Source organism: Desulfosarcina cetonica JCM 12296 (genome assembly GCF_001311845.1).
Classification (GTDB): Bacteria; Desulfobacterota; Desulfobacteria; order Desulfobacterales; family Desulfosarcinaceae; genus Desulfosarcina; species Desulfosarcina cetonica.
Genome location: NZ_BBCC01000014.1, coordinates 1 through 57,671 on the forward strand (window position 1 = coordinate 1; position 57,671 = coordinate 57,671).

Annotated in this window: 54 protein-coding genes and 7 pseudogenes (1 of these 61 running past the window's edge); 46 read left to right on the forward strand and 15 right to left on the reverse strand. The window is 53.0% G+C overall.

All coding sequences use genetic code 11. The annotated features are described in order from the left end of the window. From JCM12296_RS43535 to JCM12296_RS43560, 7 genes and pseudogenes are all read right to left on the reverse strand, one after another. A pseudogene (locus JCM12296_RS43535) lies at positions 1-275 on the reverse strand (acetyl-CoA decarbonylase/synthase complex subunit delta); the annotation flags it as partial. Continuing rightward, a complete protein-coding gene (locus tag JCM12296_RS43540) occupies positions 176-397 on the reverse strand; it encodes a hypothetical protein (protein WP_246804001.1) in 222 nt (73 codons plus the stop codon). The gene JCM12296_RS43540 and the pseudogene JCM12296_RS43535, both read right to left, overlap by 100 nt. After that, on the reverse strand, positions 304-909 hold the full coding sequence (locus JCM12296_RS43545) for a pterin-binding domain-containing protein (RefSeq protein ID WP_246804002.1): 606 nt from the start codon (positions 907-909) through the stop codon (positions 304-306). The genes JCM12296_RS43540 and JCM12296_RS43545 overlap by 94 nt, the downstream gene beginning before the upstream one ends. A 674-nt stretch (positions 910-1,583) precedes the next feature. Then, entirely contained in the window at positions 1,584-3,551 is a 1,968-nt protein-coding gene (locus JCM12296_RS05015; RefSeq protein WP_054690639.1) for an ASKHA domain-containing protein, read from the reverse strand. Positions 3,552-3,662: 111 nt separating this feature from the next. Then, on the reverse strand, positions 3,663-4,259 hold the full coding sequence (locus JCM12296_RS43550; protein WP_246804003.1) for a GNAT family N-acetyltransferase: 597 nt from the start codon (positions 4,257-4,259) through the stop codon (positions 3,663-3,665). Positions 4,260-4,292: 33 nt separating this feature from the next. Beyond that, entirely contained in the window at positions 4,293-4,763 is a 471-nt protein-coding gene (locus JCM12296_RS43555) for an acetyl-CoA hydrolase/transferase C-terminal domain-containing protein (protein ID WP_246804004.1), read from the reverse strand. After that, positions 4,760-5,536 (reverse strand): hypothetical protein, encoded by a 777-nt coding sequence (locus tag JCM12296_RS43560; protein ID WP_246804005.1) that lies wholly within the window; start codon positions 5,534-5,536, stop codon positions 4,760-4,762. Before JCM12296_RS43560 ends, JCM12296_RS43555 begins: the two co-directional genes overlap by 4 nt. 326 nt (positions 5,537-5,862) lie before the next feature. Between JCM12296_RS43560 and JCM12296_RS05025 the strand changes: the two genes are divergently transcribed. The 5 genes and pseudogenes from JCM12296_RS05025 to JCM12296_RS43570 all read left to right on the forward strand — a co-directional run. Beyond that, positions 5,863-6,396: a TRAP transporter small permease subunit gene (locus JCM12296_RS05025; protein ID WP_054690642.1), complete on the forward strand. Its 534-nt coding sequence runs from the start codon at positions 5,863-5,865 to the stop codon at positions 6,394-6,396. Continuing rightward, positions 6,396-7,721, forward strand: a complete 1,326-nt coding sequence (locus JCM12296_RS05030; protein ID WP_054690643.1) for a TRAP transporter large permease — start codon at positions 6,396-6,398, stop codon at positions 7,719-7,721. Before JCM12296_RS05025 ends, JCM12296_RS05030 begins: the two co-directional genes overlap by 1 nt. A 63-nt stretch (positions 7,722-7,784) precedes the next feature. Continuing rightward, the gene (locus JCM12296_RS05035) at positions 7,785-8,930 is read left to right on the forward strand and encodes a TRAP transporter substrate-binding protein (RefSeq protein ID WP_054690645.1); all 1,146 of its coding nucleotides are present in this window, start codon (positions 7,785-7,787) and stop codon (positions 8,928-8,930) included. Positions 8,931-9,105: 175 nt separating this feature from the next. Beyond that, positions 9,106-10,779: an SNF2-related protein gene (locus JCM12296_RS43565; RefSeq protein WP_281491928.1), complete on the forward strand. Its 1,674-nt coding sequence runs from the start codon at positions 9,106-9,108 to the stop codon at positions 10,777-10,779. Further along, positions 10,683-11,863 (forward strand): annotated as a pseudogene (locus JCM12296_RS43570) (hypothetical protein); the annotation flags it as partial. The gene JCM12296_RS43565 and the pseudogene JCM12296_RS43570, both read left to right, overlap by 97 nt. A 20-nt stretch (positions 11,864-11,883) precedes the next feature. On the opposite strand, the gene JCM12296_RS05055 reads toward JCM12296_RS43570, so the two are convergent. Together JCM12296_RS05055 and JCM12296_RS05060 are read right to left on the reverse strand one after the other, a co-directional pair. Continuing rightward, positions 11,884-12,222: a hypothetical protein gene (locus JCM12296_RS05055; RefSeq protein WP_054690653.1), complete on the reverse strand. Its 339-nt coding sequence runs from the start codon at positions 12,220-12,222 to the stop codon at positions 11,884-11,886. Beyond that, a complete protein-coding gene (locus JCM12296_RS05060; protein WP_054690655.1) occupies positions 12,219-12,455 on the reverse strand; it encodes a hypothetical protein in 237 nt (78 codons plus the stop codon). The genes JCM12296_RS05055 and JCM12296_RS05060 overlap by 4 nt, the downstream gene beginning before the upstream one ends. A gap of 614 nt (positions 12,456-13,069) precedes the next feature. Between JCM12296_RS05060 and JCM12296_RS05065 the strand changes: the two genes are divergently transcribed. Next, positions 13,070-16,954 carry a PAS domain S-box protein gene (locus tag JCM12296_RS05065; protein WP_157067386.1) on the forward strand — a complete coding sequence of 1,295 codons (3,885 nt, stop codon included), beginning with the start codon at positions 13,070-13,072 and terminating at the stop codon, positions 16,952-16,954. Positions 16,955-17,008: 54 nt separating this feature from the next. On the opposite strand, the gene JCM12296_RS05070 is transcribed toward JCM12296_RS05065, so the two are convergent. The 5 genes and pseudogenes from JCM12296_RS05070 to JCM12296_RS05095 form a co-directional block, all read right to left on the reverse strand. Further along, a complete protein-coding gene (locus JCM12296_RS05070; RefSeq protein WP_054690658.1) occupies positions 17,009-17,386 on the reverse strand; it encodes a response regulator transcription factor in 378 nt (125 codons plus the stop codon). 5 nt (positions 17,387-17,391) lie between these two features. Then, positions 17,392-17,930 (reverse strand): annotated as a pseudogene (locus JCM12296_RS50185) (hypothetical protein). 412 nt (positions 17,931-18,342) lie between these two features. Then, positions 18,343-19,257 carry an NAD(P)/FAD-dependent oxidoreductase gene (locus tag JCM12296_RS05085; protein ID WP_246804006.1) on the reverse strand — a complete coding sequence of 305 codons (915 nt, stop codon included), beginning with the start codon at positions 19,255-19,257 and terminating at the stop codon, positions 18,343-18,345. Then, the gene (locus tag JCM12296_RS05090) at positions 19,254-19,640 is read right to left on the reverse strand and encodes a VOC family protein (protein ID WP_054690664.1); all 387 of its coding nucleotides are present in this window, start codon (positions 19,638-19,640) and stop codon (positions 19,254-19,256) included. The genes JCM12296_RS05085 and JCM12296_RS05090 overlap by 4 nt, the downstream gene beginning before the upstream one ends. Before the next feature lie 3 nt (positions 19,641-19,643). Then, positions 19,644-19,979 (reverse strand): cupin domain-containing protein, encoded by a 336-nt coding sequence (locus JCM12296_RS05095; RefSeq protein ID WP_054690666.1) that lies wholly within the window; start codon positions 19,977-19,979, stop codon positions 19,644-19,646. Between the two features lie 246 nt (positions 19,980-20,225). Between JCM12296_RS05095 and JCM12296_RS50190 the strand changes: the two genes are divergently transcribed. The 6 genes from JCM12296_RS50190 (at position 20,226) to JCM12296_RS05120 (ending at position 24,705) form a co-directional block, all read left to right on the forward strand. After that, a complete protein-coding gene (locus JCM12296_RS50190) occupies positions 20,226-20,723 on the forward strand; it encodes a beta-propeller fold lactonase family protein (protein ID WP_172683774.1) in 498 nt (165 codons plus the stop codon). A 253-nt stretch (positions 20,724-20,976) separates the two neighbouring features. Then, complete coding sequence (locus tag JCM12296_RS05105) at positions 20,977-21,462, forward strand: TVP38/TMEM64 family protein (protein ID WP_174897329.1); 486 nt, start codon at positions 20,977-20,979, stop codon at positions 21,460-21,462. Positions 21,463-21,472: 10 nt separating this feature from the next. Continuing rightward, the gene (locus JCM12296_RS05110; protein WP_083455851.1) at positions 21,473-23,455 is read left to right on the forward strand and encodes an FAD-containing oxidoreductase; all 1,983 of its coding nucleotides are present in this window, start codon (positions 21,473-21,475) and stop codon (positions 23,453-23,455) included. A gap of 118 nt (positions 23,456-23,573) precedes the next feature. After that, positions 23,574-23,771, forward strand: a complete 198-nt coding sequence (locus tag JCM12296_RS05115) for a hypothetical protein (RefSeq protein WP_157067387.1) — start codon at positions 23,574-23,576, stop codon at positions 23,769-23,771. A gap of 224 nt (positions 23,772-23,995) precedes the next feature. After that, positions 23,996-24,124 (forward strand): class I SAM-dependent methyltransferase, encoded by a 129-nt coding sequence (locus JCM12296_RS50195; RefSeq protein ID WP_083455852.1) that lies wholly within the window; start codon positions 23,996-23,998, stop codon positions 24,122-24,124. Positions 24,125-24,282: 158 nt separating this feature from the next. After that, on the forward strand, positions 24,283-24,705 hold the full coding sequence (locus tag JCM12296_RS05120) for a hypothetical protein (protein WP_054690671.1): 423 nt from the start codon (positions 24,283-24,285) through the stop codon (positions 24,703-24,705). Positions 24,706-25,042: 337 nt separating this feature from the next. Here the strand turns inward: JCM12296_RS05120 and JCM12296_RS05125 are convergent, their stop codons facing one another. Beyond that, positions 25,043-25,324: a hypothetical protein gene (locus JCM12296_RS05125; RefSeq protein ID WP_157067389.1), complete on the reverse strand. Its 282-nt coding sequence runs from the start codon at positions 25,322-25,324 to the stop codon at positions 25,043-25,045. Here JCM12296_RS05125 and hrpA point away from each other — a divergent pair. The 34 genes and pseudogenes from hrpA to JCM12296_RS05265 all read left to right on the forward strand — a co-directional run. Beyond that, positions 25,318-28,209 (forward strand): ATP-dependent RNA helicase HrpA, encoded by a 2,892-nt coding sequence (gene hrpA, locus JCM12296_RS05130; protein ID WP_083455854.1) that lies wholly within the window; start codon positions 25,318-25,320, stop codon positions 28,207-28,209. The two genes, JCM12296_RS05125 and hrpA, sit on opposite strands and share 7 nt — an antisense overlap. Beyond that, complete coding sequence (locus JCM12296_RS47060) at positions 28,169-29,041, forward strand: DUF3418 domain-containing protein (RefSeq protein WP_281491929.1); 873 nt, start codon at positions 28,169-28,171, stop codon at positions 29,039-29,041. The genes hrpA and JCM12296_RS47060 overlap by 41 nt, the downstream gene beginning before the upstream one ends. 509 nt (positions 29,042-29,550) lie before the next feature. Further along, the gene (locus JCM12296_RS05140; RefSeq protein ID WP_054690679.1) at positions 29,551-30,867 is read left to right on the forward strand and encodes a radical SAM protein; all 1,317 of its coding nucleotides are present in this window, start codon (positions 29,551-29,553) and stop codon (positions 30,865-30,867) included. A 74-nt stretch (positions 30,868-30,941) separates the two neighbouring features. Further along, positions 30,942-32,362 (forward strand): annotated as a pseudogene (locus JCM12296_RS05145) (hydantoinase/oxoprolinase family protein); the annotation flags it as partial. A 39-nt stretch (positions 32,363-32,401) separates the two neighbouring features. Beyond that, a complete protein-coding gene (locus tag JCM12296_RS41375) occupies positions 32,402-33,058 on the forward strand; it encodes a hydantoinase/oxoprolinase family protein (protein ID WP_218187973.1) in 657 nt (218 codons plus the stop codon). A gap of 11 nt (positions 33,059-33,069) precedes the next feature. Then, on the forward strand, positions 33,070-34,821 hold the full coding sequence (locus JCM12296_RS05150) for a hydantoinase B/oxoprolinase family protein (RefSeq protein ID WP_054690680.1): 1,752 nt from the start codon (positions 33,070-33,072) through the stop codon (positions 34,819-34,821). Between the two features lie 128 nt (positions 34,822-34,949). Continuing rightward, the gene (locus JCM12296_RS41380; RefSeq protein WP_218187974.1) at positions 34,950-35,513 is read left to right on the forward strand and encodes a xanthine dehydrogenase family protein molybdopterin-binding subunit; all 564 of its coding nucleotides are present in this window, start codon (positions 34,950-34,952) and stop codon (positions 35,511-35,513) included. Beyond that, on the forward strand, positions 35,510-36,334 hold the full coding sequence (locus tag JCM12296_RS47065) for a xanthine dehydrogenase family protein molybdopterin-binding subunit (RefSeq protein ID WP_218187975.1): 825 nt from the start codon (positions 35,510-35,512) through the stop codon (positions 36,332-36,334). The genes JCM12296_RS41380 and JCM12296_RS47065 overlap by 4 nt, the downstream gene beginning before the upstream one ends. Next, positions 36,277-36,516: a molybdopterin cofactor-binding domain-containing protein gene (locus JCM12296_RS47070; RefSeq protein ID WP_218187976.1), complete on the forward strand. Its 240-nt coding sequence runs from the start codon at positions 36,277-36,279 to the stop codon at positions 36,514-36,516. The genes JCM12296_RS47065 and JCM12296_RS47070 overlap by 58 nt, the downstream gene beginning before the upstream one ends. A gap of 2 nt (positions 36,517-36,518) precedes the next feature. After that, positions 36,519-37,226, forward strand: coding sequence for a xanthine dehydrogenase family protein molybdopterin-binding subunit (locus JCM12296_RS47075; protein ID WP_218187977.1), 708 nt, complete (start codon positions 36,519-36,521; stop codon positions 37,224-37,226). Beyond that, positions 37,223-38,167 (forward strand): FAD binding domain-containing protein, encoded by a 945-nt coding sequence (locus JCM12296_RS05160; protein WP_054690682.1) that lies wholly within the window; start codon positions 37,223-37,225, stop codon positions 38,165-38,167. The genes JCM12296_RS47075 and JCM12296_RS05160 overlap by 4 nt, the downstream gene beginning before the upstream one ends. Continuing rightward, positions 38,167-38,629, forward strand: a pseudogene (locus tag JCM12296_RS05165) ((2Fe-2S)-binding protein). Before JCM12296_RS05160 ends, JCM12296_RS05165 begins: the two are co-directional and overlap by 1 nt. Continuing rightward, positions 38,626-38,913: a ubiquitin family protein gene (locus JCM12296_RS05170; RefSeq protein ID WP_054690684.1), complete on the forward strand. Its 288-nt coding sequence runs from the start codon at positions 38,626-38,628 to the stop codon at positions 38,911-38,913. Before JCM12296_RS05165 ends, JCM12296_RS05170 begins: the two are co-directional and overlap by 4 nt. 15 nt (positions 38,914-38,928) lie before the next feature. Then, entirely contained in the window at positions 38,929-39,348 is a 420-nt protein-coding gene (locus JCM12296_RS05175; protein WP_054690686.1) for a VOC family protein, read from the forward strand. A gap of 36 nt (positions 39,349-39,384) precedes the next feature. Then, entirely contained in the window at positions 39,385-39,969 is a 585-nt protein-coding gene (locus tag JCM12296_RS05180; protein ID WP_054690687.1) for a hypothetical protein, read from the forward strand. Between the two features lie 613 nt (positions 39,970-40,582). Then, positions 40,583-41,071, forward strand: coding sequence for a sodium:solute symporter family transporter (locus JCM12296_RS47080; protein ID WP_172683775.1), 489 nt, complete (start codon positions 40,583-40,585; stop codon positions 41,069-41,071). Then, the gene (locus JCM12296_RS05195) at positions 41,056-42,099 is read left to right on the forward strand and encodes a sodium:solute symporter family transporter (protein WP_054690695.1); all 1,044 of its coding nucleotides are present in this window, start codon (positions 41,056-41,058) and stop codon (positions 42,097-42,099) included. Before JCM12296_RS47080 ends, JCM12296_RS05195 begins: the two co-directional genes overlap by 16 nt. Positions 42,100-42,121: 22 nt before the next feature. Then, complete coding sequence (locus JCM12296_RS05200; RefSeq protein WP_054690697.1) at positions 42,122-43,270, forward strand: saccharopine dehydrogenase family protein; 1,149 nt, start codon at positions 42,122-42,124, stop codon at positions 43,268-43,270. Positions 43,271-43,284: 14 nt separating this feature from the next. Then, positions 43,285-44,538 carry an aspartate aminotransferase family protein gene (locus tag JCM12296_RS05205; RefSeq protein ID WP_054690729.1) on the forward strand — a complete coding sequence of 418 codons (1,254 nt, stop codon included), beginning with the start codon at positions 43,285-43,287 and terminating at the stop codon, positions 44,536-44,538. A 31-nt stretch (positions 44,539-44,569) separates the two neighbouring features. After that, the gene (locus tag JCM12296_RS05210; RefSeq protein ID WP_054690699.1) at positions 44,570-45,373 is read left to right on the forward strand and encodes an aspartate/glutamate racemase family protein; all 804 of its coding nucleotides are present in this window, start codon (positions 44,570-44,572) and stop codon (positions 45,371-45,373) included. Between the two features lie 162 nt (positions 45,374-45,535). Beyond that, positions 45,536-46,432 (forward strand): SphA family protein, encoded by an 897-nt coding sequence (locus JCM12296_RS05215; RefSeq protein WP_054690701.1) that lies wholly within the window; start codon positions 45,536-45,538, stop codon positions 46,430-46,432. 242 nt (positions 46,433-46,674) lie between these two features. Then, positions 46,675-47,556 (forward strand): FAD binding domain-containing protein, encoded by an 882-nt coding sequence (locus JCM12296_RS05220; protein ID WP_054690702.1) that lies wholly within the window; start codon positions 46,675-46,677, stop codon positions 47,554-47,556. A 20-nt stretch (positions 47,557-47,576) separates the two neighbouring features. Then, positions 47,577-48,053 (forward strand): (2Fe-2S)-binding protein, encoded by a 477-nt coding sequence (locus tag JCM12296_RS05225; RefSeq protein ID WP_054690705.1) that lies wholly within the window; start codon positions 47,577-47,579, stop codon positions 48,051-48,053. Position 48,054: 1 nt separating this feature from the next. Beyond that, positions 48,055-48,627, forward strand: coding sequence for a hypothetical protein (locus JCM12296_RS05230; RefSeq protein ID WP_054690707.1), 573 nt, complete (start codon positions 48,055-48,057; stop codon positions 48,625-48,627). Further along, positions 48,512-50,347: a xanthine dehydrogenase family protein molybdopterin-binding subunit gene (locus tag JCM12296_RS05235; RefSeq protein ID WP_083455859.1), complete on the forward strand. Its 1,836-nt coding sequence runs from the start codon at positions 48,512-48,514 to the stop codon at positions 50,345-50,347. The genes JCM12296_RS05230 and JCM12296_RS05235 overlap by 116 nt, the downstream gene beginning before the upstream one ends. A gap of 156 nt (positions 50,348-50,503) precedes the next feature. Continuing rightward, positions 50,504-50,797 (forward strand): XdhC family protein, encoded by a 294-nt coding sequence (locus tag JCM12296_RS50200; RefSeq protein ID WP_054690711.1) that lies wholly within the window; start codon positions 50,504-50,506, stop codon positions 50,795-50,797. After that, the gene (locus JCM12296_RS37870; protein ID WP_172683772.1) at positions 50,733-51,104 is read left to right on the forward strand and encodes a hypothetical protein; all 372 of its coding nucleotides are present in this window, start codon (positions 50,733-50,735) and stop codon (positions 51,102-51,104) included. Before JCM12296_RS50200 ends, JCM12296_RS37870 begins: the two co-directional genes overlap by 65 nt. Positions 51,105-51,154: 50 nt before the next feature. Further along, positions 51,155-51,594 (forward strand): annotated as a pseudogene (locus JCM12296_RS05245) (XdhC family protein). 240 nt (positions 51,595-51,834) lie between these two features. Continuing rightward, the gene (locus JCM12296_RS05250; protein ID WP_054690715.1) at positions 51,835-53,382 is read left to right on the forward strand and encodes a class I adenylate-forming enzyme family protein; all 1,548 of its coding nucleotides are present in this window, start codon (positions 51,835-51,837) and stop codon (positions 53,380-53,382) included. Between the two features lie 28 nt (positions 53,383-53,410). Then, positions 53,411-54,052: pseudogene (locus JCM12296_RS43585) on the forward strand (acyl-CoA dehydrogenase family protein); the annotation flags it as partial. Positions 54,053-54,189: 137 nt separating this feature from the next. Continuing rightward, positions 54,190-54,558 carry an acyl-CoA dehydrogenase family protein gene (locus JCM12296_RS41400; protein ID WP_246804009.1) on the forward strand — a complete coding sequence of 123 codons (369 nt, stop codon included), beginning with the start codon at positions 54,190-54,192 and terminating at the stop codon, positions 54,556-54,558. A gap of 76 nt (positions 54,559-54,634) precedes the next feature. After that, positions 54,635-54,790 carry a VOC family protein gene (locus JCM12296_RS50205; protein WP_422698560.1) on the forward strand — a complete coding sequence of 52 codons (156 nt, stop codon included), beginning with the start codon at positions 54,635-54,637 and terminating at the stop codon, positions 54,788-54,790. Between the two features lie 273 nt (positions 54,791-55,063). Next, the gene (locus JCM12296_RS05260) at positions 55,064-57,061 is read left to right on the forward strand and encodes a PAS domain S-box protein (protein WP_054690717.1); all 1,998 of its coding nucleotides are present in this window, start codon (positions 55,064-55,066) and stop codon (positions 57,059-57,061) included. After that, positions 57,051-57,671: the 5' portion of a two-component system sensor histidine kinase NtrB gene (locus tag JCM12296_RS05265; protein WP_172683776.1), read on the forward strand. It continues 48 nt past the right edge of the window; the window shows 621 of its 669 coding nt (coding positions 1-621); its start codon is at positions 57,051-57,053; the stop codon falls past the right edge of the window. Before JCM12296_RS05260 ends, JCM12296_RS05265 begins: the two co-directional genes overlap by 11 nt.

A 57,671-nucleotide genomic window follows, 5' to 3' on the forward strand; every position in this document is an offset into this window, starting at 1 on the left:
ATGGTCAGATCCGGTGCCGGGGCCAGGGCGGCCAGATCCACGGAAACGCCTTCGAGACGTTTGGCGATGGGCGCGAGATCGGCAAGGCTGCCGCCGTCCATGGTGATATCGATGAAGGACTTGACCAGTCGGACGGCCTCGGGGTGGCGCATGATCAGGATGTCCGATCCGGCCATCAGGTAGGTGACGGCACCCACGGCTTCCATGAGAATGCCGCGTTTTTCCGGATCACCCAGCGTGGGCGCTTCTTCACGGTCTGCTTGGCTTCCTTGCACTTCCAAATTTCGTTGGCCAGGTTGTTGATCATGGGCATCTGCAGCTTGTCGTCACCCTGGGCCATGGCGGCCATTCTGAGACGTTCCATAACCGAGTAAGAGTACTCCAGACCATAACCCAAACCACCGGTGGTGGGGTCGATGACCACGCGATCCATGGCATGCCCAGGTTTTCAAGGAGAATGTTGACCTGCTTGGCCAAGTTGACGTCGATGGGAGAAGAGCTGATGATGGCATGGCCGTAGCCCATGCAGGCGGCGCCGATACCCTTGTGGTTTTTGTCTTCCACCGGGCCCAGGGTCAGCTGGACATCCTGGCAGTCCTCGGCGATTTTCTTGAAGACGGCTTCGTCCTTGGCAGGGTTGGCCACGCCCCACACGACCAGGGGAACGTCGATGGCGGACAACACTTTTTTCACCGTGGCGGAAGCATCTTCCGGGCTGGCATCCGTGCCGTTGGGATCGGTGCTTTTCAACTGCAGCACAATCAGTTCGGCGCCGTATTCGGAGACGCATTTTTTGGCCCAGGCGGCTGGATCGGAAACCACGTCTTTGAACGGCTCCAATGCGGCGGCCGGCCACTCTTCGGGTGCCATGTCCCAGATTTCCATGGCAATTTTCGGTTTGTAGGGCATCTCCCCTTCAAACTGATAGAACGGGTAGCAGGTTTCGCCTCCGACGTAATGGCTTTGTCGCCCTTACCAATGGAGATCGCCTTGATTGCTCCTGCGTAGGATTCCTTGTAGAATTCGAGACTCAAAGTTACCTCCTTATCAGCTACCGGTTAATGATTGCGGTTTACTAAAATGTTACGGTGATCCGTTGTTGTTTCACGGCCGCTGTGCAGAAACAGAAATACGGCCAGCATCTGATGCGCTCAGCCCCCCTTTCATAAAGTATTTTTTTGTATATGCGTAATCTACGACGGTAGATAGGATGCCGGGGAAGGATGTGGGCGGGTACGGGAATCGGCTGAAGTCAAGACAACGGTTGTCAGATTTTGTCTTCAAGTAACGCCTCATCGGCAATACGATCCTCTGGTGTGCAAATAAGGATTTATTTGCCTGTCGGATGAACAGCTTGTTTAACTACTTAAGTTAAGCGCCGTCTTGGCCAAGACGGCGCGCCGCTTCCCGAAGGCGGTAGAACCAGGCGATATTCTTATCTGTTGAAGGGTTTATTTGTCAATAGAGGAGTGTGATAAAATCCGAATTTCCGACTAGATGAAATTCAGCCTTCGGTGGTCCGCGGAAGGCACCGAAGGCTGAATTCTTTTTGGGATATGGCTAACAATGCCAGATCAGGACGTTTATGCCGTTTGGGGGGGGCCGAGGGCGCTTCGTCGGGCGGCCAGCCGTTCCTTTAATCGCGGAAACTGGTTCAGGTCGGTGTGCGGCAGGAACAGAGCGGCGACATAATTGTCCATGAACGACATGGTTTCGGAGAGCTCAAAACTGGTCATGCTCCGGGTGACCTCCACCACGTCCCGGCGGATGCGGTTGGTCAGGCTGCTCATCTTGGCGCCCAAAAGGGAGCTGTTGCCGATGAAAATGACCTTCTCGGGATCGATTTCGGGCAAAAGGCCGATGGTCATGGCCTTCTCCAGATCCACATAGCTGCCGAAGCCGCCGGCCAGGATAATCCGGTCGAGATCCTGCATGCTCATGCCCACCTCGGCCAACAGGGTCATGCAACCGCTGAAGATGGCGCCCTTGGCGCGGATCAGGTTTTCGATATCGATTTCGGTCAGGGCGATGTCCCGGTCGATTTGGGTCTCCGCGGCCCAGGCGAGCACGTATTCCCATACGCCGTTGTCCTCACGCAGGCGCTGGGTGGGCAGATCACGGTTGAATTTGCCCAGGTTGTTGATCAGCCCCAATTCGAACATCACGGCGGTCATGATGATCAGCCCCGATCCGCAGATGCCCTTGGGCCGCACGCTGCCGATGGTCATGAGCATCGGTTCCCAGGTAATCGGATCCAGGGAGAAGTCCTCGATGGCGCCCTTGGCCGCCCGCATGCCGAACTTGATGCCGCCGCCTTCGAAGGCCGGCCCGGCGCTGCAGGCCGCACAGGCCAGCCAATCCTTGTTACCGATGACGATTTCGGCGTTGGTACCGATATCCATGAAAAGGGTCAGGCGTTCGTCCAGATACAATCCCGACCCCATGACCCCGGCGACGATATCGCCGCCCACGTAGCTGGAAACGGCCGGGTAGACCAGGGCGGTGACGTGGTCGTCCAGTGCCAGGCCGATGTCCACCGCCCGGATGGGTGGATAGAGCGTGGAGGCCGGTACGTAGGGCGAGCGACGGATGTAACGGGGATTGACCTTGAGCAAGAGCTGGGTCATGGTGGTGTTGCCGGCCAGGGTGATGGCGGCGATATCCTCGGGATCGACCTTGGCCTGGCGGATGATTTTTTTGATGATGGTGTTGATGGTCTCGGCCACGACCTGCTGCAGCCGTTCCAGGCCGCCCTCTTTCTCGGCATACACGATCCGGCTGATCACGTCCTCGCCGTAACTGATCTGGGCGTTGAAGTCGCCGTGCTCGGCCAGCACGGCACCGCTCTTCAGGTCGATCAGCTGGCCGTAGATCGTGGTCGTGCCAATATCCATGGCGATGGCATAGTTGCGCTCGCTGGTGTCGCCGGCCTGGACATTGATGATCTCGGTCTTGCCGCTTTCGAACACCGGGCGGGCCAGCGTGGCCGTGACCCGGAAACGGTCCTTGCGCAGCACGTCGGGCAGCTTGCGAATCACGGGCAGGCTGACCGTCAGGCGGTGTTCGTCGTGGTGCAATTTCAGATGGCTGACCAGACGGGTCACATCGGGCAGATGGTCCTGGTTGTCCGGTTCGGGCAACTCGATGTAGACCTTCTCCATCGGTGGCAGGAAAAGACCGGCCTCCTTCAGGTCGTTCAGGTCTTTCTGCTGGATCCGCGCCGTGCGCCGCGGAACGTAGCTTTGACGCAGGACGCTGCTGTCGATGGCCGATTCCACCGGTACGCGGACGGTTACATCACCGGTCACCATTGACCGGCAGGCCAACCGGTAGCCCTTTTCGCGGTCAGCCGGGCTTATTTGCTCACTAAGGCCGCCTTCCACTGCACCGGCTTCAATAATCACCCGGCACTTGCCGCAGACGCCCTCACCGCCACAGGAGGCATTGATATGAATGCCGGCATCCATGGCGGCACGAATCAGGGTTTCACCGTCGTTGACCGTAATTTCTCGGTTATGGGGTAGAAATGTGATGCGATGGGTTGTGGTCATGAATCATTCCCCTTTCTGGATGGGCACCATATGTATAATTATGAAGTGAGACATGCGATGGCCGCCGGTGAAGGATTCAGTTCCCCAGGTCGCTCATGGTGCCGCTTTGATTCAGGTTAGCGGATCATCGAATCGGCAAGACAGCATGAGCATGTCGTCTTCTATCGTTGTCGTGACATTCGCCGGCAGCGTTTTGAATAAACTGATCATGGCCTGGTTTTCGGGGATGGTGTACGCCGTGAATCCAAGGATTCGATTGTCTCGGGCACCCTCGAAAAGCTTTTGCATCAAGCGTCCACCCAGTCCCTTGCGCTTCCACGGGCCGCTCACGGAGAAGGCCACCCGGGCCATGTTGGTTTCCGGATCCAGCAGGTACTCGCCGATGCCCACCACCCGACCGAAGCCGACATCGCCGGCGAGGGCGAGGATGGTGAGATTTTTGATATAATCCGCCTGGGATGCCTTTCCCACGTCATCGTGGACGAAACTGGTCTTCTCATGAAAAAAGCGCAGAAGGATATCGTTTTTGTCCAGCTCGTAAAAATGCTCCTGAATTTGTCGTTCGTCAACCGGTTTGGCCGGGCGAATGGTAACGGTTTCGCCGTCGATCGTCAGGGTCTCCTCCAAACGGAGCGGATAGACGCCGTGCAGGCTGCCCACCAGGGTGTGATCACCGCCGATCAGGTTGAGCTTTTTGGCCTGGAACATCAATTCATCGAAAATCGGGATGGGCGATGCTGATCATGGCGATGGCCCGTTCCTGGAGCTCTTGCCGAACAGATTGACGATGCCGAATTCACTCGCCACATAGTGGACGTCACCACGCGGAACCACCACCACCGTATTCTTCAGGATGGGAACAATGCGACTCTTTTTGCCGCCCAGGGCGGTGGCGGGAATGCCGATAATGCTTCTGCCGCCCTCGGATTGGGCGGCGCCGCGGATGAAATCGAGCATGCCGGTGACGCAGGACAGTTTGTTGAACGGCATGGCGTCGGCCGCCACCTGACCGGTCAGGTCCACGGCCATGCCCACGCAAAGGGCGGTCATGTTGTTGTGCGCGGCGATAGTCGATGGCGAGTTAACGTATTCCGACGGGTGAAATTCAATGGCCGGATTGTCGTTGATGAATTCATAGAGGTTGGCCGAACCGATGGCGCCGCTGGCCACGACCTTGCCGTTGTTGAGCCCCTTGTACTGGTTGGTGATCACCCGCGGGCAAACAGTTGCATGATTTCATCGGTGACGATCTGGGTGTGAATGCCCAGATCGTTTTTCTCGGAAAGGCTGGCCAAGATGGCTTGCAGGGCCGCGTCCGAACTGATGTGCAAAGTGGCGCCATCCCTGATGAATCGTGCGGCAAAGCGCGTAATGGCGCCTGCTGCCTCGGATGCGGCCACGTCCGGCAGGGCCAGGATGGGTTCCTCCTGCTCCACCACCAGATCCACATCATTGACATGGATGAAGCTGCGGCCCAGCACCCGGGGCATTTGCGGGTTGACCTGGACGATGACCAGGTCGGCCGAGTGAGCGGCGGCCAGGGTGATGTCCACCGATACGCCCAAGCTCATCCAGCCGAAATCATCCGGTGGGGTGGCCTGGATCAGAGCGACATGCAGGGGCAAGCGGCGGGTCTTGAATAGCCGCGGAACGGAAAACAGGTTGAGCGGTGTGATGAACCGGGCTTTTTCGGCCAGGTGCTTCGATTTCGCCGACCCCAGGTAGAACGAGCGGATGTTGAGTCGCTGGCCGCGGCTGTGCGCGGCGATGGCGCTGAGCGGCGTGGTTTCCATGGACATGAGGCGCACGATTTCAAGGTCGGTGAACCGGTCGGCCATTTGTGCCAAAGTTCTCACCAGGTGTTGGGGCTCGCCGCTGGAAGAACCAATGAAAACACGCTGGCCAGGCCGGATATGTCCGATCGCCGTTTCGGCCGTGCAACACTTTTCGATATAACTGTCCGCCCAGTATGTGCTGTCTGCCATGTCTGATCCCTCCGATAAGGGGATGGAGCGCCTGCCGTCGATGCTCCTTATTATATATAGAGAACAATCGTTTTTAATTGGGTCTATATTCATATCCCGTCGACCCGCCTTTGGCAATAGGGGATGGATGGTGAATAGCGTTCATTTTTTCTTGATGTTGACAATGTCCACCACCTATTGTAACAATTTGAACGATTTAGTGAAAAATTCCGGCAGTGCTCAACCGGTGGGCAGCTTCGGGCGCAGCATGACATGCACGATCCTTGGTGATCTCTAAAAAAAATCGCGTTTCGATACACCCGTCCGTCAACCTTCAGGCGGTGTTCATGGTCAAACTCTTGAAAGCGGTGAGCGGTTTCATCGACCATGCCAACGAAATCATCGGACGCGGGGTTTCCTGGGTGACCCTGTTGCTGGTGGTGGTGGTGTTTGTTGATGTGATCATGCGGTACCTGTTCAAAGCCAGTTTCGTCTTCACCCAGGAATTGGAATGGCATCTGTTTGCCTTTATCTTTCTGATCGGTGCCGGTTACACCTTGCTCCACGACGGGCATGTACGGGTGGATATCATCTACCAACGCCTCGACACCAAGGGGCGGGCCTGGGTCAACTTCATCGGGGTGATTTTTTTTCTGATCCCGGGTTGCTTGATGGTGATCGGCACCTCCTGGAAATTCGTCGGCAATTCCTTTTCCATGCTCGAAGGGTCTCCCGATCCGGGTGGCATTCCCTACCGCTTCATCATCAAGGGCACCATGACCGTGGGCTATGTCCTTTTGCTTCTGCAGGGGATTTCCATGGGCATTCATGCCCTGCTGCAAATCCTGGGCGTCGAAACGGTTGAGGAGGAGACGCGCTGATGGAGTTTCTGCCCGCGTGGATGTTCCTGGCGCTGACGATTCTGCTCATGGCCGGCTTCCCGGTCACCTTCACCCTGATGGGAACCGCCCTTTGTTTCGGCCTGATCGGTTTCGGCTGGTCCTTTTTCGATCTTCTGCCGCTGCGCATCTGGGGGGTGATGACCAATGTCACCCTGATTGCCGTGCCCCTTTTTGTCTTCATGGGCGTGATGTTGGAACGTTCCGGACTGGCCGAGGAACTGCTCGACACCATGGGCCTGCTTTTCGGCCGTGTCCGCGGCGGCCTGGCCATCAGTGTCGTCGTGGTCGGCGCGCTCTTGGGGGCTTCCACCGGCATCGTCGGCGCCACGGTGGTGACCATGGGCCTTTTGGCCGTACCCACGATGCTCCGGCGTGGCTACCAGAAGGAGCTGGCCACCGGTACCGTATCCGCCTCCGGAACCCTGGGGCAGATCATTCCGCCCAGCATCGTCCTCGTCCTCATCGGCGATATCGTCGGTGTCTCCGTGGGCGACCTCTTCATGGGGGCGGTATTGCCCGGCCTGTTGCTGGTCGGCTTGTTCATCGCCTACATTTTCATTATCGCCTGGCTGAAACCCGAATGGGCTCCGGCCATTCCCCGGGCTGAACTGGCGGCCATCACCGGCCGCGAGCTCTTGCGGCGTGTGGGCAGAGCCTTGTTTCCGCCGTTGTTTCTCATGATTGCCGTGTTGGGCTCCATTTTTGCGGGCATCGCTTCACCGACGGAAGCGGCCGCCGTCGGCGCTGTCGGTGCCATCGCGCTCACCGTGGCCAACCGTAAATTTTCCATGGCGATTCTGCATGAGGTGATGCAGACCACCCTGCGGCTCACCTGCATGGTGTTCATCATCCTGTGCGGCGCGGCAGCCTTCGGCCTGGTTTTCCGAGGCCTGGGTGGCGATGGGTTGGTGCGGCATTTTTTGGGCGCTTTGGCGCATCAATACAGCCACAACATGGTGCTGGCGATCGTCATGGGGTTGATTTTTGTCATCGGTTTTTTCCTCGATTTTATCGAAATTACGTTCATTCACGTTCCCGTGCTGGCACCGATCATGATCGAATTCGGCTTCGACCCGGTCTGGTTTTGCATTCTCATCGCGGTCAACCTGCAGACCTCGTTCATGACGCCGCCTTTCGGGTTTTCGCTTTTCTACCTGAAGGCGGTGACGCCGCCGGAAATCGCTACCGGGCATATCTACCGGGGCATTATTCCCTTCGTGCTGGTGCAGGTCATCGGTCTGATCATCGTGGTCCTGTTCCCCCGACTGGCCACCTGGCTGCCGAAAGTGGTGTTTGGCCCCTGAGCGTTCATGTGCCGTTCTGTTTCAAGCTTTCCATCCATTTCCCCACAAAAGGAGGCATCAGCGATGAAAAGAAGAGAATTCCTGAAAACGGCCGGAATCGGCGCGGCAACGGCTGCAGCGGCCACGGCGGGCTTGGTGGCCTGCTCCAAGAAGGAAGAAGACGCGAAAATGTCGCAGGCCCCGGCCGTCGTAACCAAAAAGACCTACGCGTGGCGCATGGTGACGACCTGGCCGCCGAAACTGCCGGTGCTTCAGGACGGCTGCGAGCGCCTGGCCAAACGCATCGACGAACTGTCCGACGGCCGCATCAAGATCCAGGTGTTCGCCGCCGGTGAACTCGTCCCGGCCCTGGAGAGTTTCCAGGCGGTTTCCGACGGCACTGTCGAGGTGGGTAGCGGCGCCGCCTATTACTGGGCCGGCAAGGAACCGGCCACCCAGTGGTTTGCCGCCGTCCCGTTCGGCCTCAACGGCCAGGGCATGAGTGCCTGGTTTCACGGCGGCGACGGATTGAAATTATGGGAAGAGACCTATGCGCCCTTCAACCTGATTCCTCGCCCCGGCGGCTCCACGGGCGTGCAGATGGGCGGCTGGTTCAACAAGCGGATCAACACCATCGACGACTACAAGGGCCTCAAGATGAGAATTCCGGGCCTGGGCGGCAAGGTGGTGGCCAAGGCCGGCGGAACCGTGGTCCTCCTGCCCGGCGGTGAGATTTTTACCTCCCTGGAGCGCGGCGTGATCGATGCCACCGAATGGGTCGGCCCCCTGCATGACCTGCGTTTGGGGCTCTATCAAGCGGCCAAATACTACTACTACCCCGGATGGCACGAACCAGGGACCTATCTGGAGTACTTCTTCAATAAGAAGGCCTATGAGAGCCTGCCCACGGACCTGCAGCAGATTATCGACGCGGCCTGTGTGGAGACCGAGCATTGGGTGCTGGCCCAATTCGAGGCCCGGAACGGCCAGGCCCTGCAGACCCTGATCAACGAGAAAAAGGTCGAGCTGGTACAGTTTCCCGACCCGGTCCTTGCCGACCTGCGCGTCCTGGCCGATGAAGTCGTGGCCGAGGAGGCCTCCAAGACCCCCATCGCCACCAAGGTCAACGAAGCGTTCAGGAATTTCCAGAAGGTGGTGGGCACCTGGGGCAGCGTTTCCGAGACGGCCTACTATAACTTCATCCAGCCCAAGTTTTCCCTCAAGGGATAACCCCCTTGTCCGGCACGCCTTGCGTTGGCGCCGGCCTGCATTAGATTACCATCGGTTCCGAGGTGTTTCGCGGGGCCGATTTTTTTTGTTAAGGCGGCCTTTGTGGAAACGGGAGGACTATGACCGAATTCGTGCAGGGACAGCGGTGGAGCAGTGAGATGGAACCGAATTGGGGGTGGGGATTGTCGCCGCCGTGGAGGGCCGGCGGGTCCACCTGCGGTTTCCCGATGGTAACCTGGTGCGCATCTATGCGGCCCAAAACGCTCCCTTGCGACGCGTGACCTTTCAGCCTGGCGATCGGGTGGCCGATGACAGCGGCACGACCCGTACGATCACGCGGGTAACCCATGAGGACGGCTTGACGATTTACTGGGCGGACGGCCGGCGCCTGCCCGAGGATCATCTTTCCGGCCACCTGGCGCTGGAGACGCCCAAGGCACGGCTCATGGCCGGTCAGCGCGACCCTTCCGGTTACTTCGATCTGCGCCGTCGCATCCTCGCCTACCGCTGGCGGATGATGCGTTCCCCGGCCCATGGATTCGTGGGCGGGCGGGTGGACCTGATCCCGCACCAGTTCGCCATTGCCGCCGAGGCCTGCCGCCGCCGCATGCCCCGCGTTTTGTTGGCCGATGAAACCGGCCTGGGTAAAACCATCGAGGCGGGCCTGATCGTGCATCGCCTCATCACCACCGGCCGAATCAGCCGGGTTCTGCTGATCGTTCCCGATGCCCTGGTGGTGCAGTGGTTCGTGGAACTGGCGCGGCGTTTCAACCTGCGGTTTCGTATTTTCGACGGCGATGCCATGGTGATGCCGGTGGATCCGACCCCACCGGAAAATCCCTTTGCCGATGAGCCGCTTTGCCTTTGCGGGTTCAGCGTCGTGGCCCAGGCACCGCCGGCAATGGCCAAGCATCTGCACCAGGGCGACTGGGACATGCTCGTGGTGGACGAAGCCCACCACATGCATCCGGGGGAAGCGCTTTTCAATGCGGTTGAACGTCTGGGACAAAAGACGCCAAGGATGGTCCTGATCACCGCCACTCCCGGTCACCTGGCCGCCCATAGCCACTTTGCCCGATTGCGCCTGTTGGATCCCCATCGATATCCGGACTACCGGCGGTTCCAGCGGGAGAGTGAAACCTTCGGCGAGATCGCCCGTTTGGTTCAAGCGCTGAACGGCCGGGATTCCGTGGACCCGGAAGCGCTGACGCCGCTGGCCCGTCTGTTGAATCTCTCCACCGAGGCCGTGGCGGCGGAACTTAACCAGGCGGATGGCCGGCGTCGCCTGATGCGGCGGATCATCGACCGGCACGGCACCGGCCGGGTGATGTTCAAGACCACCCGGCGCACGGTGACCGGCTTTCCCGGCCGTGAGGTGCAGTTGGTGCCCCTTGCCACCGATTCCGCCAACCATCGGCTGCTGGGTCGGCTCAATCGGGAATGCCTGGATGATGGTGCCGACCATCCCTTGGAAGCGGCATTGGATTTCAGTGAGGATCCGCGGGTCGATTGGCTGGAAGGCTACCTGCGGTCCCATCGGGAGGATAAAATTCTCCTGATTTGTCGGTCCGCCCAAAAGGTCAATGCCTTGTTCGACGCCCTGGAGCGGCGCATCAACGCCGGTATTGGCCGCTATCACGAGGCCATGACCCTGGTGCAGCGCGACCGCAATGCGGCCTGGTTTGCCGAGCCGGCGGGGCGAGTTTGTTGCTCTGCTCGGAGATCGGCAGCGAGGGGCGCAACTTCCAGTTCGCCCGCAAGCTCGTTTTGTTCGACCTTCCCTGGGACGCGGAACTTCTGGAACAGCGCATCGGCCGTCTGGACCGCATCGGCCAGCGTGGCGTGGTGAACGTGCTGATCCCCTTTGTGCGGGGAACCGGCGGTGAGGTGCTGGCCAGATGGTATCATGAGGCCATGGGCGCCTTCACGGCCAACATTCCGGCGGCCGGATGGGTGACCCGTCGCCTGCGTGGTCCCCTGGCCGCGCTGATGGATGACCAGGACCGTCCGGTCGCGCCCGCCTGCCTGGAGCGCCTGCTCCGTAGCGGGCGGGTGGCCGTAACCCGTCAGCAGCGGCGTATCGATACCGGCCGGGACCGGCTTTTGGAACTCGACGCCTTGCCGTCGGAGGGAATCGAACGGCTGATTGCCGATATCCGTGCCGTTGATCAGGACAGCGATTTTGCGCCCTTGGTCGAAGCCCTGCTGGATGCCCATGGCATCGGCATGGATCCGTTGGCGGAAGGCGTTTTCCGGCTGGTTCCCGATCATCGCTACGCCGACCCGCTGCCGGGCTTCCGTCCGTCGGGCATGAACGTGACCTTGGATCGCAGCCTTTCGCTGACCCGTGAGGATCTCGGTTTTTGACCGGAGACCATCCCCTGGTGACCGGTGCCATGGATCTTTACTTGGGCAGTGGCAAGGGCAGCGTGGCCTTCGCCCACTGGCCGGACGACGGGGCGCCGGATATTTTTCTGGAACTCGTGTTCGTGGTGGCGTCGGCGATCGGCGACAACCCGATCGTGAATGCGAGCCTATCGCCAACCCCCATCCGGGTGGTGGTGGACCATCATCTTGAGGATCGGACGGCGGCGATGCCTGCGTCGGTCCGTCTGTCCGATGGACCGGCCGATCTGTTTGCCCGGCTGCTGCCGGCCGTCTCGCGACTGATTCCCGACATGCTGGCCGCCGGTCGAGGTTTTGCCGAGGACCAGGCCCGCTCCCTGGTGGCGAAAGCCCGCCAGGCCGCCCAACGGCACCTGGACGAGGGCGTCGGCCGTCTCATATCCCTCAGCCGCGTCAATGCGGCCATTGACCAAGGGACCATCGAAGACGCCGGTGCGGAACGCAAGGCGGTACTGGCCGCCCTGGAGGCGGCCACGGTCCGGCTGGATGCCTTGCGGCTGGTGGCCAAGGGGAATTTTTTGGGATAACGGCCCTCTGTCCGTCAGGGTTAATAGTAGAGCACGGCCACGGATTTTTTCACGGCAATCCGGTTGATGCCTTCTGGCAGAGCATACCAGTCGTTCAGTCCGCTGACCGGTGTGCCATAGTAGGCTGCCGCCAAGTCGATCACGTAGTCCAGCACCTCGGGTTGGACCGGCTGACCGTTCAGCGACACGGAAATCAGCTCCAGGCGAGCCTCGCGGTTACGCGTGGTGACAATCCCCTGGAAATCGAAATTCAGGGCCTCCCCCAACAGGGCATCCAGGTTGAGCCGGGCCGCGTCAAAGCGGATTTTTCCGGCCACCCGGTTGTCGTCCAGAAGATCCACGGTCATGGCGTCGATCACCGTGTTTTTTCATGGGCCAGGCGCCAGGCAATGTAGGCGTTGACTTCCGGCTGGGTGATTTCGGCCGAGCGTTCCTTGCCGTCCGGCCGGGGCGGTGTGCTTTGGATGGTTTTCAAGAGATGCCGGACCTTGAGCGCATCCTGGGTTTGCCGGTCGATGGCGCCCAAAAGCACGAGCCCTGCGATAAGGAAAAACGGCCATACACGCCGGTAAAGGTTGATTCTGGTCATCATTTGGGTCTCCGGTTGAGAGGCTACCAGTCGGTTCCATGACTGTAGCGGCTCGGAATAACGATTCCGGGCTCACTTTATACTTTATTTGCAAATGTATTGGTATCCCAGCAGTGAACGTAGCTAATAAACCGCGCGGGTACAACAGCAAATCCCTTTCCAACTGAAGCCGCTCCTTTGCGATGCAACCACAGGTTTCTTCCGTCAATGGATTTCAATATTTGCCGTGGTAGTTGACACACATCCATTGGCATCGCGCCAACAGATTGAGCTCTCAGCGCTTGCCCGGGAAACTTTCGTGCTTTTGGTCAGAGATGTTGCAGTTGGCCTATACGACCAAATCATTGCTTTTTTACAGCTCGTGCAAGATCAAGTGGCAACTATTCAAAAAAAATTGAAGTAGTGGCTCGCCCCTGGTGATGCAGGTGGCATGATCCTACCGAAAACGAAGTTTTTTGGAACACGTCATTCTGTTGTTGGATTTTTCCGAAACCTATTCAAATTATACTCTTTTTCCTTGTTCGGAAACAAATATCCTTCTATGATCAACAAAAACCATCTTAGGAACAAATCTATGATTGTTGGTTACGCTCGAGTTTGAGGGGGTGGGCGGTCACATGACCTACGACGATAAATCAATGTTTGAAAAACCGACCTACGAAGATCTGAAACAACGCGTTCGGGAGCTGGAGGAGGCCAAGGCGAAACAACGTGCTATTGAAAATGCGCTAAGGGAAACCATCCAACAGCATTGCGAACTCTTGCATGACTTGCCGGTGCTGATCTGCAGTTACCTTCCAAGTGGTGAAATCACCTTCATAAACGACGCTTATTGTAACTACTTCGGCAAATCCGCCAAAGCGTTGGTGGGCTCAAACTTCCTTTCCCTGATACCCGAGGTCGACCGCGAAGCGGTGCTATCTGATATCACGGCAAAGACCCCGCAGTTGGCCGTCCGGTCCCGCGATCATCGGGTCATCGCCACCGATGGCGCGACCCGCTGGCAGCAGTGGACAAATCGGGCGCTTTTCGATGGATGTGGAAAGCCGACTGCTTACCAGTCTGTGGGGATAGATATTACCGAGCAAAAACAGGCCGAGAAAAAGTTGCAGGAAAGCGAGACCCGATTCAAATTTTTATCTGAAGCAACGTTCGAAGGCATTCAGATACATGACCAAGGCGTCATACTTGATGCCAACCACACATTTGCCACGATGCTGGGATACCGTTCGGTAGACGAAATCATCGGCAAGCAGATAATGTCAAAGCACCTTACTCCGGAAAGTTTTCAAAAGGTTCAGGAGAAGCTCGCTTCCGGCTTTGAGGGGGTATACGAAGTCATTGGCATCAAATGCGATGGGGAACGATTTCCGGTTGAGATCATATCGAAAAATATCAAGTACCACGGTAGATCGGTACGCGTGTCCGCCGCCAGAGACATCACGGACCGTAAGCAAGCGGAGGATAAACTCAAGGCGAGCGAACAGCGATTACGGTTGTTCATCGACCATGCTCCGGCTTCGCTTGCCATGTTCGACCGTGAAATGCGCTACGTTGCAGTCAGCCGCAGATGGATGGAAGATTTCAGGCTCGGCGAACAGGAGATTATCGGCACCTCCCATTATGAGCTGTTCCCCGAGTTGCCGGACCGATTGAAAGCCGTGCACATCCGGGGCTTGTCAGGCGAAGTCGTACGGGAAGAAAACGACCCTTTTCAACGCCTTGATGGAAACATCCAGTGGCTGAACTGGGAGGTCCGTCCCTGGTACACCATTGACGGAGAAGTTGGCGGCATTGTTATTTTCTCGGCCGATGTCACCGATCGCATACAGATTGAGCAGGCGTTGAAAAGTAGTGAATCGAAGCTGCGATCGCTGGTGATGACGATTCCGGACCTGGTCTGGCTGAAAGATCCGCAGGGAACTTACCTGGCCTGCAACTCCAGGTTTGAACGCTTTTTGGGTGCCAAAGAGCGGGATATCGTGGGTAAAACCGACTATGACTTCGTTGAAAAAGAACTGGCTGATCTTTTCCACGAGCAAGATGAAAAAGCCATCGCAAGAGGAGGCCCCAGCATCAATGAAGAAGAGATCACGTTCGCCGACGATGGGCATCGTGAAATTCTCGAAACGATAAAAGCACCCATATACGACAAAAAGGGCCAGATCGCCGGTGTGTTGGGAATCGGGCGGGACATCACTGATCGAAAACGCGTCCAGGACGAGCAGCGCATGATGGTTGATGCCCTTCAACTGATCAATGCGGCCGATGACATGGACACCCTTCTTCACACGATTCTGAACCGCCTTCAGGAGTGGTCTCATTGCGCGGCTGTCGGCATCCGTTTGAAAGAAGGCCCGGATTATCCCTATTACACGACCTTGGGATTCTCTAAGCAATTTGTCCGCCTGGAAAAATACCTATGCAACTACGACGAGCACGGCAAGGTTGAACGCGATGCCGAAGGGCGGCCGTTATTGGAATGCATGTGCGGCAATATCCTGCGCGGTAAATTCGATCCGTCCAGGAATTTTTTTACCACGGACGGAAGTTTTTGGAGCAATTGCACCACCGAGCTTCTGGCAACGACCACCGACGCCGATCGTCAGGCCCGTACGAGAAACCGCTGCAACGGTGTCGGCTACGAATCCGTGGCCCTGATTCCGTTGCGTGCGGGCAACCAGACATACGGACTTTTACAGCTGAATGACAAGCAGAAAGGGCGCTTTACGCCTGATTTGATCGCCTTGTACAGACGCATTGCCGACAGCATTGCCAACGCTCTGGCGAAAAAAATGGCCGAGGCGAAGGTCCTTCATCTCAACAATGTTCTTCGTGGCATCAGGGATGTAAACAAGCTTCTGGCATATGAGAAGAACCGGACCCGACTGATCCAGGGCGTCTGTGACCTGCTGGTGGAAGCCCGCGGATTCGATGCTGTCGTCATCGCGTTAACCGATGAAAAAGGGGACTGGACAGTTGAGCATGCCGTGGCCGGACAAATCGAGTCCTGCCTGTCCGAGATGCTCGATCACGGAGAGGTGTCCCATTGTGGCCGCCATGCAATGGCCAATCTGGGAGTAATTGTCAGGGGGCATAACGAACAATTTTGCAATCATTGTTCGAACTATCAAAAATCGAATAAGGATCAAAACCCACTGATCGTCAGTCTTTCCCATGAAGGCCGGCGATATGGTTTTATGATGACCTTTCTCTCAGGCGGTATGGAAGACCATCCCGATGAAGACGACCTGCTGGTGGAGATGGCCTCCGACGTCTCGTTTGCCTTGCACTCATTGGAAATCAAGATAGAGCGGGACACCTCCATGGCAGATCTGGCAAAAACCCAGGAACAGTTCAGGCAAGCCCAGAAGATGGAGGCCGTTGGACGACTTGCCGGTGGCGTGGCCCATGACTACAACAATATGCTCAGCGTGATCCTCGGGTATGCTGACCTGGCCATGGAAAAGGTCAGGCCGCAGGATCCACTCTATGACGATCTGAATGAAATCCTGATCGCAGGGAAGCGGTCAGTAGACATTACCCGGCAGTTGCTGGCGTTTGCCAGGCGGCAGACCATCTCTCCGAAAGTATTGGATCTTAACCAGACAGTAGAGAGCATGCTGAAAATGCTCAGACGCCTGATCGGTGAGGACCTCGATATGTCCTGGAACCCAGGCAAGCAGTTGTGGCCGATCAAGATGGATCCCAGCCAAATCGATCAGCTTCTGGCCAATCTATGCGTAAATGCCCGGGACGCTATCACCGATATTGGAAAAATCACCATTGAAACGGGCAAGATGACGTTTGATACGGCGTACTGCGCTGATCACGCCGGTTTTGTTGCGGGCGATTTTGTGATGCTGGCGGTCAGCGATGATGGATGTGGCATGGACAAGGAAACCCAAGATAAGATTTTTGAACCTTTTTTTACCACCAAAGGCGTTGGTCAGGGCACCGGCTTGGGACTGGCCACCGTTTATGGCATCGTCAAACAGAATGGCGGCTTTATAAACGTATACAGTGAACCAGACAAGGGAACGACATTCAAAATTTATCTGCCAAGATACCACGGTGCGTATCTTGAGGAGCGGAAACAGGGCGTCGAGGCAATACCCGAGGGCCGCAACGAACGGATATTGATTGTCGAGGATGAGCCCCAGACCCTGAGATTAGCAGATAAAATGCTGCGCGGCTTGGGGTCTGATACCCTGGCGACCTCCATGCCGTCGGAAGCGATTCAACTTGCCGGAGCCCATGGCGACATCGCCTTGCTGATAACAGATATTGTCATGCCTGAAATGAACGGTCGTGAGCTATGGGAACGGATAGAGGCGCTTTGCCCAGGACTTCGATGCCTGTTCATGTCCGGCTACACTGCGGATGTCATCGCCCATAGGGGGGTGCTGGAGGAAGGCGTTAATTTTATCCAGAAACCGTTTTCCAAAAAAGATCTGGGGGTGAAAGTCAGAGATGTCTTTAATCGGAAGTTAAAAAAATGATTAAGAATTTAATATAATAGAAAATATACTATTTCTTAGACCCAATACCGACATTCATGATACCGAAGCGGACAAAGCCTTGTTGATAGTGGTCATCAATGTTTCAGAATTAAATGGTTTGGCGATATAATCATCGGCTCCCAGCTCCAAGGCGGCCTCCAAGTAGTTTTGTGAGCCGACCTTCCAGCCGCCTGAAATAGCAATTATTTTGATATCTTTATGTTCTCTTTTTAAATCAAAAATTGTTTCCAGCCCCTCTTTTTCCGGCATGAAAAGATCCATGATGACCAAGTCTGGATGATGATTGTTGAACCATTCAATGGCTTCATTTCCGTCGCAGGCTTGAAGCACCGTGTAGCCAGCGCGCTCGAGGGTTCTGCGCAATGCCTCCCTGGCATTGGCGTCATCATCGACAATTAGTATTGATTTCATTGCGCCTATCCCAGGATCGCTTTCAGATCCTCGTCGGCCGTCCCGATGGGTTTGATATCGAAATTTTTCACCAGCGTGTCGAGCACGTTGGGTGTCAGAAACGCGGGCAGGGAAGGCCCCAGCCGGATGCCCTTCATCCCGAGGTGCAACAGCGCCAGCAGCACGCAGACCGCCTTTTGCTCATACCAGGAAATGATCAGCGAGAGCGGGAGTTCGTTGATTCCCACCCCGAACGCATTTGCCAGGCACTGGCGATCTGGATCGCGGAATAGGCATCATTGCATTGCCCCACGTCCAGAAGCCGCGGAATGCCGCCGATATCGCCAAGTTTTTTGTCGAAAAAGCGGAACTTGCCACAGGCCAGGGTCAGTACCACACAGTCCTGGGGTACTTTTTCGACGAATTCCGTATAGTAATTGCGCCCGGGCTTGGCCCCGTCACAGCCGGCCACCAGAAAGAAGTGGCGGATGGCTTTACCCTTGACCGCTTCGATAACCTTATCGGCCACCCCGAGAACGGCATTGCGGGCGAAGCCGACGGTCACCTCCCTTTGTCCGCATCGTCTTCAAAGAACGGTGCATCCGGTACCCTTGGCGGTTTGTTCACATTGATAGCAAAACATAGGCGCCTCCTTGTGTTGAAAGGTGAAATGATGAAACGAGCGGGCTTGCACTGAGTGGTCGATTAACGGTTTAAACGTGGCCCTGGGAGAATCGGCGAGGCTCTGGCGAGCTTGGGGTTTAGGGAGCAATGGAACGTAAAACCGGTTTAAGTCAATTTGCCTCTCCGTAGAGGCAACACCGTATAGGGATCAACGGGGCATCTGAATCTTACTATTTCACCCTTGCGCTTTAGATCTCAATCAGCAGCGCTTTATTGACGGCTTCATCGGTAATGCCCGGACAGTCCTGAAAACCCCTCGCCAGCTTTCCAAACACGTTTGATTGATATCAAAATCAACTATGGAGCCGGCTATAACTTTCTTGCATAGTCGGCTGCATTGATACCAGCGACACACCCTTCACCCACGGCTTTGGCAACCTGCAGGGTGGGCCACAAATATCACCGGCAGCAAATATACCGGGGATGTTGGTGCGCTGGGATTTGTCGGTTTGAATGAACCGCATCGTATCATCCAATGCCACGCCCAAAGATGTAGACAACCCCATCAATCCTTTTGCCCCGAGTTCAATGAATACACCAGAAGCGGAAAGCGTTGTGCCGTCATCGAGAACGATCGCATTGACATCTTCCTGACCGGAAATTTCTTTAACCTTGGCCCCCCGGTGCACCACTACCTGGCTGCTATCGAGCTTTTCCAGCAATGTCTCGGAGACCTTCAGATCGTCGCAAATCAAATGCACTTTTCCAGCGATCTCGGCTAGGGTCAGGGCTCCGTCAGCAGCAGCACTTTCACTGCCCACCACAGCCACGTCCTCGCCTCGGTAAAAATTACCGTCACAGTCGACGCAATAACTGACACCTTTACCGACAAGCTCTTTTTCGCCCTTGACCCGCAACGTGTTCCGGGCGGTACCAGTGGCCAGAATCAGGGACTTGGATGTGAATAGACCACCGCTTTCCGTTTCGAACAGGAATAGGTTGTTATCCATGGAAATCTTCAAGATATCATCATCCATGAATTGGCTGCCGAAGTTTTTCGCTTGCCGTCGGCCGGTTTCCAGCATCGTTTTGCCAGTGGCATTGAACAAACTCACCAGGTTCTCCACGTGCGCCCGAAACAGGCTGCTTTTGTGCTCCTTTCCCAGCACCAGCACCGACACCTTTTTGCGGGATGCATGGATAGCCGCTTGAAGACCTGCCGGTCCGGCACCCACTACCACCACATCGTAAAATTCATTTTTATTCATATTTTTCTCCTTTGAACCAAAGGGCTCCAGAATTCAATGCGGTTGCCCTCCGGGTCGAAAAGGTAAAACACATCGGCGCCCATAACGTTGGAGCGAATCTTTGTTGGCACCAGTCCGTCCATGATAAACGCGTTATGCGCCGTTTGAAGATTGTCGATCTGGAAGGACAAGGTGATGCCTTTGCCGTCTGCGCTCGCTATTGTTGCCCGGGATTGATCCGCCACACTTAAGAAAGCTGTAGGGGTTAATCGAAATTCAACAAACCAATCGCATTGAAAAGCAATCTCAAGCCCCAGGCGATCGCGGTAAAAGGTCACCGACTCCTTCCAGCGCCTGGCGTAAAGAATCGTGTTGGCCCTTTTTACAGCGGATACCAATGTCATTAGCTATTCCCCTCGGATCATGACCAATAGCATCTTGAATCTTTCCGTGGCCTGAAGTGCGTGAGAAATATTTGCAGGCATGATCAGCATCTCGCCGGTATTCACGGTTTGCAGCTGGCCGCCAATGGTTATCTCCGCTTTTCCATCTAAGATGTGGACCACGGCGTCAAAGGGCGCCGTGTGTTCACTGAGCCCCTGCCCTTGGTCGAAGGCGAACAAGGTGATGTTGCCAATTTCTTTTTTTATCAATGTCTTGCTCACCACAGCGCCGGCGGCGTATTCAATGTGGCTTTCCAGGTTAAACGCTATACCTTTGGGTGCATTGGCTTGTTCGTTCATATGGTCCTCCTTGCTTTTACCCGATCGGGTTGACGCGATGGCAACATATCGACCACACTGCTGAATCCCGAACCGGGTTTGATTCGCTATGTTTTAAAAAACTAATCACTGCAAATAGATTTTTCCAAGCTCGGACAGCATTTGGTGAAAACGCTCATGTTTTTCAACGCCAATTTTCTCCGCATTTTTAGCTGAACTCGTTCAAAAAGGAACAGAGCCTATCCAATAATTTTTATGCTTTTGAGTATGGTAACGCATAAAATCATCCCCATCCCCGACTTCCCCGGCCCCGTGCCTTTCGGGTTTACCTTCGATTCCAGGGAACGCTTGGTCGTTACAGATCCCGGGGTAAGCACCATTACGTCCTATGACCTTGATGATGGTGTAGTCGAAGGCCCGAACGCTTCCGTGGAAACCGGGCAGGCTGCGACCTGCTGGATTGTCGGAACGAAGAGTCGGTACGCCGACCTCGTATATGCAGCGAACACAGGCTCCGGCAGCTTGTCCGGTTTCCGGATCCAAAGAGACGGCTCTCTTTCGGAAGTCGGTGTCTTCCCCGTGGGAGACGGTGCGTTGAACATTGACCTGGCGATGACGCGCGACGGCCGGTTCGTCTACACGCAAAATGGGGGTTTCGGTACCGTTAGCATATTTCGCGTAAGGCGCGACGGGACCCTTGCATTTATCGATGAAATCGATGTTGTTGAGCCCGCCTCCGGGTTTCAGGGGATTGCGGCCTGGTAGTGTGGCCATCGCAGTCACGAGCCCACCCTTTTTAGCGTGGCCGGCGCTAAAATAAACCAGATACCGCCGGCCACGTACAAATGCGGAAAGAGTAGATCCCTCCAACGCGTGACAATAGGGGAATACCGAGGTCAGAAACATGGAATCACAGCCTGATGCCTGGATCGATTCCGGGGAAAGCCGTTCCTTGCAAGCGGGAGAGCCCGGTATCCGACCATCGAGGGAAACTGCAGCGAAAATGGAGGAACACAAAATGGAATCCGATAACAAGAAGCAAAAGGCGATTATGAAATTGGCCATGGTGGCGCTGATTGGCCTGGGCGCCGTTGCCTTCCGGTACTTCGATCTGGGGCAATACCTGACCCTCGACTACATCAAAGCTTCCCAGGAGAAGTTTCAGGTGCTCTATCTCTCCCACCGTTTTCTCGTCATTGTTGTGTATATGGCCGTCTATATCGCGGTCACCGCGCTGTCGCTGCCTGGCGCCGCGGTTCTCACGCTGGCGGGTGGCGGCCTGTTCGGACTGGTGGTCGGGGCCGTGGTGGTCTCCTTCGCCAGCACCATCGGCGCCACCCTGGCCTGTCTGGCTTCCCGGTTTTTGCTGCGCGAATGGGTCCAGAACAAGTTCGGCGACAAACTCGCAGCGATCAACGCAGGCATCGCGAAAGAGGGCGCTTTTTCAACAAAAATTCAGGAGAGTGGATATCAGCGAGGCATGACCGGCGGCCCGATTAGATAAGGAGATAACGATGAAAACGGAAAACCAAGACGAAGTAAATGCGAGTTTCGACGGTCAAAGCCTCGAAAGCCTCACCCAACGGATTAAAGCGCTATTCGACGTCAAGGACCGCACCTATGGGTTCCGCCCCAGGACATATCCAAAATGTTTCGTCGGCAGCGAAGCGGTAGCTCAACTCATAAAGAAGGGAATTGCCCTCGATGTGGAAGACGCCATGCACATCGGCAATATGCTGCTGGATGCCGGGGTGTTTCATCATGTATTGGACGAACACGCGTTCAAGAACGAGAAATTGTTTTACCGGTTCATTTCCGATGAAGACCACGGCCGTGTGGCACGTAAACCCGATGGCAGTACGGTCAGCTGGACCGATTTCATCGCACCGCCGACGAATCCGGAAGGCCGGCGGATGACCCTTCAGCCGGATATTCCTGAACGGGACCCGGATTTGGCTTCTTTTGAGCAGGTCGATCCGGAAACATGCGGTGTATCACCGCTCGATGCGTACAATACCCGCATGTTGGATCTGCTCCACCCCAAGGTGTGGGTGGACCCGAAACCCAAGCCCTCGTACAATCTGGTGGTAATCGGCGCCGGCGGCCTGGTTTCCGCGGCCGGTGCGGCGGGTGTCGGGGCACGGGTCGCGCTGATCGAGTCACACCTGTTGGGGGGCGACTGCCTGACGGTGGGTTGTGTGCCGTCCAAGGCATTGCTGCGCTGCGCCAAGGCGGCGGCCGCCGTGCGCCGTGCCCCCGAATTTGGCATAAAGGTCGGCGGTGAGATATTGGTGGACTTTGGTTTTGTCATGGAACGGCTGAGGCGGCTGCGGGCAGGCATCGCACCGGTTGACTCGGCCCAGCGCTACAGCGAAAAACTCGGTGTGGACGTTTTTATGGGCAAAGGTCGCTTTACCGGCAGGAACACGATCGAAGTCAACGGCCAGACGCTTAAATTCACCAAGGCGGTGGTGGCCACGGGCGGTACGGCGGCCGTCCCCCCGATTCCGGGCCTGAAGCAGGCCCCTTACCTCACCAACGCTTCGGTTTTCAACTTGACCGAACTGCCGGCCCGCATGGGCGTCATCGGCGCCGGTCCCATCGGCATCGAAATGGCCCAGGCCTTCCAGCGTCTGGGATCCCAAGTGACGGTTTTGTCGCGCGACAGCAAGATCCTGCCCAGGGAGGACCCGGACGCCGCCAAAGTTGTGGCGGCCGCTTTAGAGAAGGATGGGGTGACCTTCGCCTATAATCTCACGTTCAAGGGGGTTGAAAGCAGGGACGGAAAACCGCCGGTGACCGTCTCGGTGGAAGATTCCCATGGAGAACGGTCGCTGGAGTTCGATGCGCTTCTGATTGCCACCGGCCGCAAGCCGAATGTCACCGGCTTCGGGAGGGAAGCGGCCGGCATTGATTACGACGAGCGCACGGGTATTACGGTCAGCGACCGGATGCAGACGACCAACCCGGATGTTTACGCCGTGGGCGATGTGGCCAGCAAGTACCAGTTCACACACATGTCGGACTTCGGGGCACGCCTGGTGATCCGCAACGCCCTCTTTTACGGCCGAGACAAGTTCTCCGATCTGCTCATTCCCTGGGCAACCTACACGGATCCCGAAGTCGCCCATGTGGGACTTTACGAGAAAGATCTGGAAGCGCGCGGGATTGAATACGTTACCCTCAACCGGGCCTTCGACGATGTGGACCGCGCCATTGTGGACGGTGAGACCGAAGGGTTTGTTAAGATTCACGTCAAAAAAGGCAAGGACCGGATTCTGGGGGCGACGATTGTCGGCAGCCATGCCGGCGACATGATCAGCGAGATCAGCGTGGCCATGCAGGCCGGCATGGGGCTGGGCAAACTGGCCAGCGTCATCCACCCCTACCCGACGGCGGCCGAGGCCATCCGCCAATGCGGCGACGCCTACAACCGCTCGCGACTGACACCGACGGTGAGAAGCATCTTCAATCGTCTCATGGCCTTTAAACGTTGACCGGAAACAAATAATTACGGACCCATGCAGCGTTTATCCGCAGCCCATAAAATCGATAGGCGGAAGTCATGGGAATCTTTTCGATTACATTATCAAAAAGAGGAATTGCTCAAGCCGATTGATGGCATGGACGCCAGAACTCAATCCGTATTCCTTCTATATCTCGAAGGTAAAAAACTTCGGCGCCCGTCAAACAGCCGATCTGGCGGCGCGCGTGGAGGCTGCCGTTTTGTACTGTCAGCGCCGCCTGGAACGGGCGCCGCGCTTCGACGATCTCGATCACCTATGTGAACAGGTCACGTTAGGACTAAGCTAATTACCAAAAAAGAAACTGGAAATTTTCTTTTAGAAACTATATGTTAAGTCTCTGAAAATGGCGATCCAGTACTTATGCTGCATTGCCGAAAATCGAACGCCAATAGCCTTACCTGAAAAGATGGATATAGACAAGGCATTGAACGTCGAGGAATTGCGTGGGCGTTTCCTAAAGTATACCCGGCGGGCATATGGCTCCTCCCTTCGCCGGAACAGCCACGGATATTGGAGATCGGTTGCGGCCTGGGACAACAAGCCATGGAACTGGCCCGTCTCAGCGGAGGCAAGGTGGTCGCCATAGACATAGATCCCTACATGGTTTCCAGGTTACAAAGGATGGATGGTTACGGTTAACAACCGTCATAGCCTCCAGCAAAGCTGGAGGCTTGACAGATGAACCGCTCAAAGCGGTTAAGGAACATTAGCCACTGAGCGCCTCTGAGACGGTGGATGACTACAGATTACTTTGTCCCCATCTATTTTCGACCGGATTAATCAAGGAGGGAGATGAAATGGATAAAGCCTGTTACCGAGAATTGACCCCCTACAAATACCAATTGATGGAGCCTTATGGTCTCAATATCAACATCAAAGGGTATGAGATTGAGACCCCTTATCTCAAATTGAATGCCGATGGGAATCTCGAAATTGCCAAAGGGTACGCTTGGGACGGCCCCAGCGGACCAACATTTGACACGACCGATTTTATGAGGGGATCACTGGTTCACGATGCGCTTTACCAATTGCTTCGGTTAGGGGAAATATCACCCCGCTACAAGGCATATGCAGACCTGCTGCTTAAAAAAATCTGTCTTGAAGATGGGATGCCGAATTTCAGGGCGAATTATGTCTACCAGGCTGTCAAATGGTTTGGCGGGTCGAGCGCGAAACCAGGAAGTGAAAAGCCAGCCAAGATCATTTGTGTTCCGATGTAGGGTTTTTCCAGACCGGCAGGGGGGCACCGTCCTCAACCTGTGCACCACGGGTTCGTGCGGTTTTGTGTGTACACGCTGTAAAAAACCAAAAGAGGCAATCGCGATGAAAAGGGGTTGAATTCCCGTCCGGGCATGGTAGAAAGGCGCCAACTCAAGGGACGGATGCCAAACGGTGCTGTTTGGAGACGCCATTCCTAACCTAAGATGTATGATCCAACGGATTCGTAAGAAGCCCGAGATCAAGGCTTGCGGATCCTGAGGAGGGAGGCGTACTTTTGCGTACGCCGCAGTGACGAAGGATATGCGTAACACCGATATCGGGCTTCTTACGAATCCGTTAAGAACCATGACCGACACACGATCCACCATTAATGGCCTCCGTCGCCAACTCGGCCGAACCATGCATGCAGACCGGCTGCTGTTGCGGCGCCAGCTGGACCGGCTGAACCGTCGCCGGAAATCGCTGGACGAGGCGGCATTCGCCCGCCAAATGGCCGATCTGACGACGCGCGTGGAGGCTGCCGTTTTGCACCGTCAGCGCCGCCTGGAGCGGGTGCCGCGCTTTGACGATCTCGATCACCTGCATCACCGTAGCCAAAGCCGACATCATCGATGCCATCCGCAGCCATCCGGTCGTCATCATCGCCGGCGAGACCGGATCGGGCAAGACCACCCAAATTCCCAAATTCTGCCTGGCCGCCGGCCGGGGCGTGGGATGGCAGGATCGCCTGCACCCAGCCCCGGCGCATTGCCGCCACCACCGTGTCCGCGCGCATCGCCGAGGAGCTGGGCGAGGATTTGGGGCGTTCGGTGGGCTACAAGATCCGCTTCCAGGACAAGAGCGATCCGGACGCCTACATCAAGGTGGTCACCGACGGCATCCTTCTGGCCGAGACCCAGGGCGATCCCTGGCTCAATGAATACGACACGATCATCGTCGACGAGGCCCACGAGCGCAGTCTGAACATCGATTTTGTTCTGGGCATCTTGAAACGCCTTGTCCAGCGGCGCCGAAACCTCAAGCTGATCATCACCTCGGCCACTATTGATACCGAAAAATTTTCGCGGGCCTTTGATGACGCCCCGGTGATCGAGGTCTCGGGCCGGCTCTACCCGGTGGAAACACGTTATTTTTTCCCCGATACCGATCCGGAAGAGAAAGAAGACCGCACGCCGGTGGAACTGGCCATCCAGGCCATTGACGACTTGGTGCGACGCGGGGGGCGGGGCGATGTGCTGGTCTTCATGCCCACGGAGCAGGATATTCGCGAGACCTGCGAGACCCTGGAGGGCCGCGGCTATCCGCGTACCCTGGTGCTGCCCCTGTTCGCGCGTCTGAGTCCCGGTGAGCAGAATCGGGTGTTTGCCGCCACGGGCTATCGCAAGATCATCGTGGCCACCAACGTGGCCGAGACGTCCATCACCATCCCCGGCATTCGTTACGTGGTGGACACGGGGCTGGCGCGCATTTCCCAGTATGTGCCGCGTTCGCGCACCACCAGTCTGCCGGTGGTGCCGATTTCACGCAGCAGCGCCGACCAGCGCAAGGGCCGCTGCGGCCGGGTGCAGAACGGGATATGCATCCGCCTGTTTTCCGAAGAAGATTACCTGAACCGGCCCCTGTTCACCCAGCCCGAGATCCTGCGGGCCAACCTGGCCGAGGTGATCCTGCGCATGATCGCCTTGAAGCTGGGCGACGTGGCCGCCTTTCCCTTCATCGACCGGCCGGCGGAAAAGAGTATCCGCGACGGCTTCAACCTGTTGGAGGAGTTGGGCGCCATCGCGCGGAACGACAAGATGTCCAAAGGCGTGGCACCCTACGGGCTGACCGAGAACGGCCGGATCATGGCCCGCATGCCCATCGACCCGCGCCTGTCGCGTATGCTCATCGAGGCCCAGAAGGAGAATTGCCTGGGCCAGGTGGCCGTCATCGCCGCGGCCCTGAGCATTCAGGACGTGCGCGAGCGACCCCTGGACAAGGAAGCCCAGGCCGATCAGGCCCACCGGCGCTTCACGGATCCCTTGTCCGATTTCGTCACCATTCTTAACATCTGGCAGGCGCTGCACACGGGGCCGGACGCCCCGCGCAGCATGAACGCCCTGAAGAAGTTCTGCCGCCAGCATTTTCTCTCCTTCCGGCGCATCCGCGAGTGGCGCGACATCCACGCCCAGATCACCGCCGTGCTGCGCGAGCAGGGATTCGATCCGAGGGGCGATGGGGTGGGGGTGGGCGACGAAACCATCGGTCGGGACGCCGACGGCGGTTTCCATCCCCGGTACGCGGCCATCCACCGGTCCGTCCTGAGCGGTTTTCTCTCCAACATCGCCATGCAGAAGGAGAAGGTCTTCTACCGTGCTACCCGGGAGCGCGAGGTAATGCTCTTTCCCGGTTCGGGCCTGTTCAAGAATCCGGGCAGCTGGATCGTGGCCGCCGAGATGGTCGAAACCTCGCGCCTTTATGCCCGCAAGGCGGCCGTCATCGATGTCACATGGCTGGAGCCTTTGGGGGGCGATCTCTGTCGCCGCAGTTGGAGCGATCCCCATTGGGAGCGCAGCCGCGGCGAGGTGGTGGCCCGGGAGCAGGTGACCCTCTTCGGCCTGCCCATCGTCCAGGATCGCCGGGTGGCCTTTGGCCGCATCGATGCGGACAAGGCCGGCGAGATCTTCATCCGCGGCGCCCTGATCGAGATGGACGTGAAGCAACCCCTGGAATTCATGCGCCACAACGCCGATCTGGTGGCCGAAGTGCGCGGCATGGAGGACCGCATCCGGCGGCGCGACATTATGGTGGACGACGAGGTTCTGGTGGCCTTCTACCGCGAACGGCTTCCCGGCGTGGCCGACCTGCGCACCCTGAAGCACCGCATCCGCAAGCAGGGCGGTGACGGTTTTTTGCGCTTGGACCGCGAGATGCTGCTGCGCTACCAGCCGGACGCGGCGACCCTGGAGCAGTTTCCCCGCCAGTTGGATCTGGGGCACCGGGTGCTCGATTGCGACTATGTGTTCGATCCAGGGGCCGAGGCCGACGGCGTGACCCTGACCGTCCCGGCCGAGACCACCGGCGAGGTGGCCCGCGAACAGCTGGATTGGCTGGTGCCGGGGCTTTTGGCCGAGAAGATCACCCTGCTGATCAAGGGGCTGCCCAAGGCCTATCGGGTACAGTTGGTGCCCATCGCCGATACGGTGGAGACCATCGTGCGCGACATGCCTCGCGGTCGGGAGAGCCTGCCCGCGGCCCTGAGCCGTTTTCTCTTCGAACGGCTCAAGGTGGACATCCCCGCATCGGCCTGGCCGGTCAATCAGCTGCCTGATCACCTGCGCATGCGCCTGGCCATTACCGACACGAAAGGGCAGGTGGTGGCCAGCGGTCGGGACGACACCCTTTTGGACCAGATCGTGGCCGACCCGACCTTGCCGCCGGGATTTCAGTCCCTGCGGCGCAAATGGGAACGGACGGATATCATTGATTGGGATTTCGGCGACCTGCCGAGGTGCTTCCCGTGAACGACCGAAAGGGCACGCCGTGCGCATCTATCCGCGATTGGCCGTCGAGGGGGATACCCTCGGTATCCGGCTTTTCACCGACGCGAGGGCTGCCGAAACCGCCCATCGCGAGGGCGTGGCGACCCTCTTGACGCGCCGGTTTGCCGATGACGTCAAATACCTGAAGAAGAACCTCAAACTGCCGGCCCTGCTCAAGCGCCAGGTGGTCTATTTTGGCGGCATGGCCGCCCTGGAGGCGCAGCTGGTCGAGCGGGTCATCCGCCAGCTGTTCGCCCGCGATCCGCTCACCAGTGCGGCTTTCGACGCGCTGGTGGGCGAGCTGATGGCCCTTAAGGTGCATCAGTCCGGCCAGGATCTCAAGGAGGCGGTGGTTGCCGTGATCGAGGCCCATCACGAGGCCCGACTGCGCATCCTGGAGGTCGAACAAAAACGCATCGCCGCACCACAGGTGGGGCAGTTTCTGGAGAGCCTCAAAGGTGAGATTCAGCGGCTGGTACCGGACAATTTCATCCAACTCTACGACCGGCAGCGGTTGCTGCACCTGGTGCGCTATCTGAAGACGATCGCCGTCCGGGTGGAGCGGGGCCTCGGCGACCTTGCCAAGGACCACGCCCGCCAGGATCAGGTGGCCCCCCACCTTCAGCGTCTTGGAAACATGCTCGCCGTCATGGATGGAAGTACTTCCACGGAGAAGCGCGCGGCAGTGGAAGACTTCTTCTGGATGATCGAGGAGTACAAGATATCGCTTTTCGCCCAGGAGGTGGGCACCGACGGGCCGGTATCGGCCAAGCGGTTGAACAAGCTGGCCGAGGAGATTGAACGGATGGTGTAGGTTTTTGCAACGTTTTAAAAGTTCCGCATTCCGTACTTCCTTTATCCACTATGCAACACCTTAGGCTGGCGGAAAGAAATAATTCCCCCAGATCGTGCCGGATTTGAGTTCGTCTACAAGGCGCCGCCACCGGTGCATATCGGGAATATGTGCCGGTGGCGGCAACGCGGTAGACGGGCACAAAGACAAGCAGGATGGTGGAATTATTTCTTTCCGACAGCCTTAACTTCAAGTTTTCTTTTCGATATCCACAAATTGAAAGACTATTTCAATGCGAGTTGCAATAGTCTTTCAATTTTTCAACCTGGTTTCTCTATCCCAAAAATAGTTAAATAACTGTTAATTCAATTGGTTAAACTGACGCTTGGATTTGGTATACAATTTGCTCATAGAGCTATCCAAACGTTGACTCATCTTTTGCGTTATATCGTCGAGACGATTTTTGAATGTCATAAATCAAACCGATCGTTTGATCCAAAAAAACAACTCTTGGTTAAAAGGAGCGTTCTATGCCGGGTAAAATGCCATATGAAAAGTACCAGCTTGACAATTATTTTGAGAAATATTCATATGTTAACAAAGAAGTAATCATAAAGGAAGACCTTCTTCGCCTGGGAGTATCTTTTACCTCCAGCGCTTTGGAAGAATCCTCCAAATTCGCGACAAAATCTTATTATCTGTTTTCATACGACGCCATGGATGTGGACGATATGAAGAACAAAGAGTTTATCAAGGCGCCGGAGTGCTTTAAATTCAAGGGCGGCCCTTATAATCTCAGACCTTCCAACAACAAAACCTGCCTAGATAAGCCCGAGAAGACGCCATATAAAGTCGATTACGTCGATGGTGAACTGAAACTGTTCTGGGAAGACAATTACCTGGCCGATGTAGAACTTCGCCCCAAACCCCCCTATTATGCCCATACGCTTCCGGACGGAACGCCTTACTCGGATGTGGCGGCTTCTGTTTTCTTCGGTTATCTGACGTTCTGCACGATCTTAAGAAGTTGTCAGTACTGGGGTAAAAAAGAGGAGTGCATCTTCTGCGACATCAATACCAATGCCCGAAAACAGTCTAAAACCGGCAGACCCTTTATGATTCACAAAAGTGTTGAAGACGTCGTTACGGTAATTGATACCATTTTCAATAAAGAACGGGAGGATATCAATCATTCCCTTCTGTTGACCGGGGGGGCCATCTTCAAGCAGACCGCCCAGCTCAGCGGTATGGAAAACGTTGAATTCTATGCACAATATATCCGCGCCATTCGAGAGAAGATCGGCAATCGATGGGGGATCCACCAACAGACAACGGCCCTGACCATCCCTGAATGCAAAGTGTTAAAGGAAGCCGGTGTCGATTGCCACCATGCAAACATTGAGGTCTGGGATAAGGATCGGTTCAAAGTTTATTGCCCTGGAAAGCAGCAGTTGATCGGCAGGGACGAATGGATCAAGCGGGTGTGTGATTCCGTGGACGTCTTTGGCGAAGGGCATGTTGTACCAACCTTTGTAAGCGGCTGCGAACTTGCCAAGCCCTGGGGGTTCGAGAAGTGGGAAGATGGGGTGAAATCAATGAAGGACGCCTGGGAATTTCTCATGTCCCACGGCGTTACGCCAAGAAGTTCCAGCTGGATTATTGAACCTAATTCAGTTCTGGGTCAATATGATCAGCCCGTCATTCCCCTTGACTACTACATTGAAGTAGACATTGCCTGGTATGAAACATGGAAAAAATACAACCTGCCACCGATCTATAATTTTACCCCCATGGGCCCTGGTCGTTGCCTGAGCATCAACAGCGGGCATCTCGATATGGGATCATGAGCACTTCAATGACCTTGAATGCGATAGAGTGGCCATTCTTCAGCTGGCACGAATGAAATAAGGAGATAAATCAAATGAAATACAAGCTAGGCATTGATGTTGGCGGGACTTTCACAGATTTTTTGCTTGTCGACGAAAATGGCGATCATAACATTTTCAAGTCTCTGACAACGCCGAAGAATCCTTTCGGCGGCGTTAACGCCGGTCTTAATAAAATAGCTGAATTTACTGGTAAAACAAACGGAGATTTTTTAAGTAGCCTTGAACTTATTGTGCATGGCACCACCATTACCACCAATGCAACATTGACCCGAAACGGCGTCAAGACTGCGTTTATCACGACAAAAGGGTTCAGAGATATTTTAAACATGCGGCGCGGACTGCGGTCCCGTCAATACGATTCCCGATACGAACCACCGCCAGAGTTTATTAAACGCAGAGACATCTTTACCGTTACCGAAAGAGTGGATTGCAAGGGAAATATTCTCGAGTCAATTAACGAAGAAGAAATGAGAGAAATCATTGAGCGGATAAAAAAGAACGGCGACTACAAAGCCATTGGAGTGAGTACGCTCTTTTCCTATGTCAACCCTGAAAATGAGAAAAAAATAGGGAAAATGCTGAGAAAAGCATTCCCTGATGTTTATGTTTCGCTTTCACACGAAATCCTTCCGCAGGTCAGATTCTATGAACGGAACAGCACAATCGCTTTGAATGCCTATGTGGGCCCCATTTTATCCGAGTACCTTGACCGCGCTGAAGGCGGACTGCAAAAGGACGGATTTGAAGGACTACTGCTTATCATGCAATCCAACGGAGGGGTTATGTCTCCGGAGATGAGCAGCCGTTTTGCGGTCAACACGCTTCTCTCTGGGCCAGCGGGGGGTCCTGTTGCCGGCCAGTTCGTTAGCGGAATTCACGGTTTGAACAATATTATCACGGTCGATATGGGCGGAACGAGTTTTGATGTTTGTCTTATCAAAGACGGCCAGCCGGCTATAACGACGGAAGGTGACATTGGCGGATACCGAATCGCCTTACCCACGCTTTATATTGAAACCATTGGCGCCGGTGGCGGAAGCATCGCTTCCGTCGATTCCGCCGGACTGCTCCAGGTCGGCCCCCAGAGCGCCGGTGCGTCTCCAGGACCAGCTTGTTATGGCCTTGGCGGAACAGAACCCACGGTTACCGATGCGGATTTAATCCTGGGCTATCTTTCTCCGGATTACTTTCACGGCGGCGATTTGATGCTGGATAAAAACGCGGCGGTGAAGGCAACCGACGAAAAAGTAGCTCAACGATTGGGTATCACCGTGAATGAAGCCGCCAACGGCATTTATCAAATGATCAACAGCAATATGGCCATGGGGGTCAAACTGGTTTCTGTGAGCAAGGGGCACAATCCCATGGATTTTGCATGGTGGTTGCCGGCGGAGCTGGGCCGATCCACGCGGCGCCCATCGCCAAGGAAATGGATATTCCACTTATCATCGTTCCTCGGGGGTCGTCAGTCTTTTGCGCATCCGGCATGCTGATGAGCGATCTCAAACATGACTATGTGACTACCTATACTTCCGAATTCTCAAAGATAGATATCAATCGTGTCAATCAGATATGCAAGAAATTGCTGGCGGAGGCAAAAGACACCCTGCAGAAAGAAGGAATTCGCCCTGAAAACATTCTCAGTTTATTCAGCGCCGACATCCGCTATCTGGGTCAATTCAACGAAGTCAACATCGATCTTTCCTTTAATGAATCGGAATCCTTTGGTGAGGATAATGTTAAATATTTAAATAAATTATTCCACAAGACCCACGACTCCCTTTATGGATACAGTTTGCCCAACGCCGAGCTGGAACTGATCAACATTCGACTTCAGGCAGTTGGAAAAACAGAAAAGCCGGCCTTCCGGGAAAGTCCCCGTCAATCCTCCGATGCATCGCATGCATTGAAAAACAACCGCCAGGTTTTTTTCTACGGCAAGTTTATGAGTACGCCGGTTTATGACGGCCTTTTGCTAAAACATGGAAATATTGTCTTCGGCCCCGCCATTGTTGAAGAACCGACGACAACCATCGTGGTACCACCCGACTTCGATCTAACCTGTGATTCTCATGACAATTATCTGCTGCATCGAAAAGATCAGAATCTGGAAGAGGTTATTTCCATATTAAAAGAGAGACTTCAATAAAGGAGACGACAATGGGAAATAAAAAACTTGATCCAATTACTCTTTCTGTTCTGGCAAACCGTTTCGAATCTGTTTGTAGCGAGATGGGCGAAACCATGCTGCGGACTTCCCATTCCCCGATTTTCAGCGAGGCCAGAGATTTTGTAACCGGAGTCTTTGACGCCAATGGCCGCATGATCGCCCAAAAACCGTATATAGCCGTTCTGGCTGGTGCACTTCCCTATTGCATGAAAGCAATTCTCGACTTTTACGATGGCGATATCCAGGATGGGGACGTTATCCTGACTAACGACCCTTATCTGGGAGGCAATAACCATATGCCGGATTTCACCGTTGCACGGCCCATCTTCTCAGGAGATGAAATTATATTTTGGGCGGTCGCCAAGGGCCATATGGTCGATACCGGCTCCGAGGGATGTTGCGGTTACAATCCCGAGGCCAGCAACATATGGCAGGAAGGCATTCGGATTCCCCCCTCGAAAATATACAAGCAGGGAAGATTCAACCGAAGCGTGTGGAACCTTCTATTGAACAATGTAAAAATGCAGTCCCTGTTTGAAGGTGATTTAAATTGTCTTGTGGGCGCTACCACGTTGGGAGAGCGAAAGCTGAAACACGCCATGAAGACAAATGGGGTCAGGACGCTTCTTCAGGCAGTGGATCAGATCATCGAAGCCACTGAAAATCATATGCGGGAAGAAATCCGCAAGATACCCGATGGAGAATACAGTGCGGAAAGGCATATGGACCATGACGGGTTCGTGCGGGACAAAAAAGTCAAGATCAAGCTTACCGTCAAGGTTAACGGCGATCGAATCATCTTCGATTTTACGGGATCCGACCCACAGGTGCAAGGGCCCATCAATAATACGGAAGCCAATACGTTCTCTTCGGTATGCCTTGCCTTGTTTATGACCATTGATCCGGATATCCGCAAAAACGGCGGCGCGCTTGCGCCCATTGAACTGATCGCGCCGCAGGGTAGTGTGGTCAACTGCCAGGAGCCTGCGGCCTGCACCGCTTCCACCATTTGCGGTACGGCAACGATTGTGGAGGCGGTGTGGCTTGCTCTCTCCCAGGCCGTGCCGGAACTGGCCCAGGCGTCCTGGGGGCGTTGGTCGGCGCCGGCCACAATGGGTTTCAATGACCGAACCGGCCGGCTCTTTGGTGACATTCACTTCATGAGCAAAGGCGGCGCTGGAGCCACCCTGGGCTATGATGGATGGAATCATCTCGGCGTGATCTCCTGTGCAGGCGGTTTGAGATCTCCGGATCCAGAGTTGCACGAGTTGGTCACTCCCTATCGGATATTGCAGTACGAATATCTGGCGGACAGTTGCGGCCCCGGCAAATGGCGGGGAGGCATGGGTACCGCATACAGATGGCTCGTTGAGGCGGATGGCATCATCTCTGACAATTTTGGAGACGGGCTGATGCCGGAAACCGGCCCCTTCGGCATTGTCGGAGGAAAAGGCGGCAAACCGAGCAGCCTTCTCGTGACCAGGCCTGACGGTTCCACCGAGGATCCCGAGGTGCACAAATTTGTGACGCTCAACAAGGGTGATGTGTACAGCATACAAGGCGCCGGAGGCGGTGGTTATGGCGATCCTTTTGAACGTTCCATTGACAAGGTTGTCGACGATGTTCTCGATGAGTTGATTTCCCTGGAAACCGCCCGAGAAGAATACGGCGTTGTCTTGGATCTGGAAACCATGCAGGTTGACAAGGAATCGACCAATCGGCTGCGGGAAGCGAGGAAATAGAATTGGCCCCAGCCCCTCATTGAAAGAGGGGCTGGCGAAGTATTTCCTTCGATGTGTGGGTTACACATTATTTTGAATGCTAAAGATCCCATGGGCCGTCTCCGATGCCTCAACGGGAGGTGAATGACATGCAGAACGAAATGAAGATTGTCGGGAAAAGAGTTGTCCGCAGCGACACGTTGGCCAAGGTCACCGGCCAGGCACGGTATACCGCTGACTTGAAGATGCCCAACATGCTGGTGGCGAAAGTGCTGCGCAGCCCGCATGCCCACGCCAAGATCAACCGTATCGACGTCAGCGAGGCCCTGAAAATGCCGGGCGTGAAAGCGGCCATCAGTGGCTTTGACGGCTATGGAATCAAATGGGGGGTCTTTCGGTACACCCAGGATCACGCCATGCTTCCCACGGACAAAGTCCGCTACATCGGCGAGGATGTAGCCGCGGTCGCGGCCGTGGACGAGGAAACGGCCATCGAGGCACTCTCCCGCATCAAGGTCGATTATGAGCCCCTGCCGGCCGTTTACGATCCCATCGAAGCCATGCAGGACGGCGCGCCGCTGATCCACGACCAATACAAGAACAACATCAACATTCATGTGAATATCGAGGAAGGGGAGGTCGACAAGGCCATGGAGAGTGCCTTCCTCGTCCGGGAGGATACGTTCAAATCCGCCGGCGAAGCTACGCCATGATGGAACCCTATGCGGTCGTGGCATCCTATCGAAATGGTTACCTCGACCTGTGGATGCCCAATGCCGGGCCTCACGTTCGTGCCAAAGCGATCGCCAACCTGCTCAAGATGCCGCTGAACAAGGTGCGCGTGCGCCACATCAATTCCGGCGGTGCCTTCGGCGGCCGATCGGAGGTGGCCCCCGGCGATCTCGTCGCATCGCTTCTGGCCATGAAGAGTGGCAAACCGGTAAAGCTCGTTCTTTCCCGCGAGGAGAACGCCACCAGCACGAGACAGATTCACGACATGATCGCAACGATCAAAACCGGAATGGCAAAGGACGGCACCATCGTCGCCAAGGACTATCGGGTGATCTATGACGGCGGCGCCTACAGCTCCACAGGCCCCATCGCCACCTCGATTCCCTATTATGTGTACGAGGAATGCTATCGTTTGCCCAATGTCCGTTACAACGGCTACCGGATCATCACCAATAAAGGCATCAGGGGAATGTATGGATGCCACGGAAGAGCCTTTCTGGGAGGTAACGAGGCTCAGATGGATCTGATGGCCAAAGAACTCGGCATGGATCCTGTGGAGATACGCCTCAAGAACGGCCTCACGGCTGGTGAAATGACGGCCACGAAATCCAAGATCTCCAGCTGTGGCCTCAAAGAGACCATAGAAATAACGTCGGAGAAGACGGACTTCAAAAAAAGATGGGCCCAGGCACAGAACCCCAAAGGCATCGGATGGGGTGTATTGCCATTATGTGCGGCTTTCCTATGGGTTTTCGTTCCCTGTCGACCTGTTATCTCAAAATCAATGATGACGGCTATGTGACGCTCGTGACCGGCGTCGTGGACAACGGGCAGGGAAACGAATCCATGGTGATTCAGGCCGCCGCCGAGATCCTCGGTGTGCCCATGGAGGACATCAACCTCGTGAATGCCGACACGGAAGTCACCAACCTCGATCCGGGCGCTATTCACAAGCGGCCGCCTTCGTCAGCACCAACGCGGTGAAGGTGGCTTGCGAGAATGCACGCCAGCAGATTGTCGCCATTGCAGCGGAAAAACTGGGTGTGCCCGAGGCGGACATCGCCCTGAAAGACCGGCTTGTTTACTCCATGGAAAATCCGGAAAAGAAAATGCGCCTTTCCTGGGTGGTGAGAGAAGCCTTTGCCAGAGCTCAGCCGATCGCCGCCACGGGAACGTTTTTCCCCCATATAGATCTGAAAAGAGAATGGATTTCAAGGCCCTGGGGCCAGATGGCGGGAACATTTTCCTATGCCACATCCGTGGCCGAGGTTGCCATTGATCCGGAAACCGGAGAAATCACGGTTCCCCATTTCACGGCCGCCCACGATTGCGGGCGGGCCATCAATCCCATGGCCGTAGAAGGGCAAATGGAAGGCTCCGTTCAACAGGCGGGAATGGCGGCCATCACCGAAGGCAACCTGTGGGATGGCGGCCACCTGCTGAATCCGGATCTGCTGGACTATAAAGTCCCGCTGGCCTGTGACATGCCGGAGATCGACGCCATCATCGTGGAATCCATTGATCCGGTGGGACCGTTCGGGGCCAAGGAAGGCGGTATTGCCATCCGTATGAATGCCTACAGTGCCATTGCCTGTGCGGTATCGCAGGCCACGGGCACGCTTTTCAAGGAATTTCCCCTGACGCCGGACAAGGTTTTGGAACTGGTAGAAAACGGGAAGGAGGAAACAAGATGATCCTGCCTGATTTTGAGTATAGGAAAGCCGAGACGGTTGCCGATGCCATCGGTCTTTACAACGAATTCGCCGGGAATGTGCGCTATCTGGCCGGTGGTACCGATCTGATGCCCCTGCTCAAACACCGGTTGTCGACACCGGCGGTGGTCATCGACCTCAAGGGCATCCTTGATCTCAGCACCATCACCGCTCAGGACGGATGGTTGACCATCGGGGCCAATGTCACGCTCTTTGCCCTCAAGCAGAATCAAACCATACGAGATTATTTCCCTGTGTTTTACCAATCGCTGGAGGCTACGGCCTGTGAAACCCTTCAGATGCGGGGCACCATTGGCGGTAATCTTCTCCAGGATACACGCTGCATTGAGTACAACAAATCCAATGACTGGCGGGTTGCCCGAGGCTTTTGTCTGAAGATGGGCGGCAAGACATGCAATGTGGTGCCAGGTGCCCGGGTCTGTCTGTCCAACTATTGCAGCGACAACGCGCTGGCATTGATTTCGCTGTCGGCAACGGTGAAAGTAATCGGTCCCGGGGGTGAGCGAGCAATGGCAATAGAAGAAATCTTCAGTGGCAAGGGCAGCAAGCCCTTTGCTCTCGAGCCTGGCGAGATACTCACCCATATCCGTATCCCGATGGAGAAATCCAAAGGCGCATATGAAAAATTGCGGGTCCGAAAATCCATCGACTATCCCCTGGTGGCGGTGGCGGCCTGCTTAAAAGAAGATAATGCCCGGATCTGCGTGGGCGGTATCGGGCCGGCGCCCCGGGTCTATGACCTGAAGGGCTTGGGTACAGATCGTGTCGTCGATGCGTCCCGCAGTACTTATGCCGACGCAAAGGCGGTGAGCAATACCACACTCTCCCCTGAATACCGGAAACGAATGGCGGGGGTATTGTTTCGAAGAGCTGTCAATAAAGCCCTGAAGGAGGAAAAATAATGGAAACGGTTAACGTTACCTTGCGCATCAATAATGAACTCACCACGCTCCAAGTGAAGCCTAACGAAACCCTCCTTGAAACCCTTCGCGAACGGCTTGATCTTACCGGGGCGAAAGCGTCCTGCGGCATGGGTTCCTGCGGTGCCTGCACCGTGGAGGTGAATGGCATGCCGCTGCGGTCATGCATTGCGCTGACCGTTGAAATGGATGGCGCTGAAATAAACACCGTTGAGGGGTTGAAGGAAGAAGAAAAGCTCCATCCGCTTCAGGAATCCTTCATGGAAGAAGGTGCCGTTCAGTGCGGTTTTTGCACCTCCGGGATGATCATGACGGCAAAACACTTTTGGATAGAAACGCTGCGCCCACCAAGAAGAGATCATCAAGGCGCTCTCTTCCAATGTCTGCCGGTGCACCGGCTATAAAAAAATCGTCACGGCCGTCGAGCAGGCGGCCACCAAATGAAAATAACCATCGATTCAAATTTTCGAATCCAAAATTCGTTTGAGCCTCCCCTGCAGCTGGAACTGGAAGGGAGTGAACAGGGGTTGCAGGATATTCTGCAAAAGCTGACCGATATGCATCCGCCCTTGAAATTCATCGAGCATGGGGAAATGGGAGATGACCTGCACCACCTCTACCTGAATGGAGAGAGCCACTTTTCGTTTTCGGAAGGATTGAAAACAAAGATCAAGGATGGCGACACCATCCTGGTCGAAGCCTATCTGGAACCTCTGGATGGTCATTAAGGAGAAAAACAAGCCATGAAGTTTGAAAAGATCGACCATCTTTGTTTTGCGGTAAAAAGCCTTGATCAGACCAAGAAAGTCTACGAGGAAGATTTTGGTATCGTCCCGGATTATGAATACGAGGCACCGTCGGAAAAGGTCAGGGTCGCGCGGTACTGCATCGGTGAGGTGGGCGTGGAGTTCATGGAAGCCACCGCCCCTGACAGCGAAGTGGCAACGTTTATCGAAGAAAAAGGAGAAGGTTTTTTTCTCATTTCCTACAAGGTGGATGACCTTGACAAGGCAATGGACGAACTTAAAGCCAAATCCGTGAAACTCATCGACAACAAGCCGCGTGAGCTTTGCGGAAACCGATACGCGTTCGTCCACCACCCGCGCGAATTGAACGGCGTGTTGACCGAGCTTCTGGACGGAGAATTTAACGTGAGCAAGTAAGGATATCCGTTAACATGCAAAAAGAAAAAAGGGACTATGCCTCTCCAGTTTGAATCCATCAACCATGGGGTGATCGCCTTCGGCTTTTTTAACATCGAAAGTGACCTCTTGCTGCTCGATAACAACTTTATTTTTGCCGATGAGTTTTGCAGAAATATCATCGCGTTCACTGAGAACATATCAGAAAAGGGCCTCAGTGACCGCTGGAATGTCTGGCAGATTGAAAAGGGACCGGAAATGGGAAATCTAATGGGTGCCATGCATGGTATGCACCATTCGGGTTTCTTTGGCGCGTTGTATCAGAAATATCCGTTTCCAAGACGAAAGATGGATTTCAAGCAAAAAGCGGAAGGTTGGAAAACACAGGCTGAAGTAAAAGAAATTATCCAAGACTATGGCCGATTGACCTTTCTGCAGGTTCATGTGGAACCGGTCGAAGAAAGGGTTCACATCGGCGACTATGCCTTTACCAAAAGGGTTTTTCAAGAATTGATCAACTATGTCTGGGAAGGGGGATATCCAAAATGGAAAGACGGCAAGCGGCCTGAGTATGTGACGGAAATGGCGGAATCCATAAAAGAAAGAAAGTTGTCTTTGTTTTCAGGATTAGAATTCATTTGACCGGCGCATCAAGACCGGTGACCTGTCGGCCTTGGTTTAGAAGAAGGGGTATCCATTCATCGGCGGTGCCCGATCTTTTAGAGATTGTGAATACGCCTTGATTCATCCGCAGAAGGTCAATGGCGTCCTAACCGAACTCATTGATTATCAATGGGAAGAATTCAAAAAAGAATACGTTAGCGAATCCAGCTGAAAGTATTGTGAGTTTATAGACTTCAAGAAAATGTTTTTGGGCTGCGTTATCGGTCGGCGCGGTATTGATTATACAGATTTCTCCCTCTGGCCTTGCCAAAAACATTTTCTTAAACCCTATAGCGAAAAAGCCTCCATCCATTTTCATGTTGATTCGCACATATTTTGCTGGAATGTTTTTCAACCCTTATTTCAAGGAGACGATTCATGCTGTTTCACTTGCCATTTTCCACGGGGATTTTTTATTTTTCCAGTACTGTCATAACGATACTTGCGTTTATTTATGCCGTCTTGCGCGCGATTAAACGGGGAGACTTTCATAAAGAGAAAACATGATGATGACCAATGGCGCTGATGAAAGGAAACCAAACAAAAGTATCGGTTTGAAGCGGGACATCATAGCTGAATGGAAGGGAGAAAGATGGAAGCGCATTTAATGACATGGTTGATTCTTGGCCTGTATATCCTCATCCTTTTGGGCATTGGCTGGTGGGGGTATTATAAAAGCAACTCGATTGAAGAATACTATGTTGGCGGCCGTTCGCTGGGTCTTTGGGTGATATCGTTTTCGTTCTTTGCCACTTATTTTAGTTCATCCGGCTTTGTTGGTGGAGGAGGATTCGGATTCCAGATGGGATTTGGATGGTCTTCCACAGACCCGTTTTTCTGCATTTTATTTTCGGTGATCGCATGGACGGCAATTGGTCCCAGGCTCCGACACTATACAAATAAACTCGGTTCCATTACCCTGCCGGACTTTTTTGGATTCAGGTATGACCATATGATGCCCAGGCTCGTGGCCGCCGTTATTATCTTGTTTGCCTATACGTTTTACATGGTCGCCATCTATAAGGCCGCCGGCGAAGCTTCAAATTTTTATTGGGTGTTCCCTATGTGGTCGGCATTTTGATCACCATCGTCCCGGTCATTATCTACACGGCGGTTGGCGGATTCCGCGCCGTGACGATGACCGATCTGCTCCAGGGAATTTTGATTCTCGCTGGCGGCCTGATGCTGTTTGCCCTGGTGATGGTGGAGGTTGGCGGTTGGAATTCCGGTATTGACCAGCTAAAGACAATCCAGTTGCTCGGCAGCATTCCGGGAGAAAAACTGCTGCACCTTGACGGGTTCGGGCCCCCGCCAATAATAAAGGCAGGGCGGATGGCCCATTTTCTGATTACCCTTAGTCTTGCTATTGGGATTGTCTTTTTATCCGCGCCTCATCTTGTTGTCCGTTTTTACGCCGCCAAGGATCAGCGGATCATCAGCCGAGGGATGATTCTATGCCCTATCCTGGTTGCCGTTTTTACCATGTGTGTCTATTCCATCGGCCCCTTTGCCTGGCTGATTATTCCCAAGATTGTTCCGTCCACTGAAATCGTCAACTACTTTAAAAACCCAGACCAAGTTATCCCGTTGTTAACATCGGTATTGTTTCATCCGATTATCGGCACCATTGTCCTCATTGCCGCCATTTCTGCGGGGATGTCCACAATCAATTCCCTGCTGCTGACCCTGGCCACCTCCTTTGGCAGGGACGTGATCTATGTCATAAACCCAAAACTGCCCGAGAAAACCATTCTGTTGGCAACCCGCTACTCATCAATCGCCCTGGCTATCGTGCCATTTGTCATTGCCATTAATCCGCCGGAGGTGGTCGTCGTGCTTGTGGGGTTGTCGTTCTCCATCATTGGTTCGGCATTTCTTTCACCCCTGGTGGGCGGACTGTATTGGAAAGGGGGGACCGCAGCTGGTGCTGCCTGGTCCATGGTTCTGTCAACGGTTTCCTGTATCCTATGGTATATTTATCTATATAAGAAACTCTGGATCTATCCAATACTACCCGGACTGGTCGTCGGGTTCTTGTCATTTCTGGCTATCAGCGCGGTCACCAAGAAACCCAACGCTGAAGAGGTCTGTGTTGGATTGCGTTACTAATACTACGATAAGGAGAGAAAGAATGCGAGTATTACTTATCGGTGGTGTCGGCAATATGGGGCAGGGCGTTGCAAGAGATCTGGTCAAACAGGAACAGGTCACTCACATCGTCTTGACGAGCTTGCATCCGGATCCTGCACGGCTTTCAGCCAAGTTAAGAGAAAATGAGAAAACATCGATGATCAAGATGGATGTCAATGATCACGAAGGCATGGTTAAGGCGCTTACCGACATCGATGTGGTCATCAATGCGGCCGGGCCCTTTTATAAAACGGCAGTTCCGGTGGCCAAGGCCGCTGTAGCGGCACACGTCAATTACATCGATATCTGTGATGATTATGAAGGCACACAGATCCTGTTCGACTCAGAAATCGATCAAATGGCGAAAGAAGCCGGTATTACCGTACTGACGGGAATGGGAAGCGATCCGGGAACCAACAATGTACTTGTGAAATGGTATGCGGACAGGCTCGACACGGTAGAAGAGATTTACCTTTACTGGGTGGTCAGCGTAGCGGAGCTCCAGGGCGCGGCCTGGGATCATAGCCTGCATATGACGCTCGGTAAAATTCCGCAGTATATCGATGGAAAGCTCGTGCACGTCGAAGGTGGAACCGGTGTGGTCGCGGAGCAGTTTCTGGATCCTCTCGGTGTATGCCAGCTTCGTTATGTGGGGCACCCCCAGCCCTTGACCCTTCCCAAATATATCAAGGGCGTTAAGAACGTCATTATCAAAGGTGCGTTGATTCCTCTCTGGGTGGATGAGTTGATAAAGGAGCAAAAGGCAACCGGTTTCTTGGGGACCGAGCCGATTGATGTGAAAGGCGCCCAAATCACACCCTACGACCTTGCGCTGAAGCTCTGGGAAACAATTCCTGAAGGAAGAGACAACGGCCCCCAGTCCTCGGGGCTGAAAGTCATCGTTAAAGGCGAGCGGGAAGGGAAAAAAGTCACCTATACAGCCGATATGGTTGGCAGGATGGCGCCGGGCACCGGCATTCCGGCTTCCATTGCCGCGTTGATGATGGCTGCCGGCGATGTGACGGTAAAAGGTGTGGTGGCGCCGGAAGGCTGTATTGATCCCGACATATTTTTGAGTGCTTTTTTAAGCAGGGGGGCCCGTATTCATCAGACGGAGCACATTGCATCCATGTTTGAAATTAATAATTAATGGAGAACCCTTTTATGAAATCGGCCGAAAAATTAAATATCAGTAAAAGCCAGGCCTTGTTTGAAGAAGCCATCACGCTTATTCCGGGCGGTGTTCTCGGTGCCAGAAAACCATCCGACTTTATTGACGGCGAATATCCGATTTTTTTGGAAAGCGGAAAAGGTTGCCGGCTGATCGATGTGGACGGCAATGAATACATCGATTTTTTATGCGGGTACGGCCCGATTATTTTGGGATACCGTGAACCGGAAATCGACGATGCCGTCTATGCACAAATCCGGGACAAAGGCTTTTGTTTTACACTCACCCAAAAATATCAGAACCTTCTTGCCAAGAAACTCAAGGAACTCGTGCCGTCTTCCGAAATGAGCATTTTTCTAAAGACCGGATCGGACGCCACGACCGCCGCGATTCGTATTGCCCGGGCGCATACCAACAAGATCAAGGTCATGCGTTGCGGATATCATGGCTGGCATGACTGGTGTGTAGAAATGAAAGGAGGAATCCCCGCTAAATTCTATGAAGATGTATTTGAGTTCCAATACAATCGATTGGACCAACTCGAAGAATTAATGGCCGTTCATGGCGCGAATACAGCCGCCATCATCATGACCCCCTTTGGCCATCCCAATCATCAGAAAATGCAAACGCCCGCCCCCGGATTCCTGGAAGGTGTTCGCGAATTGGCGAATCGATACGGTGCGGTATTGGTTTATGATGAAATTCGCACGGGGTTTAGGGTGTCCATGGGAGGGGCGCAAGAGCGCTATGGGGTGACACCGGATTTAAGTGTCTTGGGCAAGGCGATCGCCAACGGATACCCCATCTCGGTGGTGACTGGGAAGAGAGAAGTCATGATGGCGGCAGCGGATAAACTCTTCATTTCCTCAACCTTTTTCCCGAACAGCGAAGCATTTATCGCCGCACTCAAGACCATTGAAATTATAGAACGCGACCATGTGCTGGAAGATATATGGGAGAAGGGCGAGAAATTTATGGGGGGCATTCAGACCCTGATTGATAAGCACCAAGTCGGTGCCGAATTAACGGGAATCGCCCCCATGTTTTACATTACCTTTGAACCGGATGAAACCGGAACGTACAAAGGAAAGCGAAAAGATTTTTACACCCAATTAATCCGCAAAGGCTTCTTCTTCACACCATTTCATCATGCCTATATTTCATATCGCCACTCGCAGGCGGATCTTGATTTGGCTTTGACCGCCATCGATGAGTCGTTGGCATTTATCAAGAGCAAATATAGCTAATGCCGTAAAAAAATTGCCAAGGATCTGAAAAATGAAAATCTGGAGCCAGTTGCCCATATCTATGCCCAGGGAAGTTTATGGAAAGTATTACGACCTTCTGAACCGGGCATATGAAATGTTCAAGGATGAAGAAACGGAAATAACCATCAAGGATGTTCCTAAAGGGGTGGTTGATCCGGGATTGCTGTCCTGCCCGGGGTTTAGGCAAATCAACGAAGCTGAGAATATTAAAAGCATCTTGCAGGCGGAGACGGAAGGCTATGATGCGGTTGCCGGCGCTTGCTATTTTGATTCCGGCATACGGGCGGCATCCACGCTGCTGTCGATCCCGGTGGTTGGGCCGGCCGAGGCGTCAATGCACTTGGCTGCAATGATGGGTAACAAATTTGCCGTTATCACGTCAGAAGCGTCCTGGACCCATGAAATGACGCATCATCTGACCGGCTCCGGATTTTCAGGCGCCGCCATTTCAAAACAGCCGGTCAGGTCCCTGACCCTGCCGATGGATGAATTGTTCCATTGTCTCATGACCGGCGATTACAATCCGGTCAAAGCGGATTTCTTCAAAGTTGCGGAGGGCTGCCTTGACGATGATGCAGATGTCATCATCGTTGGATGCGGCCTTGTTTCCCCCATCCTCACCATAAGCGATCTCAGAGAAATTGACGGTGCTCCAATTATAGATCCAATGATTGCATCCCTTAAGTTCGCGGAGTTCTTCGGACGTCTTTTCAAATCCGGATTACCGATCAAAACCCGAATAGGTCTGTATCAAACATTGCCGGATGAAATGAAGTCAAAAGGACTTAACCAATTGAGCCTGTATGCGGTTTGAAACCGACGAATGGGGAGCAAGAATGCCTCTGGGCTTTTGAATTAACACATCATGGCGTTGTGCCCTTTTTTAGTATCGAAACGGACCTGTTGATCCTAAATCGTTGCTTTTTGTTTCGCCGAGGATTTTCGCAAACAAACGTTAATTACTATGGAGTAAAAAATGAAAAAGTCTTTTTTTATTGCTGTAGCGGTATCCTTGATGTTGATCTGTGCTCCTGTGGTTCAGGCTGGTTGTCATTATGTAAACGGCGTGGAAGGGATAAAAGCGGCAACCATTCCGCCACCGGGTTTTTACTATCGCATGTACAATGTTTACTTGGCCAACGATGAATACAAGGATGATCATGGCAATGAGTCCGGCGATTTCGATCTTGATGTTTTCTGCCAGGCCCACAGATTCATCTGGGTGGCCGATTATCAGTTGCTGGGCGCTGATTTTTTTGCGGACATCGGCATCCCGCTTGTCTATACGAACATTCGCATGGGCGCTGGTGACGTTACCTGGGTTGACGAGAATCAATTCGGCATGGGTGATATTTTGCTCGAACCCTTTGCCTTGGCATGGCATGGCCCGCGCTATGATGCCGCCGTTGCGCTTGGTGTTTACCTGCCGGTTGGCAGGTACAACGTCAATAAGCCGAATGCTTCTCCGGGAAAAAATTACTGGACGGGTATAACCCAGTTCGGAGGAACGCTGTATCTCGACAAGGAAAAGAAATGGTCCGTTTCTCTTCTCGCCCGCTATGAAATCAACAGCGAAAATAGCGAGACCGAGTTGACCAGGGGGGATTTTTTTAGTTTGGAATGGGGGCTCGGGAGCAAGCTCGGCCAAGGTTGGGAAATTGGCGTGGCCGGTTACTCCGAGTGGCAGGTAACCGATGATTCCGGAAATGGCGCTACGGAAAATCGTACCCAACTCTCCGCGGTGGGACCTGAAATCAACTATTTTCTGGTGCCTTTGAAAACGAATATGACGCTTAGGTATTTAAAACAATTTGGTGCCAAGAACACTTCAGAAGGATCAATGGCAATACTAACGTTAACTTATGTATTTTAACCCTTTTTGAACGCATGCGGTGGCGTTCAAGCCCAAAAAGCGCTGGGCTGGTGCTGCCATTGCGGATGAGCCCAGCGCTTCTTTTTTTGCACGCCTTCCGTCCAACGATTCTCCACCACCCCGTGCGATAGTGACCGCGTTTTTTTATAACTATAATTTTACATTTTTGTATCGTGCTTTAGTGATTTGAGATTTTGGAAAAGGGATGGATGTGACTCGGCAGAATTCAATAGGAGGAGAAGATGCTATACCGAAAACTTTATTCATTTGACTATGAGGAAGCAAGGGATGTTCCGGAAGCGATTTCTCTGTTACAGACGCATGGCACGGAAGCGGCTGTCATGGCTGGGGGGATCGGTCTGATCGAGGAGATGAAACGAAGGGCCGTAACACCGAAGGTCGTTGTGTCCCTGCAACCGATAGACCAGCTGAAGTTTTTGGACGTATCCGACGGAAATCTTCGCATCGGTGCCCTATCAAAACTATCCCATGGTGAGCAATCCAATGTTGTCAAAGAGGGCTTCCCCGCCTTGTGGGAAGCTATCGCCCAGATTTCTTCGGCCCAGGTCCGGAACATGGGTACCATCGTTGGCAACATCACTGCGTGCAATCCGGGTTCAGATGTGGCAACGGCCCTGGTGGCGCTTGACGCATCGGTCAAGATCGCTGATGGCAACGGTGGAAAATGTATTCCCATCAAATCATTTGGTGTTCACTCACGCAAAAACATCCTAAAACCTGGCGAAATCGTAACCGAGATCATTGTTCCGTGTTTGGCGCCGGGGGCCCAGACAGCATTCTTGAATCTCGCCCGGACGAAGGAGGATTGCGCGAAAGTCGTGGTTGCCGTCAATGCGCGGGTAACCGAAGGTGTAATCGAAGATATAAAAATTGCCCTGGGTGCGGTGGCACCAACGATTGTAAGGGCGACGACGGTTGAAACGATGTTGTTAGGTGAGAAGCCGAGCGAAGGGTTGATTCAGGCAGCATCGGAGCGGGCATCCCAGGAAAATATGGTTACCCCGATCAGTGATATTCGATCAACGTCACAATACAGAAGTCAAATGGTATCCGTTCTGACACGGCGTGCGCTGACTCGGGTGTTTCAAAACCATATGAATTAAATCAGAAGGAGCGTCTACTCATGAAAAAGATTGAAGCGACCTTTATCGTTAACGGAAATCCTTATGAAATCTATGTTGATTCCCATGCGCTGCTCATAGAAGTGCTGCGTGATGAATTGGGGTGTAAATTGAATGGGGTTCATGAAAGTTGCGGTTCCGGGGATTGCGGCGCATGTACTGTTCTTGTTGATGGGGAACCGATTCTCTCATGCATGACACTTGCGGTATCCGTCCGCGGGAAAGCAATTACAACCATTGAAGGGCTCGCCAAAGGAACCGAACTGCATCCGCTTCAAGAGGCGTTTGTATCGAATGGCGCGATTCAATGTGGCTACTGTACGCCGGGCATGATTCTTTCGGCCAAGGGACTATTGGATCAGAATCCGAACCCAAGTGAGTTAGAGGTTAAAAAAGCCCTTGCCGGTAATCTGTGTCGGTGTACCGGTTACAAGAAAATCATCGATGCGGTACTGCGTGTTTCAAAAGGAGGGAATTGAAATGGCAGAAGATTTAAACGTCGTGGGGCAGCGCTTGATACCGAAGGAGAACCTGGATAAGGCGACCGGACGGGCAGAGTACTGTACTACCGTATCACTTCCCGGTATGCTGGTGGGAAAAATATTGCGAAGCCCCCACGCCCATGCCAAAGTGCTCTCGGTAAACACCTCCGAAGCAAAAAAAATCCCCGGCGTAAAGGCCGTTGTGACCGGAACGGATTTCCCGCGTGTGTTCTATTCCAACAATGTCATGACCTATCAATGCGCCGAAGGAGAGCCCCAGGACATGATTTTGTTCGGCGATGTGGTTCGCTATGTCGGTGAGCCGGTAGCTGCCGTGGCCGCTGTAAACGAAGAAGTCGCCCGGATGGCGTTGGCCGCCATCGATGTCTCGTATGACGTGCTTCCGGCTGTGTTTACCATCGATGAGACCCTGAAAGACGGGGCGCCCCAAATTCATGAAGGCGTACCCAACAACACGCCCGTGCCTCCGACACCTTATTTTTTGTTATGGCGACATCGATCAAAGTATCGCCGAATCCGATGTGATCGTTTCGGGGGTGTTCCAACTTAGTAAGCAGGTCCAGGCCGGGCTGGAAAACGCCTGTGCCGTTGCTGATTACAACGGGGGTCGATTGACCGTTTGGAGCCAGATCCAATTGCCCCATATGGCAAAACGAATGCTCGCCCAAATTTTTGAATTGTCCGAATCTGAAGTCAGGATTATCCAGCCCTATGCAGGATGCGGATTCGGGGCTGGCACGGATTTGTGCACGGAGCATTTGGCGGCAGCTCTGGCAATAAAGGCCGGTTTGCCGGTTAAGCTGAAATTCTATCGTAACGAGGATTTTTCCAATCGCTTTACGCGGGAACACGTTCAACGCGTCGACATGAAATTGGGATTTTTAAAAGACGGTACCCCCAAAGCCTGCCAAGCCAGGTATACAGGCAATGCCGGCGGGTATATGGCCAAAGCCGCGTCCGGATGTGCGGTGGCCTTGGCCTCCAATCTCACCCCGTATGCGTTTGAAAGCATGTACCAAGAGATCGAAGCCCGATACACGAATTTGTTGCCCGGCGGGGCGATGCGTGGATTCGGTGGTATTCAATCGAGCTTTGCCCGTGAAATCCTATTGGATGAAGCCTGCGAAATAATCGGCATGGACCCCATCGAATTCCGCAAAAAGTTTCATCGTCAAGTTGGCGATGCGGCGTGGTTCCCAGGATCACATATCTCAAGCTGTGGGTTGGATGAGTGCTTAGATATCGGGGCAGAGAAAATTGGATGGAAGGATAAGTGGCGCAAAATGCCAGCCGAGGGATCTATTCGAAGGGGGGTGGGGGTGGCCTCGATGGCATGGTTGAGCGGGGCCCAGCCCATGCTTCTTGAGCATACCAACGCCACGCTAAAATTCAATGCTGACGGTGGGTGTTCGCTAATCGTTTGCTTGGGAAATATCGGCCAGGGCGTGGGGACTGCCCTGACCCAGATCGCCGCCGAAATATTAGGCCTTGGTTTTGATGATATTCATTTGGTTTGTCAGGATACGGATGTTACCGGATTTGACATCGGCACCCACGCCTCCAGGGGATGCTACTGTATCGGCCAGGCGGTCCAGAAGGCCTCGTTAAAAGCGAAACATCTTATTTTTGAACGAGCGGCAAAAAAGCTCGGTGTTGCGGTGGCGTCATTGGAAATGAAGGATAAACGCATTTTCGTGAAGACCGACCCGGAAAAAGGAATTGCTTATCGTAAGTTGGCTGAGGATTTGATTTATAATTTTGAAGGCGACTGCCAACAACTCGTCGTTCATGCCACCGCTGAACCCAGTGACTTTGCTCCCCCATGGCAGGCCGGTTTTGCAGAAGTTGCCGTCGATATCGAAACCGGGGAAGTCGAGATTGCTAAATGGCTGACGGTCCATGATGTGGGTAAGGCAATCAACCCCACGATCGTGGAAGGCCAACTAGAGGGAGGGACGATGCAAGGCATTGGCTTTTCCCTTTATGAAGATCCCGTCTACAACGAACAAACCGGTGTATGCATGACGGACGGCTTTGATAAGTATAAAATCCCAACAACACTCGATATGCCCGATCATGAAGCCATTCTTGTCGAATTGGGCGATCCCACCGGCCCATTTGGGGCGAAAAGCGCTGGTGAATCGGGTAATTTTCTCCAGGCACCCGCGATCGCCAATGCAATCTATGATGCGGTTGGGATAAGGCTTCGGGAAGTGCCCATGACACCAGAAAAAATATTGGCGGCCATTCAAGAAAAGAATAACCAATAAGCCAAATTGATTAAGATCCGAGTCATAGGACATCTTCTACACGAATGCCCATCTCAAGAATCGAACTCCGGTTAAAGATCAACACCGATATTGACCGGAAAGACTTTTTTGAGATGGGCACTGATTTGCAATTAATCATCTAAGGAACGTCTTATTATGTCATCAAGCAATGATTATGTCAGAATCGCGCGCTTTCTCTCGCAAGGTCGCTCAATGGTATGGATTCGGATTATCAATCGAAAAGGGTCGGCGCCACGCGATGTCGGAACGAACTGTTTATTGCTTGATGGCAATACATTGGTCGGCAGTATTGGCGGTGGCCAAATGGAATTTGAGGCGCTTAAAATGGCCAGAAGACTTTTCCTGAAAAAAAAGTCCCTACGTTATGCATTACAGCTTAACGGGAAAAGATGCCGATACATCCGGAATGATATGTGGGGGCAGTGTTGACATTTTAATGGAGCCACTTCATCATACCGATCGGGAAATTGTCTCATTTTTTGAAGCAGTAAAACAACACATCTTGAGCGGCATTCCCGGCACCTATGTGTCCCTTGTCAACACCAACGAGGACGATTTACCAGGAACGGGTGCACAGCTGTTTGTAGGCATTGATGGAAAGGCGTTTGGATCCTTATCGGGAGGAATGCCGTTACCCGACGAATTAGCACGTATCGATTCACCAAGCTGTTCCGTTGCCCCGAAACGCGACGGATCTTTTTCGTCGATCCGCTTGAGCGGAAACCGGCATTATTGATTTTCGGAGCCGGTCACATATCGACCTGCCTCGCACCCATGGCAAAAAAAATGGGGTTCCGCATCAGCATCATCGACGATCGGGCCGAATACGCCAATAGGGATCGCTTCCCCGATGCTGATGAGATTCATGTCATGCCGTTCGAACTTTCAGTGAGGCGTGTTCAGACGGCCTATAACACACATGTTGCGGTCGTGACCAGAGGCCACATCCACGATAGGATTGTTCTGGAAGCGATGCTGCATCGGCCGCATGCGTATTTGGGCATGATCGGAAGCGTTAACAAACGTGATATGATCTATAAACGTTGTTGGAAAGGGGGTTTTCGCAAGAAATGTTGTCTGGTGTTCATGCTCCCATTGGGCTGGATATCGGTGCTGAGACGCCAGAAGAGATTGCCGTAAGTATTATTGCTGAGATCATTCATTTCAGGGCTGAAAAAAGAAAGTTTTGGAAGTCGGCACACGCAAGAAACGCCAATGTTGCATAAGATGCTGGAACATTAGAAGCCTCCTACGATTGAAAGAATATTACATTTAAGATTGAAGTATACTTTCAATTCATCGCGTTGCATACCTACCGACCATACTAAATTACTTCTTTATTTCCTTGATGTTAATATAAAAAAAGCTCCTGGTATATCTTTTGCGAAGGTTGTCGTCCAAAGCCTACGATTTCTGAGAAAATTACCGTTCTTGGTTATAAAAAATACCGTGATGGAGGACATTCAATGATTATCGGTGATGCCTTAAACAGGTGTGTAAACAACTATCCGGATAAACTTGCATTTAAAGACGAATACGGAAAATTTTTTTCTGAAGGAATCTCTTTTTCCTACCGTGAATTGAACCAGACGGTTAATTGTCTGGCCAACAATCTGTTGTCGCTCGGGTTACAAAAGGGAGACCGGGTCGCCGTGCAAACCGGTACTGGCACGGGCGCTTTCATTTCACTGCTGGCACTTTTAAAAGCCGGACTGGCAACGGCTCCCATCGATCGAACCTTTATGCAGGATGAAATCATTTATCAGATCGGAGACAGCGGGGCCAAAGCGTTTATTGTCGATACCGATATTTACAGTGAAAAAATCGCGCCTGTCAGACAAGAGCTTCCATCTGTTAAACATTTTATCGGAATTGGCGAACCGGATGTGTGCAAGCATCATTTTCAGACACTCATGGAAAAAGGTTCTTCCAGAGAACCGGATGTCCGGGTGGAAGAAAGCGATATCGCCACACTGATTTATACCAGTGGCACGACCGGTCGCCCAAAAGGGGTTCCGCTAACCCATAAGAACTGGATGACCAGCGTTTTCATATGGACCAGTGAGCTGTCAATACACCCCTATACCCGCTGGGCCTTGTTAATGCCCCTGCACACCTCAGGCGGAACGGGGTTGAGCCTTGTATCGGCCTGCCGGGGGTGTTCCCTTACGGTAGCCAATCCGGATCCTGAAAAAATTCTGCATATTATCGAAAATGACCGCATCACTTTTACTCAGTTCAGCCCAACGTTGCTGGCCATGATATTGCAGCATCCCAATGTGGACACAACCGATTTTTCGCACATTGAGGGATGGTTTACATCCGCCGCGCCCATATCGGCGGAATTGCTGTCCAGGGGCGCAAAGTACCTTGGGAGCAATTTTACACAACTCTATGGAACCAGTGAGACCGCTCTGCTAGGAACGGTCATGCGCCCCCAGGAAGTCTCTCTTGAAGGCGTCGGATCCGAGCGGCTGACGTCCATTGGTCGAGCCTGTCTCGGTTACGAAGCCAAAGTCGTGGATAACGATGGCAATGCAGTGGGGCCTGGCGGCATCGGCGAGATCGCCATTCGAGGAGATGCGGTCGTCAAAGGATACTGGAATCGACCGGAACAAGACGATTTCAAAGACGGGTGGTGGCATTCCGGCGACGTTGTGAGAATTGATCAGGATGGATTCTACTATGTTGTTGACCGGAAGAAAGACATGATTCTTTCCGGCGGCAACAATGTTTATCCGCGTGAGGTGGAAGATGTAATCTCAAGGCATCCGGCGGTGAACATGGTAGCGGTCATCGGGGTGCCTTCTGAAAAATGGGGGGAAGAAGTCAAGGCGGTGATTGTGCCCAAGAACGGTGCCGATGTCACCGAAACCGAAATCATTGAATTTTGCCGTGAACACATGGCATCGTATAAAAAACCAAAAAGTGTTGATTTTATATCCTTTTCTGAGATGCCAACATCAGGCGGCAGCTACAAAATCCTCAAACGGGTTTTAAAAGAAAGATATTGATCATCAAAACAAGATAAGGAGAAATGGCGTGGATTTTGATCTTACCAAAGAGCAGAAATACATACAGAAAGCGGCGCGAGAGTTTGCCGTCGGTGAATTTACTGATGTAGCGCTCGATCTCGATATAAATGGGACCTTTCCTGCCGACATCGTAAAAAAAGCGAAAGCACTGGATCTGATCGGCCTTTTCATCCCGGAAGAATACGGAGGGCCGGGACTGGGCTTCCTTGAACAGACGCTGGTTTTGGAGGAATTCTGGAAAGTGGACCCGGGCATCGGCCAGCAGCTGAGTTCTCTCACTTTTGGTGCTGAAGAATTCCTGCTTTACGGGACAGAGGAGCAAAAGAAAAAATGGCTGGCGCCGCTCTTTAAAGGCGATGCCATCATGGGCTTTGCCATTACCGAACCGGATGCGGGCAGCGATACGGCCTCGGCGTCCACCACTGCAGTGTTGGATGGCGATGAATGGGTCATTAACGGAAGCAAGATCATGATCGGCAACGGAACTGTCGGCACCTTTTTGCTGGTGTTTTGCCTGACCGATCCAGAGGTGACGTCCAAGACCGGCCGGCACAGCATTATTATCGTAGAGACAGACCGGGAGGGATACAAGGCCGAAGCGATGCACGGCAAGATGGGCCTTCGCTGTTCGGACACGGCCGCCATTTATTTCAACAATGTGCGGGTCCCGGCCGATAACCTGGTCGGTGAGCGGGGCAACGGATTTATCCAGCTGATGAATTTTTTTGATCGCTCCCGGGCCTATGTTTCCGGCCATGGATTGGGTCTTTCCCAGGGCGCCTGGATATGGCCATCAAACATGCCAAGGGGCGCCATCAGTTCGGCAAACCCCTTGCGGCTCTGCAGTCGACCCAGTTTAAAATTGCGGAGATGGCGGCCAAGATCGAAGTCGCCCGCAACACGGTCTACAAGGCGGCTTGGCTGATTGACCAGGGCAAGGCCAACCCCACGCTGACGGCTATGGCAAAGCTGGTCGCCTGCCATACGGCTGTTGAAGTGGTAGACGAGTCCTTTCAAATTCACGGCGGGTATGCCTATTTTAACGATTATCCCATCGAAAGATTTTACAGGGCCGCCAAGGTGCTGGAGCTTTATGAGGGCGCCAAGGAAGTGGAAAAGATTGTTATCGCCCGGGAAATTCTGGGAAAATATTAGATGCGGGATGGCTCTCCTGAGCGGGCATCTTCTACAAGGCCCATCCGCCCAATCCAGGTACGCCATATCAACCTAATTGACTGATCACATTTATCTGGCGGTTAAAAACCTCGATCAAGCGAAAAAAGTCTATGAAGAGACCCTCGGGCTTGAACCGGCGCATAAGTATGTTGCCGGAAAGCGAAAAGATCGGGGTTTTAACCGAAATACTGGATGGAACATATGCCTATGAAAAAGATCGGGATTTAGGCGATTGGCGGAAAAGAAATGCTTTGATATAATCGTTTCTAACGTTACTTACAAAAACGAAAAATTTGTACAAACATATTTGTAATCTTAATTTCTTTTAAGCATTTTTTTTGACAGCTAATTTAAGAATATCCCATAATATTAATCGCCTTCTCTTGGTTGTTTTTTTTGGCATCTACATTGCTTCTATGTTTATTATTCTCTATAAATTTATTACAACTTATTTGTAAGAGGGTCCAACACAACGGCAATGTGCATGAAAACGGCTACCCATGTCAATAACGGTTCAGATGTCTGTTTGAAAGGCTTTTTGCATCGTCTAGAATCGAACCGGGATGTTCTTATTTCACGGTTTTCAGAAGAAAATGGTAAATTGCCGGATGCTATCAAAATTATTGAAAAATACATTGCCGCTTTTGAACGGATTGTCAGAACAGGGTTAACGTCTCAAAAATCGGATCCGTTCATCAAGATGCTTATGGCGTTGATCAATCAAAACCGGCTTGATTTGACTCGAACGGGGCGGCTGGTTTCAAGCCTCAGAAACATGATGCTTGAATTTCTGGATCCAAACCTGCCAAATGAAAAGCAGGTTCTCCAAAAGCTGAACCATTACCTGGATGATGTTCTTGAAGAAATTACAATCACGTTTGACCAAATTGTCAAGAAACAGGCCCTGCAGATTGAGACCATGCAAAAAGATAGGTTTTATTTTAAGACTTCGAAACAAAAAAGAGGATGGCTTGATTTTGCAGGCATTCGTATGTGCATGACAGACTTCTCCGGCAATTGGTTGAATCTCTGGATTTCAATGGTCCTTTTTGCCGGTGAAGATACAGCCCGAAGAGTCTTTTTTGAAGCCGGTATTGCAGAATTATTTTCAAAAACCTGTCTGGAAAACGGCATTTTAGAAAGCAGTGAGAGGGGCTTTATCGAGGCTATTGATGCCTATTCAGAAGCAGGGTTTGGAGATTTTTATATTAGAGAGTTAATATTTGAAAATGGATTTGCCAGAATAACATGCCCGGATACATTTGAGGCGTGGACTTTTGCAAAAACAAGTAAAACAAATAAAACAAATGAATACCCATTTTGCTATCATTCTTTAGGCGTTATTTTGTCCTTCATGAGAACGCTTACAGGCCGGTTGGATTTGGTTGCAGAAGAGGTGAAGTGCATTGCGAAAGGTGATTCTGAATGTGAGTTTATTATTGGCACTAAAAATGAGTTAAAAAAAAGGAATATTCCCTTAACCGTATGGGGACAAACACTGAAGGAGAAGGCAAAATTTCTTGAAAACATGCTAAATGAAAAGGAAATCGCAGAGAAAGCACTACTTAATAAATACGATGAACTTACCGTTGTAAACAAAATTGGGCGAGATATCAGCCAGTCACTGAATATTGATACCATTCTTAATCGTTCGGTTATGAACCTTTCCAGAATTGTGGGAAACAAGGATATATGCATTTATCTTATTGATAGGAAAAATAACGAATTGGTTTTGAAGGCTCAAAAAGGGTTTTCAAAAGATTTTTTCAAAAATCTTTTTCGGTTGAAAATAGGGGAAGGGATATCTGGAAATACGGCTCATAAAATGGTTCCCGTTGAATGGAACGACCAAACCAATCTCCCTATAAAGATTAATTATGATGTAAAGAATGAAAAAATAAAATCTATTTTATCTGTCCCATTAAAAACAAAAAATAAAATCATCGGGGTGCTGAACATTGCCGCTAAATTTCAACATTGTTATACGGCGGATGAAATTAATTTGATATCTTTAATCGGAAGCCAGATCAGCGTGGCTATCGAAAATGCATACTTATTGGAAGAAATAAGAGATTCGGAAAAAAAATATAGAACTCTGGTAGAAAATATTAACGATGGCTATTTTCTCTGCCAGGACGATCATGTACTCTATGCAAACAGTGCTTTTTTATACATGCATGGGTATTCTAAATCAGAAGTTCTTGGAAAGGATTTCAGAAAATTTTTGCCCAAAGAAAACGTGGCACAAGTGGAAAAGATATTGTCCGGCACCTGGGGTAAAGAAATACCTGAGCATATTGAATTTCAGCGAAAACATAAAAACAATGAAAATCTTCCGACTGAACTGAAAATCAACCTAATTAAATTTAATGGCAAACCTGCCTTAATATGTATACTGAGGGATATCAGCAAACGCAAAGAAATGGAAAAAAAAAGTTATCGAACACCAAAGATTGTCTTCAATAGGACAATTGACCGCTGATATAGCACATGAAATACGGAATCCCTTATCCTCGATTAAAACCAATATTCAAGTCCTGTCAAACCAACTTCACTTACAAGGGTTCAATAAAAGGCGAATGGAAATTGCTGTTGAGGAAATCTTGAGATTAGATAGAATCCTTCAGGATGTCCTGAACTTCTCGGTTCCTGTTAAAATGGAAACATCCCTGGACCATCTGCATGACGTGATCGACAAATGCGTCGGACTCATAAATGAAAAAATAAGGCGATCGAAAATCAATGTAATTCAGAAATTATCAAAGGATATCCCTAAGATACAAATGAATACCGGGATGTTTCAGCAGGTTATCCTTAATCTATTTCTCAACTCGATCGATGCCATGCCCCAGGGTGGGCAAATTATCATAACCACCCGGCGAATGGAGATTGAAGATTGCAAGATGATCCTTTTGGAAATCATGGACTCGGGGTGCGGCATCCAATCCGAGAATTTAAACAGGGTTTTTGACCCTTTTTTCAGTACCAAAACACAGGGTGCAGGGTTAGGTCTTTCAAATGTAAAAAAAATTATTGATGCCCACCATGGAAGTATTGAAATAGAAAACCGGGCTAACCAAGGAACCCGTATT

Coding starts and splice junctions, on each gene's coding strand:
- JCM12296_RS05175 (WP_054690686.1), top strand. CDS start 38,929: ATGAAGTTTGAAAAGATCGACCATCTTTGTTTTGCGGTAAAAAGCCTT.
- JCM12296_RS05215 (WP_054690701.1), top strand. CDS start 45,536: ATGAAAAAGTCTTTTTTTATTGCTGTAGCGGTATCCTTGATGTTGATC.
- JCM12296_RS05095 (WP_054690666.1), bottom strand. CDS start 19,979: ATGAACGAACAAGCCAATGCACCCAAAGGTATAGCGTTTAACCTGGAA.
- JCM12296_RS41380 (WP_218187974.1), top strand. CDS start 34,950: ATGCAGAACGAAATGAAGATTGTCGGGAAAAGAGTTGTCCGCAGCGAC.
- JCM12296_RS05160 (WP_054690682.1), top strand. CDS start 37,223: ATGATCCTGCCTGATTTTGAGTATAGGAAAGCCGAGACGGTTGCCGAT.
- JCM12296_RS05090 (WP_054690664.1), bottom strand. CDS start 19,640: ATGACATTGGTATCCGCTGTAAAAAGGGCCAACACGATTCTTTACGCC.
- JCM12296_RS05060 (WP_054690655.1), bottom strand. CDS start 12,455: ATGATGACCAGAATCAACCTTTACCGGCGTGTATGGCCGTTTTTCCTT.
- JCM12296_RS05205 (WP_054690729.1), top strand. CDS start 43,285: ATGAAATCGGCCGAAAAATTAAATATCAGTAAAAGCCAGGCCTTGTTT.
- JCM12296_RS05180 (WP_054690687.1), top strand. CDS start 39,385: ATGCCTCTCCAGTTTGAATCCATCAACCATGGGGTGATCGCCTTCGGC.
- JCM12296_RS05030 (WP_054690643.1), top strand. CDS start 6,396: ATGGAGTTTCTGCCCGCGTGGATGTTCCTGGCGCTGACGATTCTGCTC.
- JCM12296_RS05025 (WP_054690642.1), top strand. CDS start 5,863: ATGGTCAAACTCTTGAAAGCGGTGAGCGGTTTCATCGACCATGCCAAC.
- JCM12296_RS05065 (WP_157067386.1), top strand. CDS start 13,070: ATGACCTACGACGATAAATCAATGTTTGAAAAACCGACCTACGAAGAT.
- JCM12296_RS05225 (WP_054690705.1), top strand. CDS start 47,577: ATGAAAAAGATTGAAGCGACCTTTATCGTTAACGGAAATCCTTATGAA.
- JCM12296_RS43560 (WP_246804005.1), bottom strand. CDS start 5,536: ATGGCAGACAGCACATACTGGGCGGACAGTTATATCGAAAAGTGTTGC.
- JCM12296_RS05120 (WP_054690671.1), top strand. CDS start 24,283: ATGGATAAAGCCTGTTACCGAGAATTGACCCCCTACAAATACCAATTG.
- JCM12296_RS50190 (WP_172683774.1), top strand. CDS start 20,226: ATGGTAACGCATAAAATCATCCCCATCCCCGACTTCCCCGGCCCCGTG.
- JCM12296_RS41375 (WP_218187973.1), top strand. CDS start 32,402: ATGAGCGATCTCAAACATGACTATGTGACTACCTATACTTCCGAATTC.
- JCM12296_RS05220 (WP_054690702.1), top strand. CDS start 46,675: ATGCTATACCGAAAACTTTATTCATTTGACTATGAGGAAGCAAGGGAT.
- JCM12296_RS05260 (WP_054690717.1), top strand. CDS start 55,064: ATGAAAACGGCTACCCATGTCAATAACGGTTCAGATGTCTGTTTGAAA.
- JCM12296_RS05015 (WP_054690639.1), bottom strand. CDS start 3,551: ATGACCACAACCCATCGCATCACATTTCTACCCCATAACCGAGAAATT.
- JCM12296_RS05035 (WP_054690645.1), top strand. CDS start 7,785: ATGAAAAGAAGAGAATTCCTGAAAACGGCCGGAATCGGCGCGGCAACG.
- JCM12296_RS05105 (WP_174897329.1), top strand. CDS start 20,977: ATGGAATCCGATAACAAGAAGCAAAAGGCGATTATGAAATTGGCCATG.
- JCM12296_RS05235 (WP_083455859.1), top strand. CDS start 48,512: ATGAAGGCGTACCCAACAACACGCCCGTGCCTCCGACACCTTATTTTT.
- JCM12296_RS47070 (WP_218187976.1), top strand. CDS start 36,277: ATGGGTTTTCGTTCCCTGTCGACCTGTTATCTCAAAATCAATGATGAC.
- JCM12296_RS43550 (WP_246804003.1), bottom strand. CDS start 4,259: ATGTTCCAGGCCAAAAAGCTCAACCTGATCGGCGGTGATCACACCCTG.
- JCM12296_RS50200 (WP_054690711.1), top strand. CDS start 50,504: ATGTCATCAAGCAATGATTATGTCAGAATCGCGCGCTTTCTCTCGCAA.
- JCM12296_RS05125 (WP_157067389.1), bottom strand. CDS start 25,324: ATGGCATCGATGATGTCGGCTTTGGCTACGGTGATGCAGGTGATCGAG.
- JCM12296_RS05250 (WP_054690715.1), top strand. CDS start 51,835: ATGATTATCGGTGATGCCTTAAACAGGTGTGTAAACAACTATCCGGAT.
- JCM12296_RS05140 (WP_054690679.1), top strand. CDS start 29,551: ATGCCGGGTAAAATGCCATATGAAAAGTACCAGCTTGACAATTATTTT.
- JCM12296_RS05200 (WP_054690697.1), top strand. CDS start 42,122: ATGCGAGTATTACTTATCGGTGGTGTCGGCAATATGGGGCAGGGCGTT.
- JCM12296_RS05150 (WP_054690680.1), top strand. CDS start 33,070: ATGGGAAATAAAAAACTTGATCCAATTACTCTTTCTGTTCTGGCAAAC.
- JCM12296_RS05085 (WP_246804006.1), bottom strand. CDS start 19,257: ATGAATAAAAATGAATTTTACGATGTGGTGGTAGTGGGTGCCGGACCG.
- JCM12296_RS41400 (WP_246804009.1), top strand. CDS start 54,190: ATGGCCATCAAACATGCCAAGGGGCGCCATCAGTTCGGCAAACCCCTT.
- JCM12296_RS05230 (WP_054690707.1), top strand. CDS start 48,055: ATGGCAGAAGATTTAAACGTCGTGGGGCAGCGCTTGATACCGAAGGAG.
- JCM12296_RS05170 (WP_054690684.1), top strand. CDS start 38,626: ATGAAAATAACCATCGATTCAAATTTTCGAATCCAAAATTCGTTTGAG.
- hrpA (WP_083455854.1), top strand. CDS start 25,318: ATGCCATCCGCAGCCATCCGGTCGTCATCATCGCCGGCGAGACCGGAT.
- JCM12296_RS37870 (WP_172683772.1), top strand. CDS start 50,733: ATGCATTACAGCTTAACGGGAAAAGATGCCGATACATCCGGAATGATA.
- JCM12296_RS47080 (WP_172683775.1), top strand. CDS start 40,583: ATGGAAGCGCATTTAATGACATGGTTGATTCTTGGCCTGTATATCCTC.
- JCM12296_RS05110 (WP_083455851.1), top strand. CDS start 21,473: ATGAAAACGGAAAACCAAGACGAAGTAAATGCGAGTTTCGACGGTCAA.
- JCM12296_RS05070 (WP_054690658.1), bottom strand. CDS start 17,386: ATGAAATCAATACTAATTGTCGATGATGACGCCAATGCCAGGGAGGCA.
- JCM12296_RS47065 (WP_218187975.1), top strand. CDS start 35,510: ATGATGGAACCCTATGCGGTCGTGGCATCCTATCGAAATGGTTACCTC.
- JCM12296_RS43545 (WP_246804002.1), bottom strand. CDS start 909: ATGCCCTACAAACCGAAAATTGCCATGGAAATCTGGGACATGGCACCC.
- JCM12296_RS05210 (WP_054690699.1), top strand. CDS start 44,570: ATGAAAATCTGGAGCCAGTTGCCCATATCTATGCCCAGGGAAGTTTAT.